Source organism: Burkholderia sp. Bp8991 (genome assembly GCF_003853795.1).
Taxonomy (GTDB): domain Bacteria; phylum Pseudomonadota; class Gammaproteobacteria; order Burkholderiales; family Burkholderiaceae; genus Burkholderia.
Window position 1 is genome coordinate 1 of sequence record NZ_QTQJ01000038.1, and the last position, 56,351, is coordinate 56,351.

General features: G+C 66.9%; 54 protein-coding genes. 17 read left to right on the top strand and 37 right to left on the bottom strand.

Annotation, left to right across the window (positions count from 1 at the left end):
* Positions 1-779: 779 nt before the first annotated feature.
* Together DIE02_RS30295 and DIE02_RS30300 are read left to right on the top strand one after the other, a co-directional pair.
* Positions 780-1,616 (top strand): bifunctional allantoicase/(S)-ureidoglycine aminohydrolase, encoded by an 837-nt coding sequence (locus DIE02_RS30295; protein ID WP_124486110.1) that lies wholly within the window; start codon positions 780-782, stop codon positions 1,614-1,616.
* Positions 1,617-1,705: 89 nt separating this feature from the next.
* Positions 1,706-2,203, top strand: coding sequence for a hypothetical protein (locus DIE02_RS30300; RefSeq protein ID WP_124486111.1), 498 nt, complete (start codon positions 1,706-1,708; stop codon positions 2,201-2,203).
* A gap of 107 nt (positions 2,204-2,310) precedes the next feature.
* Here DIE02_RS30300 and DIE02_RS30305 read toward each other — a convergent pair whose 3' ends face one another.
* Positions 2,311-3,246 carry a LysR family transcriptional regulator gene (locus DIE02_RS30305; RefSeq protein ID WP_124530105.1) on the bottom strand — a complete coding sequence of 312 codons (936 nt, stop codon included), beginning with the start codon at positions 3,244-3,246 and terminating at the stop codon, positions 2,311-2,313.
* Positions 3,247-3,625: 379 nt separating this feature from the next.
* Here DIE02_RS30305 and DIE02_RS30310 point away from each other — a divergent pair, with 379 nt between their 5' ends.
* From DIE02_RS30310 to DIE02_RS30320, 3 genes are read left to right on the top strand one after another with little or no spacing between them, the layout of a single operon-like run.
* Entirely contained in the window at positions 3,626-5,062 is a 1,437-nt protein-coding gene (locus DIE02_RS30310; RefSeq protein WP_124530106.1) for an NAD-dependent succinate-semialdehyde dehydrogenase, read from the top strand.
* 12 nt (positions 5,063-5,074) lie between these two features.
* A complete protein-coding gene (locus DIE02_RS30315) occupies positions 5,075-5,452 on the top strand; it encodes a carboxymuconolactone decarboxylase family protein (RefSeq protein WP_124530107.1) in 378 nt (125 codons plus the stop codon).
* Positions 5,449-6,444, top strand: a complete 996-nt coding sequence (locus DIE02_RS30320) for an NAD(P)H-quinone oxidoreductase (protein WP_124486115.1) — start codon at positions 5,449-5,451, stop codon at positions 6,442-6,444. The genes DIE02_RS30315 and DIE02_RS30320 overlap by 4 nt, the downstream gene beginning before the upstream one ends.
* 174 nt (positions 6,445-6,618) lie before the next feature.
* On the opposite strand, the gene DIE02_RS30325 is transcribed toward DIE02_RS30320, so the two are convergent.
* Entirely contained in the window at positions 6,619-7,413 is a 795-nt protein-coding gene (locus tag DIE02_RS30325) for an aminoglycoside phosphotransferase family protein (RefSeq protein WP_124530108.1), read from the bottom strand.
* Between the two features lie 241 nt (positions 7,414-7,654).
* Between DIE02_RS30325 and DIE02_RS30330 the strand changes: the two genes are divergently transcribed.
* Positions 7,655-9,781: a penicillin-binding protein 1A gene (locus DIE02_RS30330; protein WP_124530109.1), complete on the top strand. Its 2,127-nt coding sequence runs from the start codon at positions 7,655-7,657 to the stop codon at positions 9,779-9,781.
* A gap of 8 nt (positions 9,782-9,789) precedes the next feature.
* Entirely contained in the window at positions 9,790-10,401 is a 612-nt protein-coding gene (locus DIE02_RS30335) for a trimeric intracellular cation channel family protein (RefSeq protein WP_124486118.1), read from the top strand.
* 43 nt (positions 10,402-10,444) lie between these two features.
* Here the strand turns inward: DIE02_RS30335 and DIE02_RS30340 are convergent, their stop codons facing one another.
* The 9 genes from DIE02_RS30340 to DIE02_RS30380 all read right to left on the bottom strand — a co-directional run bounded on the left by DIE02_RS30340 (position 10,445) and on the right by DIE02_RS30380 (position 19,443).
* A complete protein-coding gene (locus tag DIE02_RS30340) occupies positions 10,445-11,320 on the bottom strand; it encodes a heme ABC transporter ATP-binding protein (RefSeq protein ID WP_409364375.1) in 876 nt (291 codons plus the stop codon).
* Positions 11,290-12,378: an iron ABC transporter permease gene (locus DIE02_RS30345; RefSeq protein WP_124530111.1), complete on the bottom strand. Its 1,089-nt coding sequence runs from the start codon at positions 12,376-12,378 to the stop codon at positions 11,290-11,292. Before DIE02_RS30345 ends, DIE02_RS30340 begins: the two co-directional genes overlap by 31 nt.
* Before the next feature lie 15 nt (positions 12,379-12,393).
* Complete coding sequence (locus DIE02_RS30350; protein WP_124530112.1) at positions 12,394-13,302, bottom strand: hemin ABC transporter substrate-binding protein; 909 nt, start codon at positions 13,300-13,302, stop codon at positions 12,394-12,396.
* On the bottom strand, positions 13,299-14,390 hold the full coding sequence (locus tag DIE02_RS30355) for a hemin-degrading factor (protein WP_124530113.1): 1,092 nt from the start codon (positions 14,388-14,390) through the stop codon (positions 13,299-13,301). Before DIE02_RS30355 ends, DIE02_RS30350 begins: the two co-directional genes overlap by 4 nt.
* Before the next feature lie 49 nt (positions 14,391-14,439).
* Complete coding sequence (locus tag DIE02_RS30360; RefSeq protein ID WP_124530114.1) at positions 14,440-16,713, bottom strand: TonB-dependent hemoglobin/transferrin/lactoferrin family receptor; 2,274 nt, start codon at positions 16,711-16,713, stop codon at positions 14,440-14,442.
* A gap of 267 nt (positions 16,714-16,980) precedes the next feature.
* Entirely contained in the window at positions 16,981-17,208 is a 228-nt protein-coding gene (locus DIE02_RS30365; protein ID WP_124486124.1) for a hypothetical protein, read from the bottom strand.
* A gap of 71 nt (positions 17,209-17,279) precedes the next feature.
* Entirely contained in the window at positions 17,280-17,663 is a 384-nt protein-coding gene (locus DIE02_RS30370; protein WP_124486125.1) for a DUF6232 family protein, read from the bottom strand.
* Between the two features lie 135 nt (positions 17,664-17,798).
* The gene (locus DIE02_RS30375; protein ID WP_044849042.1) at positions 17,799-18,059 is read right to left on the bottom strand and encodes a DUF2866 domain-containing protein; all 261 of its coding nucleotides are present in this window, start codon (positions 18,057-18,059) and stop codon (positions 17,799-17,801) included.
* A gap of 223 nt (positions 18,060-18,282) precedes the next feature.
* Positions 18,283-19,443 carry a porin gene (locus DIE02_RS30380; protein WP_124486126.1) on the bottom strand — a complete coding sequence of 387 codons (1,161 nt, stop codon included), beginning with the start codon at positions 19,441-19,443 and terminating at the stop codon, positions 18,283-18,285.
* Positions 19,444-19,749: 306 nt separating this feature from the next.
* Between DIE02_RS30380 and DIE02_RS30385 the strand changes: the two genes are divergently transcribed.
* On the top strand, positions 19,750-20,556 hold the full coding sequence (locus DIE02_RS30385) for a MetQ/NlpA family ABC transporter substrate-binding protein (protein WP_124530115.1): 807 nt from the start codon (positions 19,750-19,752) through the stop codon (positions 20,554-20,556).
* 149 nt (positions 20,557-20,705) lie between these two features.
* Here DIE02_RS30385 and DIE02_RS30390 read toward each other — a convergent pair whose 3' ends face one another.
* The 7 genes from DIE02_RS30390 to DIE02_RS30420 all read right to left on the bottom strand — a co-directional run bounded on the left by DIE02_RS30390 (position 20,706) and on the right by DIE02_RS30420 (position 27,684).
* On the bottom strand, positions 20,706-21,821 hold the full coding sequence (locus tag DIE02_RS30390; RefSeq protein WP_124530116.1) for a succinylglutamate desuccinylase/aspartoacylase family protein: 1,116 nt from the start codon (positions 21,819-21,821) through the stop codon (positions 20,706-20,708).
* A 258-nt stretch (positions 21,822-22,079) separates the two neighbouring features.
* Complete coding sequence (locus DIE02_RS30395) at positions 22,080-22,862, bottom strand: ABC transporter substrate-binding protein (protein ID WP_044845853.1); 783 nt, start codon at positions 22,860-22,862, stop codon at positions 22,080-22,082.
* Between the two features lie 225 nt (positions 22,863-23,087).
* The gene (locus DIE02_RS30400; RefSeq protein ID WP_185702668.1) at positions 23,088-24,008 is read right to left on the bottom strand and encodes a LysR substrate-binding domain-containing protein; all 921 of its coding nucleotides are present in this window, start codon (positions 24,006-24,008) and stop codon (positions 23,088-23,090) included.
* Positions 24,005-24,217, bottom strand: coding sequence for a hypothetical protein (locus tag DIE02_RS30405; protein WP_124530117.1), 213 nt, complete (start codon positions 24,215-24,217; stop codon positions 24,005-24,007). The genes DIE02_RS30400 and DIE02_RS30405 overlap by 4 nt, the downstream gene beginning before the upstream one ends.
* Positions 24,218-24,247: 30 nt before the next feature.
* Positions 24,248-24,841 carry a hypothetical protein gene (locus DIE02_RS30410; protein WP_124486129.1) on the bottom strand — a complete coding sequence of 198 codons (594 nt, stop codon included), beginning with the start codon at positions 24,839-24,841 and terminating at the stop codon, positions 24,248-24,250.
* A 239-nt stretch (positions 24,842-25,080) separates the two neighbouring features.
* On the bottom strand, positions 25,081-26,469 hold the full coding sequence (locus DIE02_RS30415; RefSeq protein ID WP_124486130.1) for an NCS2 family permease: 1,389 nt from the start codon (positions 26,467-26,469) through the stop codon (positions 25,081-25,083).
* A 537-nt stretch (positions 26,470-27,006) separates the two neighbouring features.
* Positions 27,007-27,684: a TetR family transcriptional regulator gene (locus DIE02_RS30420; protein ID WP_124530118.1), complete on the bottom strand. Its 678-nt coding sequence runs from the start codon at positions 27,682-27,684 to the stop codon at positions 27,007-27,009.
* A 48-nt stretch (positions 27,685-27,732) separates the two neighbouring features.
* On the opposite strand from DIE02_RS30420, the gene DIE02_RS30425 reads away from it, so the two are divergent.
* Entirely contained in the window at positions 27,733-28,398 is a 666-nt protein-coding gene (locus tag DIE02_RS30425) for an O-methyltransferase (RefSeq protein WP_124486132.1), read from the top strand.
* A 124-nt stretch (positions 28,399-28,522) separates the two neighbouring features.
* On the opposite strand, the gene DIE02_RS30430 is transcribed toward DIE02_RS30425, so the two are convergent.
* From DIE02_RS30430 to DIE02_RS30450, 5 genes are all read right to left on the bottom strand, one after another.
* Entirely contained in the window at positions 28,523-29,638 is a 1,116-nt protein-coding gene (locus DIE02_RS30430) for an alkene reductase (protein ID WP_124530119.1), read from the bottom strand.
* A gap of 64 nt (positions 29,639-29,702) precedes the next feature.
* A complete protein-coding gene (dkgB, locus tag DIE02_RS30435; RefSeq protein ID WP_044845844.1) occupies positions 29,703-30,509 on the bottom strand; it encodes a 2,5-didehydrogluconate reductase DkgB in 807 nt (268 codons plus the stop codon).
* A gap of 149 nt (positions 30,510-30,658) precedes the next feature.
* Entirely contained in the window at positions 30,659-31,627 is a 969-nt protein-coding gene (locus tag DIE02_RS30440) for an LLM class oxidoreductase (RefSeq protein ID WP_124530120.1), read from the bottom strand.
* A gap of 16 nt (positions 31,628-31,643) precedes the next feature.
* Positions 31,644-31,967, bottom strand: coding sequence for a MoaF-related domain-containing protein (locus DIE02_RS30445; RefSeq protein WP_124486136.1), 324 nt, complete (start codon positions 31,965-31,967; stop codon positions 31,644-31,646).
* A gap of 29 nt (positions 31,968-31,996) precedes the next feature.
* Positions 31,997-33,133, bottom strand: a complete 1,137-nt coding sequence (locus tag DIE02_RS30450; protein ID WP_124530121.1) for an MFS transporter — start codon at positions 33,131-33,133, stop codon at positions 31,997-31,999.
* Between the two features lie 101 nt (positions 33,134-33,234).
* Here DIE02_RS30450 and DIE02_RS30455 point away from each other — a divergent pair, with 101 nt between their 5' ends.
* Positions 33,235-34,179: a LysR family transcriptional regulator gene (locus DIE02_RS30455; RefSeq protein WP_124530122.1), complete on the top strand. Its 945-nt coding sequence runs from the start codon at positions 33,235-33,237 to the stop codon at positions 34,177-34,179.
* A 175-nt stretch (positions 34,180-34,354) separates the two neighbouring features.
* On the opposite strand, the gene zwf is transcribed toward DIE02_RS30455, so the two are convergent.
* Positions 34,355-35,830, bottom strand: a complete 1,476-nt coding sequence (zwf, locus tag DIE02_RS30460; RefSeq protein ID WP_124530123.1) for a glucose-6-phosphate dehydrogenase — start codon at positions 35,828-35,830, stop codon at positions 34,355-34,357.
* Positions 35,831-36,033: 203 nt separating this feature from the next.
* Here zwf and DIE02_RS30465 point away from each other — a divergent pair, with 203 nt between their 5' ends.
* Positions 36,034-36,612, top strand: a complete 579-nt coding sequence (locus DIE02_RS30465) for a TetR/AcrR family transcriptional regulator (RefSeq protein ID WP_124486140.1) — start codon at positions 36,034-36,036, stop codon at positions 36,610-36,612.
* Positions 36,613-36,798: 186 nt separating this feature from the next.
* Complete coding sequence (locus DIE02_RS30470) at positions 36,799-37,674, top strand: SDR family NAD(P)-dependent oxidoreductase (protein ID WP_124486141.1); 876 nt, start codon at positions 36,799-36,801, stop codon at positions 37,672-37,674.
* A 53-nt stretch (positions 37,675-37,727) separates the two neighbouring features.
* On the opposite strand, the gene DIE02_RS35695 is transcribed toward DIE02_RS30470, so the two are convergent.
* From DIE02_RS35695 to DIE02_RS30490, 4 genes are all read right to left on the bottom strand, one after another.
* Positions 37,728-37,910 carry a hypothetical protein gene (locus tag DIE02_RS35695; RefSeq protein ID WP_185702669.1) on the bottom strand — a complete coding sequence of 61 codons (183 nt, stop codon included), beginning with the start codon at positions 37,908-37,910 and terminating at the stop codon, positions 37,728-37,730.
* A 43-nt stretch (positions 37,911-37,953) separates the two neighbouring features.
* Positions 37,954-38,532 (bottom strand): peroxidase-related enzyme, encoded by a 579-nt coding sequence (locus DIE02_RS30480; RefSeq protein ID WP_044845836.1) that lies wholly within the window; start codon positions 38,530-38,532, stop codon positions 37,954-37,956.
* Positions 38,533-38,617: 85 nt separating this feature from the next.
* The gene (locus DIE02_RS30485) at positions 38,618-39,601 is read right to left on the bottom strand and encodes an MDR family oxidoreductase (RefSeq protein WP_124486143.1); all 984 of its coding nucleotides are present in this window, start codon (positions 39,599-39,601) and stop codon (positions 38,618-38,620) included.
* Between the two features lie 45 nt (positions 39,602-39,646).
* Positions 39,647-40,285, bottom strand: coding sequence for a TetR/AcrR family transcriptional regulator (locus DIE02_RS30490; protein WP_124530125.1), 639 nt, complete (start codon positions 40,283-40,285; stop codon positions 39,647-39,649).
* A gap of 228 nt (positions 40,286-40,513) precedes the next feature.
* On the opposite strand from DIE02_RS30490, the gene DIE02_RS30495 reads away from it, so the two are divergent.
* Together DIE02_RS30495 and DIE02_RS30500 are read left to right on the top strand one after the other, a co-directional pair.
* Positions 40,514-41,704, top strand: coding sequence for a M20 aminoacylase family protein (locus tag DIE02_RS30495; RefSeq protein WP_044845779.1), 1,191 nt, complete (start codon positions 40,514-40,516; stop codon positions 41,702-41,704).
* Between the two features lie 63 nt (positions 41,705-41,767).
* Positions 41,768-43,099 (top strand): MFS transporter, encoded by a 1,332-nt coding sequence (locus DIE02_RS30500; RefSeq protein ID WP_124530126.1) that lies wholly within the window; start codon positions 41,768-41,770, stop codon positions 43,097-43,099.
* 238 nt (positions 43,100-43,337) lie between these two features.
* Here the strand turns inward: DIE02_RS30500 and DIE02_RS30505 are convergent, their stop codons facing one another.
* Positions 43,338-44,126 (bottom strand): IclR family transcriptional regulator, encoded by a 789-nt coding sequence (locus DIE02_RS30505; protein WP_185702670.1) that lies wholly within the window; start codon positions 44,124-44,126, stop codon positions 43,338-43,340.
* A 226-nt stretch (positions 44,127-44,352) separates the two neighbouring features.
* Between DIE02_RS30505 and pcaF the strand changes: the two genes are divergently transcribed.
* On the top strand, positions 44,353-45,555 hold the full coding sequence (gene pcaF, locus DIE02_RS30510; RefSeq protein WP_124530128.1) for a 3-oxoadipyl-CoA thiolase: 1,203 nt from the start codon (positions 44,353-44,355) through the stop codon (positions 45,553-45,555).
* A 102-nt stretch (positions 45,556-45,657) separates the two neighbouring features.
* Here pcaF and DIE02_RS30515 read toward each other — a convergent pair whose 3' ends face one another.
* From DIE02_RS30515 to DIE02_RS30525, 3 genes are all read right to left on the bottom strand, one after another.
* Complete coding sequence (locus DIE02_RS30515; RefSeq protein WP_409364376.1) at positions 45,658-46,134, bottom strand: DUF523 domain-containing protein; 477 nt, start codon at positions 46,132-46,134, stop codon at positions 45,658-45,660.
* 114 nt (positions 46,135-46,248) lie between these two features.
* Entirely contained in the window at positions 46,249-46,809 is a 561-nt protein-coding gene (locus DIE02_RS30520; RefSeq protein WP_124530130.1) for a GNAT family N-acetyltransferase, read from the bottom strand.
* Complete coding sequence (locus DIE02_RS30525; protein ID WP_124530131.1) at positions 46,806-47,663, bottom strand: bifunctional 2-polyprenyl-6-hydroxyphenol methylase/3-demethylubiquinol 3-O-methyltransferase UbiG; 858 nt, start codon at positions 47,661-47,663, stop codon at positions 46,806-46,808. The genes DIE02_RS30520 and DIE02_RS30525 overlap by 4 nt, the downstream gene beginning before the upstream one ends.
* 311 nt (positions 47,664-47,974) lie before the next feature.
* Here DIE02_RS30525 and DIE02_RS30530 point away from each other — a divergent pair, with 311 nt between their 5' ends.
* Together DIE02_RS30530 and DIE02_RS30540 are read left to right on the top strand one after the other, a co-directional pair.
* Positions 47,975-49,519 (top strand): PAS domain-containing methyl-accepting chemotaxis protein, encoded by a 1,545-nt coding sequence (locus DIE02_RS30530; protein WP_124530132.1) that lies wholly within the window; start codon positions 47,975-47,977, stop codon positions 49,517-49,519.
* 409 nt (positions 49,520-49,928) lie between these two features.
* A complete protein-coding gene (locus DIE02_RS30540; protein ID WP_124530134.1) occupies positions 49,929-51,473 on the top strand; it encodes a PAS domain-containing methyl-accepting chemotaxis protein in 1,545 nt (514 codons plus the stop codon).
* Positions 51,474-51,541: 68 nt separating this feature from the next.
* On the opposite strand, the gene DIE02_RS30545 is transcribed toward DIE02_RS30540, so the two are convergent.
* From DIE02_RS30545 to gabD, 5 genes are all read right to left on the bottom strand, one after another.
* Positions 51,542-51,991 (bottom strand): hypothetical protein, encoded by a 450-nt coding sequence (locus tag DIE02_RS30545; RefSeq protein WP_124530135.1) that lies wholly within the window; start codon positions 51,989-51,991, stop codon positions 51,542-51,544.
* Positions 51,992-52,406: 415 nt separating this feature from the next.
* A complete protein-coding gene (locus DIE02_RS30550; protein WP_260441536.1) occupies positions 52,407-52,865 on the bottom strand; it encodes a hypothetical protein in 459 nt (152 codons plus the stop codon).
* Positions 52,858-53,505 (bottom strand): M35 family metallo-endopeptidase, encoded by a 648-nt coding sequence (locus DIE02_RS30555; protein WP_124530136.1) that lies wholly within the window; start codon positions 53,503-53,505, stop codon positions 52,858-52,860. The genes DIE02_RS30550 and DIE02_RS30555 overlap by 8 nt, the downstream gene beginning before the upstream one ends.
* Positions 53,506-53,509: 4 nt before the next feature.
* Positions 53,510-54,046 (bottom strand): PAAR domain-containing protein, encoded by a 537-nt coding sequence (locus DIE02_RS30560; protein WP_124530137.1) that lies wholly within the window; start codon positions 54,044-54,046, stop codon positions 53,510-53,512.
* A 764-nt stretch (positions 54,047-54,810) separates the two neighbouring features.
* Complete coding sequence (gene gabD / locus DIE02_RS30565; protein WP_124530138.1) at positions 54,811-56,280, bottom strand: NADP-dependent succinate-semialdehyde dehydrogenase; 1,470 nt, start codon at positions 56,278-56,280, stop codon at positions 54,811-54,813.
* Positions 56,281-56,351 lie beyond the last annotated feature (71 nt).

Here is a 56,351-nt window from a genome sequence, read left to right on the forward strand (position 1 = left end):
TTTCTTTGGCGTGGCGGTGTTTGTTGTGGGGGGGGTGTCAACACCCCACCATCCCTACCCCTATTGTTGTTGTGTGCGGGGGGGGGGGGGGGGGGGGGGGGGGGGGGGGGCCCCCCCCCCCCCCCCCCGACGCGGCGGCACCCTCCGACAGCCGGCCCGGCAGCTTCAGCCGGGCGGCCGTCGCCGGCAAGACCGGCACCTTCTCCCCTTCGGCAGTTCATGCCCAGCCTCGTTCGACGGCTTGGCGCCTTCTCTCCCGCCTGACTTTTCCCGCTTGTAGACGGCATCTCCCGTTGCATCGACATGCAGCCGGGCAGGTTCGGCCGACCCCGTTTCGATATTGCTGATCGACGCGTTGGCGTCCGGTCATCAGGATTTCCCTCATGCGCCGACGCATCCGCGGCACGCGTTCGCCGACTGTCGCGCACCGCGGCGGGTAGTGGGAAATCGAATGGATGGCATCGCAACATTTAATTGGTCGATCAGGATCGACTTCGCTATCGTCAACGCTGCCCGCGTACGGACTCGAACCGTGCCGTCCCCCGTGCCCCGCCGCATCACCCCGAGTGTCCGCGGCCCGGCCGCCGGACCCGCAAGCATGGGGCGCCCCGCCCGCTGAACCGGGCGGACCCGTCGCGAAGCCTGGCCGACCGAACGAAGGCGCCCGCGCTTTCAAGCCACCCCGGCAACGATGTCCCGCCGCCGCATGCGTGCCCCACGCGCGTGCCGCGCCTGCCGTTGCGACCCGGGGCCGGACCAACCCATTGCCTGGATGCTTTATGTCTAAGACAACGTATTACGCGCCGCATGGCGGCCACCCGCCGCAGACCGATCTGCTGACCGATCGCGCGATGTTCACCGAGGCGTACGCGGTCATTCCGAAGGGAGTGATGCGCGACATCGTCACGAGCTGGCTGCCGTTCTGGACCAGCACGCGCCTGTGGGTGATCGCGCGTCCGCTGTCGGGTTTCGCCGAAACCTTCTCGCAGTACATCGTCGAAGTGAACCCGGGCGGCGGCAGCGACAAGCCCGAGCAGGACAAGAACGCCGAAGCCGTGCTGTTCGTCGTCGAGGGCGAGGCCGAGCTGACGCTGCAAGGCAAGCAGCACACGCTGAAGCCGGGCGGCTACGCGTTCATTCCGCCGGGCGCCGACTGGACGCTGCACAACGTCAGCGATGCCGCCGTGCGTTTCCACTGGATCCGCAAGCACTACCAGGTCGTCGACGGCATTCCGCTGCCGGAAGCGTTCGTGACCAACGAGCAGGACGTCGAGCCGATCCCGATGCCGGGCACCAACGGCGCGTGGGTGACGACGCGCTTCGTCGACATGAGCGACATGCGTCACGACATGCACGTGAACATCGTGACCTTCGAGCCGGGCGGCGTGATTCCGTTCGCCGAGACGCACGTGATGGAGCACGGCCTGTACGTGCTCGAAGGCAAGGCCGTCTATCGCCTGAACCAGGACTGGGTCGAGGTGGAAGCGGGCGACTTCATGTGGCTGCGCGCGTTCTGTCCGCAGGCTTGCTATTCGGGTGGCCCCGGCCGCTTCCGTTACCTGCTGTATAAAGACGTGAACCGTCACATGAACCTGACGCTGAATCCGGCGCGTTAACGCGCCACCGCGCAAGTCGGATACGAAAGCCCGCCGGTGCAAGCCGGCGGGCTTTTTTCATTGTGACCTGTGACCCGTCCGGAAACAGATTGACACGTTTTGCGGGCGCGAAGAAGCGCCGGATAGAACAAGGAATCGAGCGGAAGCAGAACCGGTCGCTAAACCGAAATCAGGCCCGCTACCGCGTGGCCTCTATTACATTGTCGACACACAGACTGGCGGGCGCTTGGGACGGCTCCATGATTTTGCGCGCACGGCGCAACGGTTCCGATTCCGGGCACCGCCATCAAGGCATATGGAATCGTCGAGGTCAGGTAATGAAAGCGGTCCGCTACAGCATCAATGTTCTTGCAACGGGCGCTCTCGGCGTGCTGCTCGCGCGCTGGTTCGTCCGACTTCCAATCGAGACGTCGATTCCGTCAACCATCGAATCGGTGATGGCGCTTTTCGGCGTCGACACGATCGCACATGCCGATGATGTTGAAGGAGTCGGGCTCCTTCTCGTTCTCGGTGTTTGCCTTGGTATCGCGGGTCTGATCGTATGGGGCGTGAATCGGTTGATTCAGCGGTCGACGCTCCACGGTTGACCGACCACCTTCGCACGAAGCACCCCGCATGCGATCCGGATCGCGGATACGACTCTCGGCGCCGGGAAATCGGACACCTTCCCCGACGATGCCGACTGTAAAGTCGGTCATACGACCGTGACGGCGAGTTCCTCCGCATACGCATTCAACCGGTCACCTACCCGCACCTTCAGCGTATCGATGAACCGTTTGATCTTCGCGTCGACGAACTGGCGGGACGAATACACCGCGTACACGTTGCGCTGAGCGGTGTGGAATTCAGGCAGGACGCGAACGAGCGACCCTTTACGCAAATCGTCGATTGCCGAGAAAGCGGCGATCAGCCCGATTCCCGCGCCCTCCTGCAGCACCGTGGACATCGCGTCCATGTCGTTGACACTGAAGTGCGATCCCGTTGGACGATACACCGCCTCGCCGGCCCTGCCTTGCAGATGCCACTCGTCCGGTGCGTAATCGACCGTGCTCAGGAGCACACATGTGTGATCGACAAGATCTTCCACACACTCGGGAGCCGGATGCCGTGCCAGATAATCGGGCGACGCCGCCAGAATGCAATGGCTGGCGCCGATCTTCTGGCTCACATACGCCGAGTCCGGCAGTGTGCGCGCAATCACGATCGCAACGTCGAGCTGCTCTTCGAGCAGATTCGGCATCCGCTGCGACAGCATAAGATCGACCGATACTTCCGGGTATGCGCTTCGATAGGCAAGCACGGCTTGCGAAACAAGCTGACGGCCTAATCCCGGAACCGTGTGCACGCGTAATACACCACGCGGCTCCAGCAGCGCATCGCGGGCTTCTGCTTCTGCCCGCTCGATGTCCGACAGGATCGCAACGCTGCGCTCGTAGAAACGTCGCCCCGCATCGGTGACTACGAGCCGTCGCGTCGAGCGCTGCAGCAACCGCGTGTTGAGATTGTCCTCAAGTACCGAGACCGCTCGGGAAATGTTGCCGACAGTCGTATCGAGGTGGTTTGCAACAGCCGTGAAACTGCCCATCTCGACCACTTTCGCAAACACCGACATGGTGTGAACCTTGTCCATTACGCATCCCTGGCTTTGAATTTTTCGTCGAATCGCTGCGTTTCGGCCCGCGCGAGCCTGTGATCATAGGGCCCGCGCCTGTTTCGTGCAGTCAGCGTGCGACCGCGTGTCGTTTTTGCGCATCCTTTCAATATGCCTTCATGTTGATCGGGGATTTTCTCTCCGGAGACAAGATTCATTCTTTCCGGCCCCCCTAAGTTGCCGTCCGCTTCACGTCTAGACTTGGTCCCGAAGTCAGGCAGTCGGAACACGGACGTTTCATACCCGAGCCCAGCCCGACACGGCGAATCATCCCGGCACGGCGTGGCGGCACGGTCCCCCAATCCGGCTCGCGGCGAACACATATTGAATCGCAATCCTAACCATAAAGGTTAATACCATGGACATCACTTACGACGCACTTCATCTTTTCATCAACGGCGAATGGATCGGCGCGAGCGAACGCGAAACGGCGCCGGTGATCAACCCCGCCACGCAAATCGAGATCGGCCGCGTCCCGCTGGCGACGGCAGCCGACCTGGATCGCGCCCTGCAGGTCACTGCACAGGCGTTCGACGTCTGGCGCAACACCGTGCCAGCCGAACGCGCGCGCATTCTGAAGCGCGGGGCGGAACTGATGCGCGAGCGCGCCGAGCACATCGCCACCGTCATGACGCTCGAGGAAGGCAAACCGCTGGCGGAAAGCCGTGACGAAGTCCTGCGTGCCGCGGACTACTTCGAATGGTTCGCCGAAGAGGCGCGCCGCATCGACGGCCGTGTGGTGCCGTCCAATCGCCCGGGTGTGCAACAGCTCGTGAAGAAACAGGCGATCGGGCCCGTCGCCGCATTCACGCCGTGGAATTTTCCCGCGATCACCCCGGCGCGCAAGCTCTCCGCCGCACTCGCCGCCGGATGCAGCGTCATCATCAAACCCGGCGAGGAAAGCCCCGCAACGGCGCTCGCGCTGGCACGCGCACTGGACGACGCCGGTTTGCCGAAGGGCGTGCTTCAGGTCGTATTCGGCGTGCCCGACCAGGTGTCGAAGCAGCTGATCGCTTCCCCGGTCATCCGGAAGGTGACGTTCACGGGCTCGGTGCCGATCGGCCGTCTGCTGTCGGCGCGCGCAGCCGAAGGCGTCAAACCCATCACGCTGGAGCTGGGCGGCCACGGGCCCGTCCTCGTATTCAACGATGCGGATGTCGAAAAGGCCGCGGTCGAAGGCGCGGCGAATCGCTTTCGCGGTACGGGCCAGATCTGCATCTCATCGACGCGCTTCCTGATCCAACGCGACGTCTACGACGAGTTTGTCGGGCACTTCGTGCGCGCAGCCAACGCGCTCAAGGTCGGCAACGGCATGGATGCGGGCACGCAGGTCGGGCCGCTGGCAAATCCGCGCCAGCTTGCCAAGATGGAGGAACTCATCGCCGATGCGGTGGAGCGTGGCGCAAGGGTCCTCGCCGGCGGAAAGCGCATCGCGGGAGAAGGGTATTTCTTCGAGCCCACGGTCCTCGCCGACGTACCGAACGACGCGCGTGTGATGCACGAAGAACCGTTCGGCCCGATCGCGGTGCTGATGCGCTTCGATGCCCTTGCCGACGGGCTCGCCGAAGCGAACCGGTTGCCATACGGGCTCTCCGCCTACGCATTCACGCGCAGTGCGCGCACGGCCATTGATGTAGCAGACGGTCTCGAAGCCGGCATGATCGGCATCAACCAGTACCGCATCGTTTCGACCGAACTGCCGTTTGGCGGCATGAAGGAAAGCGGCCACGGCTCGGAAGGCGGCGCCGAGGGCATCGAGTACTACCTCACGCGCAAGTTCATCAGCCAGGCTTGAAGGGGGATCGCCATGTCTCATACGCATTTCGACAGTCCGCGCGAGGCCGCGCGTGCCTTCACGCCGAAGCTCTCGGCATTCGTCGACGACACGCTCTATCCGCGGATCTGGAGCGATCCGGCGCTCTCGTCGCGGGACCGCAGCCTCGTGACCGTCGCCGCGCTGATCGCGGGGGGCCATCTCGACGAGTTGCCGGCGCACCTGCGCCGCGCGTTGGCAAACGGCGTAACCCGCGAAGAACTCGCCGCGACGATCACTCACCTCGCGTTCTATGCGGGGTTTCCTGCGGCAATCTCGGCATCGGCCGCGGCGCAGGCAACGCTCGGCGCGCAACCCCGGTCCGACGATTTCGCCGGCCATTCATCCACGACGCAGGACGGTTTGAAATGAAAGCCATCACATTCAACGAATTCGGCGAGGCCGAGGTTCTCCAGCTCGCCGACGTTCAGGCTCCCGAGGTTCGCCCCGACGATCTGCTGGTACGCGTCCATGCCGCAGGCGTGAATCGCGCGGATCTTACGCATCGGCGAGGAGGATACGGCCGTCCGAACTTCGGCGACTCGACGATCATGGGGCTCGAAATCGCCGGCGAGGTGATCGAGACTGGACCTTCCGTGCAGGGTTACAAGGTCGGTGATCGTGTAATGGGCGTCGTGGGCGGCGGGGCCTATGCAGAACTGGCGCGCATTGACTGGAGAATGGCGATGCCCATTCCGGCAACGATCGACTACGTGCACGCGGCTGCGATACCGGAAGTCTTCGTCACGGCGCACGAAGCGTTGTTGCATCTTGGCCGCTTGCAGCGTGGCGAATCGGTGCTTATTCACGCAGCGGCGGGCGGGGTGGGTTCCGCGGCGGTCCAACTGGCCTACGCAACCGGCGCGACGATATTCGCGACCGCCGAAGCCTCGAAGCTGGAACGGATCGTTCAACTGGGTGTGGACCATGCGATCGACTACAAGACGCAGGACTTTTCGGAAGTCGTCGCAAGCAGGACAGACAAACGCGGCGTCGACGTGGTTATCGACTTCGTGGGCGCGCCGTATTTTTCCCGGAATGTCGCGTCATTGGCAAACGGCGGCCGGCTGGTGCAGGTCGGCATACTCGGCGGCGGCGGTGACGTGAGCGTGAGTCTCGAACAGATCCTGTACCGTCATCTGCAAATCATCGGCACGGTGATGAAGTCGCGCGACCAGCGCGAGAAGCACGCGATGGTTCGGCGGTTTCGCGAACATTGGCTGGACCGCTTTGCGGGAGGAGCGGGCCTGGAGCCGGTCGTCGACAGCGTGTTTCCTCTCGCCAATGCCGCGGCTGCCCATCGACGGATGGAGTCGGCCCTGAACGTGGGAAAGATCATTCTGACGATGACCGAAAACATCTGAAGTGACGCTTGTTCACGTCGCATGCCTGTGCACGAAGCGGTTTGGCGGTTAAGCGGAGCGAAGCGGTCACTCGGCCAACTTGCGTGAGCAACCGCTTCTGGCCGGATACGGTGGTCTTCGCCGCTTTCCCTCGGAAATCCGCTATGGACCATATTTTCATGGTCGTGCACATTGCTACGGACCGAGCGCTATTGCCGCGAGTTGCGCAACCTGCAGCCGCGTATCGGGCGGCAGGCCGTCTTCCATCAACCACAGGGCCGACAGCCCCGACCACGCGAGAATCCATTGCAGCAACCGCCGCCGGTCGAGCTGTGCGGCATCCGCAACGAGCACGACGCGACGCTCGAAGCGCGCGGGATCCACAGCGATGTCGTGCGCGGGATTGCAGAACAGGTTCGCGTAGTCGAACGTGCGGTCGCCACGCAGCCCCTTCGGGTCGATCGCCAGCCAGCCGCGATCGCCGAAATACAGCAGGTTGCCGTGATGGATGTCGCCGTGCAGCACGACGTCATCGACGGGCGGCACGGCCAGCAGCCGGTGCGCCGTCTCGGCAGAACGCCGCAGCACGTCGTCGTCCGTGTCGTGCGACAGCAGCGCGTGGAACCAGTCGGGCAGCGGCACGGCCGCGGGCGGTGCCGGTGCGTGATGCGCATGCAGCCGCGCGACCACGCGACATGCGATCCGGATCGCGTCGTCATCGTGTCCCGCGGCGGACAAGCCGGCGAGCGTCGGCGCCGGCTGCGCGCGTTCGAGCAGTACCGCGTCGCTGTCGTGCAACCACACGCGCGCGGCGCCATCCCCGTTCCACCAGGTCATCAGCGCATTGCCGCGACGCTCTTCGTCGCAGGTCGCGACTTTCAGCATTGCCGGCCGTGTGCGCCAGACGACCGGCAACAGGCCGCCGCTCGCGGTCAGGATCGGGCCGCCGTCGGGAACGAGGCCCCACAGGTCGAGGTATCGATCGAACATCCGACGATGGTACAAGCGAACCGGCTCGCGCGCCCGGTGCGCTCGGCCGTGACGACATGCCATAGGCCTGCGTGCACCGCGCGAGCGGCCCCCGCCGCGCTTTCCTAAATAAAATTCAGCCAGCCAAACTTTGGCTGAAGAATGTTCCGGTTTCGCGCCATCCCTTCGACAATGCGCGCCTTTCGCGACGATCGGCGCCGCTCGCGCGCCGGCCGTCGCGGCACTGAAGAAGGAGCCCGACATGACCGACCCCACCGCCAACCCATCGCCGCCCCCCGCGCCACCGTCCGCACCGCCGTCCGCACCGCCACGCCGCCGCGCATGGCGCATGCTCGCGGGCGCGCTGCTCGGCCTGACGCTCGCGTGCGCGGGCATCGGTGCATGGACGATTCACCGCATCTGGACGCAACTGCCATCCGTCGAACATCTGGCCGCCTACCGTCCCGCGCTGCCGCTGCGGATTTTTTCGCGCGACGGCGACCTGTTGGCCGAGTACGGCGTCGAGCGCCGCGAGTTCGTGCCGCTCGAACGCATTCCGCCGCTGATGCGCCACGCGCTGCTCGCGGCCGAGGACGCGAAGTTCTACCAGCACGGCGCGATCGACGTCGGCGGCCTCGCGCGCGCGACCTTCGCGAACGTCGTGACCGGGCAGCCGGGGCAGGGCGGCAGCACGATCACGATGCAGGTCGCGCGCAATTTCTACCTGACACGCGACAAGGTGCTGAGCCGCAAGCTCGCCGAGATCCTGATGGCCATCAAGCTGGAGCGCGAATACGGCAAGGACAAGCTGCTCGAGCTGTACATGAACCAGATCTATCTCGGCGAGCGCGCGTACGGTTTCGCGGCGGCCGCGAACGTGTATTTCGGCAAGCCGCTCGACGCGCTGAGCGCGGGCGAGGCGGCCGTGCTCGCCGGATTGCCGAAGGCGCCGTCCACGTTCAACCCGGTCGTCAATCCGGCGCGCGCGACCGCGCGGCGCAACTACGTGCTCGGCCGCATGCACGCGCTCGGCGAACTCGACGAGGCGACCTATCGCGCGGCGGTCGACCTGCCGATCGTGCTGGCGACCACGCCGCCGCCCGGCATCGTCGCGGCGCCGTACGTCGCGGAGCGCGCGCGCCGGATGATGGTCGAGCGCTTTCACGACGACGCCTATACGCTCGGCCTCGACGTGACGACGACGATCTCGATGCGCGACCAGCGCGCGGCCGAGGCCGCACTCGGGCGCACGCTGCGCCGCCAGCCCGGCAAGCGCGATGTGCGCAACGGGCTCGAAGGCGCGCTCGTGTCGCTGGATGCGGCGACGGGCGACACGCTCGCGCTCGTCGGCGGCGCGGATTTCGGCCGCAACGTGTTCGACCATGCATTGCAGGCGTATCGCCAGCCGGGGTCGAGCTTCAAGCCGTTCGTCTATTCGGCGGCGCTGGAGAAGGGCTACTTCCCGGGCGTGCTGGTCGACGATACGCAGCGCACGCTCACGCATGCGGAAACCGGCGCGCGGCCGTGGCGCCCGCGCAATTTCGGCAACCGCTACGAGGGCTTCATCCCGGTGCGGCGCGGGCTCGCGCGCTCGAAGAACCTCGTCGCGGTCAACCTGATGCAGGCGGCTGATGCGCGCTACGTGCAGCAGCACGCGGTGGGCTTCGGTTTCGACGCGCGGCGCAATCCGGCGTCGCTGCCGCTCGCGCTCGGCGCGGGCGCCGTGACGCCGCTCGAACTCGCGAGCGCATACGGCGTGTTCGCGAACGGCGGGATGCGGATGGTGCCGCGGCTGATCCTGTCGGTGAAGCAGCGTCATGGCGGTGCGATGTACGAGGCGACGACGCCTGAAGGCACGCGCGTCGTGTCGGCGCGCAATGCGTTCGTGATGGACAGCATGCTGCGCGACGTCGTGCGGGCCGGCACCGCGCGCGGCGCGCTCGCGCTGCGCCGCGACGACACGGCCGGCAAGACGGGCACGTCGAACGGCTCGAAGGACGCGTGGTTCGCCGGCTATTCGTCGGGCATCGTCGCGGTCGCGTGGCTCGGCTACGACACGCCGCGCCCGATGGGGCGCGCGACCGGCGCGACGCTCGCGCTGCCGGTCTGGCTCGACTACATGAAGACGGCCGTCGACGGACGTACGCCGGTCGATGCGACGCCGCCGCAGGACGTCGCGCTCGTCGACGGCGATTTCGTGTACGCCGAATACATGCGCGGCACTTGCACCGCCGACATGCCGCCGTTCATCCGCAGCCGTTTTGCCTGTGGCGGTGCGCCGGCGTCCGATGCGCCGGACGGGCGCGGCATGTCCGGCGAGCCGATGCCGGCCGCCGTCGACGCGGCCGAACGCGAACGCGTGCTCGACCTGTTCCGTACCGAAGACTGAGGCGCGCGATGCATACGCTTTATCTGATCGCGATCGTCGCGGAGGCGATGTCGGGCGCGCTGATGGGCATGCGGCGCGGGATGGACCGCTTCGGGCTCGCGCTCGTCGGCGCGGTCACGGCGCTTGGCGGCGGCACCGTGCGCGACGTGCTGCTCGGCCACTATCCGCTCGGCTGGATCGCGCATCCCGAGTACCTCGTGATCACGCTCGCCGCGGCGACCGTCGCGTCGTGGGCCGCGCGGCACGTCGCGCGCATGAAGACGCTGTTCGTCACCGTCGACGCGATCGGCCTCGCGGCGTTCACGATCATCGGCTGCGACATCGGCGCGTCGACGGGCACCGCGCCGATCATCGTCGTGCTGGCCGGTGCGATCACCGGCGTGTGCGGCGGGATGCTGCGCGATCTGCTGTGCAACGAGATGCCGCTGATCCTGCGCGACGAACTGTATGCGAGCGTCGCGTTCTTCACGGGCACGCTGTATGTCGGGATCCAGCATCTCGGCGTCGATGCCGGGTTCGCGACGGCGGTTGCGCTGGCGGCCGGCTTCACGATGCGGATGCTGGCCGTACGGCTCGGGTGGAAGATGCGCACGTTCGGTGTCGCGGACGTCGAGCGTTGAGCGTTGAGCGAGGGTGCCGCACGGACGCGACGATACGCGTGTTCTACGCCGGCACCATGAGCGGCGGCGCCCCGTCGCCCGTTTCCACCATCCTCACGGCGAACCCGTAGCACTGCGCGATATGGCCGGGCGTCATCACGTCGCGCGGCGCACCCTGCGCGACGATCGTACCGTCCGCGAGCATCGCGATCGTATCCGCGTGCCGCGCGGCGAGGTTCGGATCGTGGACGATCGCGAGCACGCCGAGCCGCCACTCGCGCGCGACCGTGCGCACGGTATCGAGCAGCCGGTGCTGGTGCGCGAGATCGAGCGCTGCGGTCGGCTCGTCGAGCAGCAGGTAGCGCGGGTCCGGCTGCGCGTCGTCGTCCGGCCACAACTGCGCGAGCACACGCGCGAACTGCACGCGTGCGAGCTCGCCGCCCGACAGCGTCGTCACGTCGCGGCCGACGAGCGCGTCGGCGCCCGCGCGTTCGAGCGCCTGCCACGCGATGTCGCGATCGCGATGCGCGATCACGTGCCGCGCGCCGCCGCGCCGCGCATGCGGATAGCGGCCGAGCAGCACGATTTCGTCGACGCTGAACGGAAACGCCGGTTGCGCGGCCTGCGGCAGCACGGCGCGCAGGCACGCGAGCCGCGCCGCGTCGATGTGCGCGAGCGGTTCGCCGTTCAGCGTGATGTCGCCGGTCACGCGCACGCCGTTCGGCGCGACGCTGCCGGTCAGTTCACCCGCCAGGGTCTTCAGCAGCGTGCTCTTGCCCGCGCCGTTGCGACCGAGCAGCGCGGTCACGCGGCCGGGTTCGATCGACAGCGACAGGTCGTGCAGAACGGTGCGGTGCCGGCGGGCGACGCCGAGATGATGGGCAGTCAGCATGATGGGTGCATGAAGGATCAGCCGCCGAGCGCGCCGCGGCTTTTCCACAGCAGCGCGAGAAAGAACGGTGCGCCGAGCAATGCGGTGAGCACGCCGAGCGGAATCTCGGCGGGCGCGGCGACGGTGCGCGCGGCGAGATCGGCGGCGAGCGTCAGCAGCGCGCCGAGCAATGCTGCGCCGGGCAGCACGACGCGCTGGTCGGGGCCGCACGCGAGGCGCACGCAGTGCGGCGCGACGAGGCCGATGAAACCGATGATGCCCGCGCACGACACGAGCGCGCCGACCGCGAGCGCGACCGCGACGAGCACGCGCCGCTTGAGCCGCTGCACGGGCACGCCGAGGTGCAGCGCCTCGGTTTCGCCGAGCTGCAATGCGTTGAGCGCGTCACGGTCGCGCGCGAGCAGCACGCAGCCGATCGCGACGCACGGCGCGACGGCCGCCAGCGCGGACCATTGCGCGCCGCCGAGGCTGCCGAGGCTCCAGAACGTCAGCGAACGCAACTGCGCGTCGTCGGCGACGAACGTGAGCAGGCCGATCGCCGCGCCGACCAGCGCGTTGATCGCGATGCCGGCGAGCAGCAGCAGCGGCAGCGCGAGCCGGCCGCGCGACGCGGCGAGCCGGTAGGCGAGCGCCGCGACCGCGAGCGCGCCGGCGAACGCGGCGACGGACAGCACAGCCGCGCTCGCGTGCGCGGCGAACAGCGCGGGGCCGAGCACGATCGTCGTCGTTGCGCCGAGCGCCGCGCCGCTCGATACGCCGACGAGCCCCGGGTCGGCGAGCGGATTGCGGAACAGTGCCTGCATCGCGGCGCCGGCCGCGCCGAAGCCGCCGCCGACCAGCAGCGCGAGCACGACGCGCGGCGCGCGGATGTCGAACAGCACCGCGCCTGCCTGCCGGGCGGCCGGGTCGCCGCTCAGCGCGGCCCAGGCCTCCGCCAACGGAATGCGGTACGCGCCCACGCACAGCGCGATGACGGACATGACACACACGAGCGCGGCCAGCGCGGCCAGCGCGAACGGTACGAGGCGGCGCGACGCGCCGACGCGCGCGGCACCGGCATGCGATACGTGCGACCGCGCGGGGAAAGGCGAAGCATGAACAGGCATCGGGACGCTCCGGAATCAGGCGAGCGCATCCGACAGGCGCCGGTGCAGGGTCGTGACGGCGAGCGGCAGGCGCGGACCGAAGCCGAGCAGGAACAGCGCATCGAGCGACACGACGCGCCGTGCGCGGCCGGCCGGCGTCGCGCCGAAGCCGGGCGCGGCGAGCAGCGCGGCGCGGCCGCCGACCGCCGCGAGCCCTTCGTCGGAGATCAGCACGATGTCAGGGGCGGCGGCGGCCAGCGCCTCGGTCGTCAGCGGCTTGTAGTGATCGAAACCCTGCATCGCGTTGCGCGCGCCCGCGTAGCGGAGCATCGCGTCGGCGGCCGTGCGCTGGCCGCCGACGAGCGCCTGGTTGCCGGTATGGTTCAGCACGAACAGCACGCGCGGCGGCTGCGCGCCGCCGGGCACGCGCACGGCGACCGCGTCGCGCGCGGCCTGCCAGTCGCGATCGAAGCGTTGCAGCAGCGCGGTGCCCGCGTCGCGCACGTCGAGCGCCTGCGCGACGCCGGTGATCTTCGCGCGCACCGAATCGACGTCGTGCCGCTCGTCGAACGTCGTGACCGCGACGCCCGCGCTTCTCACCTGCGCGATCGCGGCGGGCGGGCCGGCCTCCGCCGACGCGAGCACGAGATCGGGCCGTAGCGACAGCAGCCCCTCGGCCGACAGCGCGCGCTGGTAGCCGACCTTCGGCAGGCGCTTCGCGGCGTCCGGGTACGTGCAGGTCGTGTCGGTGCCGACGAGCCGGTAACCGCGCGCGTCGGCGCCGCCGAGCGCGAACGCGGTTTCCGCAAGCGCACCGCCGATCACGACCACGCGCTTCGGCGCGGCTTGCGCGAGCGCTCGGCCGGGCAGCGCGCCCGCGAGTGCGCTGGCGATCGCGCCCGCGAGCACGACGCGGCGTCGCGGCTGGAACGATCGCGCGCTCACCGCGCGTCTCCGCGCGCCGCCGACGGCAGCGTCGCGACGAGCGCGCGCCAGTCGTCGCGTTCGACGCGGCCGGGCTTGCGTTCGCCGAACAGCAGCGCGACATGGTCGCCCTGCCGGTCGAACAGCTCCAGCGACGTGACGATGCCGTCGCTCGTCGGCTTCTTCACAACCCACGCGGCGGCGATCAGGTCCTCGCGCACGTGCAGGTTGAAGCCCGGGTCGAGCACGTTGATCCATGTGCCGACCTCGCGCACGTTCGCGACGGGGCCCGTGTGGATCTGGATCATCCCTGCATTGCCGACGAACACCATGATCGGCTGGCCGCTGCCCGCTGCCCGTTCGAGCACGTGACGCAGCGCGCGCGTCGCCTCGACCGGATACGCGTACCGCGGCTCGGCGAGGCGCAGCGCCTGCATGCGGCTCACGCCGAAGCGCTGCGTGATGCCGAAGAACTGATGCGTGTCGGTCATCGCGTCCCATGCGACGCGAAAGCCTGCGACGTCGATCCCGGTATCGGCCCGCTCGGGCGTTTTCGGTGCGGCGGGCACGACGTCGAGCCCCGGCTCCTGCGACGCCGCGCGCCAGCGTTCGACGAACGCGTCGTACGCCGCGTGATCGCTGTGCGCGCGCAGGTAGACCTTGTGGATCGCATGACCCTGCGCGTCGAAGAACTGCAAACTCTTCAGCGGACCGTGCGCGGTTTCGTCGCGCACCGCGAACGCGGACGCCCAGTGACGGTAGAAGATGCGCAGGTCGATGTCGCCGAGCGCGAGGCCGACCTGGCCGTCGTGGCTCATCTGCGCATATTCGCCGTCCTTCTCGTGGACGGCCGTGTCGTTGCGCGTGAGCGCCATCACGCGGCCGAGGCGCGGCATTTCCTCGAACATCGCCGGAAAGCGCGCGTCGAGCCGCACCACGTGCTCGCCGACGAACGCGGCGAGCGCCTCGCCTTCGCTGACGCCGAGCGCCTGCGCGACGTCGCGGTTGCGCAGCTGGCGCTCGGCCTTGAGCTTGACGAATGCGTCGCGCAACGCGGCGGGCGCGCGGGCCGGCGTGGCCGGCTGGCCGGGAAGGGCGGAATGCATCATGTCGGACTCCTTCAAGTAACGGTTGGGCAGGAACGCGCGATCGCGCGCATCAGAAATCCACTTTCATGCTGACGGCGACGGTGCGTCCGGACGACGTATACGCGTCGAGCACCTGCGAATCGGCGGCGATGCCGCGCACGTCCGACCAGTTCCAGTATTTGCGGTCGAACAGGTTGCGGATGCCGATCGTCGCGCTCACATGCTTGTTGAAGCGGTAGCCGCCGCGCAGGTCGACGACGAACGACGACGGCGGCGCGAAGCACGCCTTGTTCGAGCAGTCGGACTTGTCGATGTCCTTGTCGCGTTTCGCGGCCTGGAACAGCAGGTCGGTCTGCACGAACCAGCGTTCGCCGGGTTCGTAGCGCACGCCGAACACCGCCGAGAACGGATTGACCGTGTTCAGCGGCTGGCTCGCCGCGCCGTCGTTCCGCGTCGAGCCCCTGGTGAACGCCATCGCGGTCTTCAGCGTGACGCCGTTCGGCATGATCCATTCGGCGCGGCCTTCGAGGCCGTGGATGCGCGCGTCGGCGAAGTTCACGTACTGGAACACGAACGGGTCGGTTGGCCGGCCGCCGCCCGCGATCGTCGTGCGCGCGATGAAGTTGCGGTAGCGGCCCGTGAACGCGGCCGCGCTGTAGCGCAGGACGCCGTAGCCGGTGCCGGCCTTGCCGCGCAGGCCGGCTTCGAACGTGTCGCTGGTTTCGGGCTTCAGGTTCGGATTGCCGATCGACGTGTAGCCGTACACCGGGTTCGAGAAGCTGCTGTTCACCTGGTCGGGCGTCGGCGCGCGGAAGCCGTGCGCGTACTGTGCATACGGAATCAGCGCGGGCGTGATCTCGTAGAGCACCGCGACGCGCGGCGACACTTCGTTCGCGCTCGTCGACACCGCGGTGCCGGTGAACAGCGGATCGTTGCGCGTCGGGCTCAACCGGTACGTGTCGAAGCGCAGCCCCGGCGTGACGAGCAGGCGGCCATAGCCGACCTGGTCCTGCACGAACGCGCCGAACAGCGTGTAGTCGGTATCGGGAAACGCCTTGTTCGGGAACGCCTCGCCGACGCCCGGCACCGTGCCGTCGCGCAGGTTCGTCACGCGCGACACGCTGCCGTCGACGCCATACAGCAGCTTGTGCGCGAGCGGGCCCGTCGAGAAGCCGCTTTCGGCGAATGCGGCGCCGCCGAACGTGCGCTCCTTGTACTGGTTGTCGCGCGAGCGCGATTTCAGCGGCGCGCCGCGCGTCTCGAACGCGTATTGATCCTGCTTCGCATCCTGGTAGTAGAACTGAACGTGTGCGTTCTGAAACCAGCGCAACGCATCGTCGCGGAAGTCGTAGTCGATGCTGAAGCGGTTGCGCTCGAGCCGGTCGTGCGTCGTGAGCCCGAGCGTGCCGGGCGGGTTGATCGCCGACAGCACGTCGGTGCTCACGCGGCGCTGCACGGTTTCCGCGGTAAATTTGATCGTGTCGCCCGCGGTGGGTGTCAGCACGAGCTTGCCGAGCAGCGATTCCGAATAGACGTCCTGCGGGTTCGACGTCGTGCGCAGCGTGCTCGCGGAATTGTCGCTGCCGCGCGTGTCGACCTCATGGCCGCGCCGGCCGTCGGCGATGATCATCCCCTGCACGCGATCGTTGCCGCCCGCGGCCGACACCGTCGCGCCGACGCTGCGGTCGGCCGAGTCGTAACCCGGCCGGAGCGAGAAGTAGGTGGGTTTGCCGTAGATCGACAGCAGGTCGCGCGGATCCTTCGTGATGAAGTTCACCGCGCCGGTCAGCCCGTCGCTGCCGTACAGCGCCGACGCCGGCCCGCGCAGGATCTCGATGCGCTTGAGCATGTCGAGATCCGCGTAGTCGCCGCGGCCGGCTTCGAGCGGCCCGAACGAGAACGCGTTCGGCAGGCGGATGCCGTCTTCCATCAGCAGCACGCGATTGCCTTCGAGGCCGCGGACGTTGATGCTCGAATCGCCGTCGCGGCCGCCGCCGAGCGCGGCGCTGCCGGGGCGGTACGCGGTGCGGCGCACCGTGACGCCCGGCTCGTAGCGCAGCGCGTCCTTGATGTTGGTCGCCTGCTGCTCGTCGAGATCGTCGTCGGTGATGACCGACACGGATGCAGCCGTGCGGCTCGCGGCGGTGGCGGTGCGGGTGGCCGTGACGGTGACGGGGTCGAGCAGCGCCGCATCGCCGCGCGCGGGTGCGGCGGCGGTCAGGACGGCAGGTGGCGGGTTGGCGCCTTGCGGCGACGAATCGGCGTAAGCCGGGGCGGCGGACAGGCCGAACGCGCCGAACAGCGCGGCACAGATCGGCCGCCGCGCCAGCGGATAGCAATGCACAGGTGGTCTCCCATTGACGATGACTAGCCCGAAGGCTGGCTGGGTGACGCGTTCACCTGGCTGGCCCGTTCGCGTGCGGCAGGCGGCGAACGGCGAATTGAAAGGGAATTGATGATTCGTTCAGTGTAAATGAGAACTATTATCAATACAAGAACGGAAAGCGGCGTCTGCGGACGTACGCCGCCGGCGCGGACCGGACGCACCGCGCAGGGGCAAATTCGGGAGAAGCGGGCCGGCGCGGGTCCGTTATCGGCGTGAGCAGAGGCCCTATGCGAGCGATTCGATGCGAATCAGCAGGTTGCGCGCATGCGCGATGAACGCGTCGTGTGTCGCGCGATCGCCGTGACCTTCGAAGCCGGCCTGTTCGGCGAACGCGAGCTGTTCGGCGTAGAGGTCGACGAGCGCGCTGCGTGCGTCGGGCGGAAGCGCGCGGATCATCGTGACGAGCAGCAGTTCCTGCGCGCGCAGCATGCCGGACAGCGATTGGGGGTTCATGCCGACCTCCTCGAACGACGCGGCGGCGTGCCGCTCATTTCATAGTAGGTGGTCGGCGCGCGCAGCGGAAATCAGCCGGCGGCCGTCGCCGTCCGTGCATCGCGCACGACCTGCGCGACGCGTTCGACGAATTCGGGGTCGACGCTCGACAGCGCTTCGCGCTTGCCGTCGGGCATCTCGACCATCAGCCGGTACGTGATGTCCTGCGTGGTCCAGGCGAGATAGCCGACGACGGCGAGCATCACGCCGACGACCAGCGCGGCGCTCGATCCGCCGATGCCGCCGGCAATGGCGGCGACCACGCCGATCAGCGAGATCAGCGACGGCACGAGGCGATTCTTCGGGATCTTGACGACGTCGACGTTGCGGATGTCACGCAGCGGGAAGACCTGCCCGGCGGCCGACAGGCCGTTGCGCGTGACCATCACGCCGCGTTCGTTGAATGCGTTTTCCATCGTATGGTGCGTGGACGAAAACGCGCAGCGTAGCAGACTTCGTTGCCGCGTCAAACGAGACCGAGTGCCGCACGATGCGTGCGGGCCGGCCGCGCTGCGGGCAGTGACGGGTAACGAGGCGTAACGAGGGGGAAGTCAGAACTGCAGCTGGCCGTCGCCGTACAGGCGGCCCGGCACGTGCGACGCGACGACCTCGGCGATCTCTTCGTCGGTCGATTCGGCCGGTACGATCTGGCGCCGCGCGGGCGCGTCGAGATGCATCGTCCATTCGACGAGCCGGTACGGGCGGCCCCATGGGCGCTGCATCGCCACCGACACGCGGCAGCTCTGGACCGGTAGCGAATGCTGACGCGTCAGAATCGCGTGCAGATGGCTGAAAACGGTATCTTCGATCATCTTGGCCTCCGATCCTGTCTTGCGGGCAGTTGATGGCGGTGCCGTAGTGGGTCTCAAAAAAAAGAAGCCGCCGATGCTCAGGCGGCCAACAGGGGGGGTGAGAGCATCCTCTCAGCCCAGAATTAAGCGAAACTTAAAAGCCCATAAAAAAGCGCCCCGCATGGAGCGGGGCGCTTCGTGCCGTCGTCATCCGCGCGATGAGCGGACGAGTTAAGCGGATGCTTTAGAACTTGTGGCGGATACCGACGCGCGCGGCGATCTGGTTCGTCGCACCGTTGCCCGACGTGCTGAAGTAGCTCGTGCTCGAGCCGATCTGCGCTTGCACGTTGTTGCCCGACGCCTTCTGGCCGATGACCAGCGCGTACACGTCCGTACGCTTGCTGAGTGCGTAGTCGAGGCCGATGTTGCCCTGGTTCCAGTGTGCCGAGTTGCCGCTTTGCGTGGCGTTCGTGTACGTGTAGCCGACGGCTGCCGACAGGGCCGGCGTGATCGCGTACTTCACGCCCGCTTCATACGCGTTGTAGAACGTGCCCGATGCGCCAGCCGCGATCGGGGTGAACTGCGTGCGCGTCCAGAGCAGCCATGCCGTTGCCGGCCCGAAGAGGTAGCGGCCACCGACGCCGTACGTGCGCAGGTCGCGGATGTTCGTCAGCGCGATGTTCGCGATCGACGTCGAGAATGCCGGCGTCGACTGGCTCGGGAAGCGGATGTCCGTGTAGGCGGCGCCGAGTGCGAACGGGCCGTTCGCGTAGTTCAGGCCGAAGCTGTATGCGCGCGACGAACCGGCCGTCGTCGTGGTGCCCGTCGTGGTCGACGGTGCGCCTGCGAAGTCGGTCGAGTTCGAGAAGCCGTACAACGCGCCGAACGTGAAGCCGGCGTAGTTCGCGCTCTGGAACTTCACCGAGTTGTTGATGCGGCTCGACGTGAGTTGGTCGACGTCGTTCACGTGGTACGCGTAGTTGCCCGCGACCGTGTTGCCGCCCGTCGAGTAGTTCGAGCCGAGGATGTCGGTCGAGAACGAGTACTGACGGCCGAACGTGACCGTGCCGTATTGCGCCTGGCTCAGGCCGACGTACGCTTGACGGCCGAAGATCGCGCCGCCCTGGCCGATCGTGCCGTTGCCGCTGTTGAAGCCGTTTTCGAGCACGAAGATCGCCTTCAGGCCGCCACCGAGGTCTTCGGTGCCGCGCAGGCCCCAACGGCTGCCCTGGGCCACGCCGTCGTCGTACTTGAACAGCTTGCCGCTGCCGCCGTTCGCGGTCTTGCTGTGGTTCACGTAGCTGATACCGGCATCGATGACACCGTACAGGGTCACGCTGCTTTGTGCGTGCGCCGTGCCAGCCGTTGCTGCGAGGATGGCGATGGTCAACAGTTTCTTGTTCAAAGGATTCTCCGAGCGAGTAAATGGCGTGTCCAGTTGCGGTTCCGGCGCTCTCTATGGGCGCTTTCACGGACCGGTCGCAACTTTATCGGCGGGCGACGTAATGAATGTGACAGCCTTGTCATATTACGAATCTGTGGTGCCGATGCGACATTGGATTCTGCCCGGTTGTACAGCAGGGAGTTATACCGATTCCGCCTGAGATTCGATCGGAGTGAGGAATATGCACATGAAATAAGCTTGGTTGGTGCCGGTCCGGCCCCGTGCCACGATGCGCGCTTCAACAACGACACGGGACAAGAGGACACCATGCGACGTTCGATCCTGACCGGCCTCGGCGCGCTTGCCGCGGTGCTGGCCTTTGCCGCGCCCGGCGCGCACGCCGATTCCCAGACGCTGAAGATCGGCACGATGAGCGGCCCCGACGCGCAGATCTGGACCGAGGTGACGAAAGTCGCCGCACGCGAAGGACTCGCGATCAAGGTCATCGAATTCAACGATTACGTGCAGCCAAACGCGGCGCTCGATGCGGGCGACCTCGATGCGAACGGCTTCCAGCACCAGCCGTTTCTCGACAGCCAGATCAAGCAGCGCGGCTACAAGATCGTCAACGTCGGGCTGACCTACACGGCGCCGATGGGCTTCTATTCGAAGAAGCTCAAGTCGCTGAAGGACTTGCCGGCCGGCGCGAAGGTCGGGATCCAGAACGATCCGTCCAACGGCAACCGCGCGCTGCTGCTGCTGCAGAAGTACGGCGTGATCAAGCTGAAGCCGGGCGTGGGCAGCAACGGCGTGAACGCGACGCCGCTCGACATCGCCGAGAACCCGAAGAAGATCAAGATCGTCGAACTCGACTCCGCGCAGTTGCCGCGCGCGCTGCCCGATGTCGACGCCGCATCGATCAACACCGACTACGCGGTGAAGGCCGGGCTCACGCCGGTGAAGGATGCGATCGCGATCGAGGACCTGCGCGGGCCGTACGCGAACCTGATCGCGGTGCGCGCGCAGGACAAGGACAAGCCGTGGGTGAAGAAGCTCGTCGCGGCCTATGAATCGGACGACGTGCGCAAGTTCATCGACCAGAAGTTTGGCGGCGCGATCGTGCCGGCGTTCTGAACGCTGCGCCCGGCTGCCCCCCCGGCCACGTCGCCGGGCATGCCGTCAGGCCAAAAAGCAAATCGCCCGCGCAAGCGGGCGATTTCGTTGGTGCGCGTCGCGATGCGGCGCGCGGGCCGGCCGTTCAGGCGGCCCGGACCGGAGGCGACTCAGGCCGACAGCAGCGACCCGGTGCGGATCGGATTCGCGCCGGCAATCCGCGCGACTTCCATCCCGGCGGTCGCGAAGCGCACGATCTGGCGCGCGTACAGCACGCCCGATACGCTGCTCTTCAGCGTGATCACGCGATCGGTCAGCGGATCGACGATGTCGGCCACATCCTGGCCGGCCTCGATCCATGCGCCGACCGGCGTGCGGAACACGATCACGCCGGACACCGGCGCGACGAGCGGATCGGTGCCCGCGAGCGGCGTGGCCGGATGCGCGAGCGGCGGCAGCGGCGCGGGCGTGCCGTCGATGACGCCGCGCTCGGTCAGGTATTCGACGATCGCTTGTGAGTCCTTCTCCGCGAATTCGTACGACACGTCGCGCTCGCTGCGCAGTTCGACCGTGACGGAAATCGCGCCGTTCGGGATCGGGAAGCGATCGCCGAACCGGTTGCGCAGATCCGACCAGCAGAAACTGTGGATCTCGTCGAACGGGTTGCCGACCGAATTCAGCGCGAGCAGCGACGCCTGCGCGTCCAGGTAGCGCGACAGCGGCTCGACGTCTTCCCACAGATCGGGGTTCGTATACAGGTGCATCACCGCGTCGCTGTCGCAATGCAGGTCGAGCACGATGTCGGCGTCGAACGACAGCTTCTGCAGCGCGAGGCGCTGCGATTCGAGCTCGGTGCGCGGCTTCTGTTCGTCGAGCGCCTCGCGCATCGCGGCGCGTACGGCGGCGAGGTTGCGCTGCGCGTCGTTCGTCAGGCGGCCTTCGATGCGCGGCAGCACGAGCGCCGCGAGATCGTAGAAATTGCGGTTGAAGTTCTGCATCGAGCCGAGCTCGAAGCGGCCGAGGTGATCGCCGAACACGTGCTGCGACAGGCCGATCGGGTTCGGCACGGGGACGATGACCACTTCGCCGCGCAGCTTGCCGGCCGTCTCGAGCGCGGCGATCTTGCGGCGCAGCAGCGTGGCGACCAGCATGCCGGGCAGTTCGTCCGCGTGCAGCGACGACTGGATGTAGACCTTCTTGCCGCCGCGCGGGCCGTAGTGGAAGCTCGTGATCTGGCGTTCGGTGCCGACGGCGGGGGAAATCAGCGGATGGGTCTGCGTTTGCATGATGAGGGGAGGGCGGCGCAGCCGCGAGTGATCCGGTATGCGTGGAAGATCGATTGTACGTTGCCTTCCGCGAACCTATCAAACCGCGCGCCGGCCATGTCGATTTCCTTTACGAATCATCGGGTTGGCGCGTAAAAAATAACGGCGCCGCAGCCCTTCGTCCACGCGTGTCGAGCGGCCTTTCGCCGCGCGCGAGCAAAAAAAACGGGCTCCTTGCGGAGCCCGTCTGCGCGGTCGCGAGGCGCGCGTTGCGCGGTGTTACTTGCCGTACACGTCGAAATCGAAGTACTTCTTCGCGATCTTGTCGTACGTGCCGTCCTTGCGCATGCCGGCGATCGCGCCGTCGATCTTCGCCTTCAGGTCGGTGTCTTCCTTGCGCAGGCCGATGCCGGCGCCGTTGCCGAGCGTCTTCGGATCGTCGATGTCCTTGCCGGCGAAATCGAAGTTCGCGCCGCGCGGCGTCTTCAGGAAGCCGATTTCAGCCTGCACCGCGTCCTGCAGCGCGCCGTCCAGACGGCCCGAGATCAGGTCGGCGTAGACCTGGTCCTGGTTCTGGTAAGGCACGACGTTCACGCCCTTCGAGGCCCAGTACGTCTTCGCGTAGGTTTCCTGGATCGTGCCCTGCTCGACGCCGACCGACTTGCCCTTCAGCGATTCGGCCGTCGGCATCAGGCCGGCGCCCTTCTTCGCGACGAGGCGCGTCGGCGTGTTGAACAGCTTCGACGAGAACGCGATCTGTTCCTCGCGTGCCGGCGTCATCGACATCGACGACAGGACGCCGTCGAACTTGCGAGCCTTCAGTGCGGGGATCATCCCGTCGAAGTCGTTCTCGATCCACACGCACTTCGCGTTGATGCGGCGGCAGATTTCGTTGCCGAGATCGACGTCGAAGCCGACCACCTTGCCGTCAGCCCCTTTCGATTCGAAAGGCGGGTAGCTTGCGTCGACGCCGAAGCGTACGGTCGTCCAGTCCTTCGCGTATGCAGTGCCGGCCGATACGGCGAGCAGGGCCACGGTCACAGCCGCAAGAATCTTTTTCACTCGGTGACTCCTCGTTTTGTTCGATGGGTGCGCGGTTGTGCCGCGCCGTAAGCCTTCGGCCCGGCGCGGCTTCGCGTCGGACTGTCCGTTTCGCTGCCCGATGCGGGCGCGCGACGTGCGCAAGATTATCAAGACAAAATACCGGCAGGGCGCCTAGGACAAGCCCCGATACCGGACCCGACGGCTGCGCATGCGGCGCGCGACCGTTTCAGAGGAAGGAACGATTCAACCTAGCGTTTCGTTGACCGCGCGCCGCAGGCAGGTGACGAATTGCGATACCGCCGGCGTCGGCAGCAGGTCGCGGCGCGCGATGATCGACAGGTCGAAGCGCGGCATGCTTTCGTCGAGATCGGCCGTGCGGATCCCGAGCGGCGCCACCATCGCGGCCAGCGGGCGCGTGAAGCAGCCGATCACGTCGGAGCGGGCGACGAGCCCGAGCGTCACCGCGAACGACATCGGCGAGCGCAGCAGGCGCTTCGGCAGCGGCAGCCCGCGCGCCTCGAACATCCCGACCATCACGCTGTGCGGAAACTGCTCGGCGCCGACCGTGACGATCCATTCCGCGTCGAGCAATTCCTCTAATCGGCGCGCGTGCGCGAGCGGGTGGCCTTCGCGCATCACGACGGTGAACTCGGTCGACAGCAGCGGGACCTGCGTGAAATCGCGGTCGAGCGCGGGCACATGGTGCATCGCAGCGATGTCGAGCGTGCCGTTGCGCAGCTGCGCGAGCGCGTCGGGCACCGTCACTTCCTCCAGATGCAGGTTCACGTTCGGCATCGACCGGCGGAAGGCGGTGACCGCGTGCGGCAGCGCGGTCAGCGCGATCGACGGCATCGTGCCGACCGCGACGCGCCCCGACATTTCCCCTTTCACCTGCTCGACGGCCTCGACGGTGCGGCGCATGTCGCCGAGCAGCTGCTCGGCGCGCGGCAGCAGCGCGTGGCCGCACGCGGTCAGCTCGACGCCGCGCACGCTGCGCACGAGCAGTTCCGCGTTCAGCGCCGTTTCGAGTTCGCGGATCGTGTGCGTGATCGCGGGCTGGGTGACGCCGAGCTCGCGCGCGGCGGCGCGCAGGCTCTTGTGATGCGCGGCGGAGACGAAGGCCTGGAGCTGCGCGATGTTCAGGTGGTTGCGGATGCGGGTCATCGATCGGTTCGGATCTGGCGGCGGGCCGGGGCGCCGGCGCGAAGATCGATAGGGTAGCGCGAGGTGACGGCGGCCGCGGGGCGGAACAAAAATCGCGCGGCGGTGCGCGGCGCCGTTTCGTTGTGTGCGGCGGTAAACCGATCAGGATTGCAGATGATGTTGCGTGCGTGTTCGAGATGCCGTCGATGTATGCCGCGATACGACATCATCGCGTTTCCGTTCGACGGCGTCCCGGCGTGTCAGGCGAGCGCCAGTTCGACGGCCGCGAGCGTGCGGCGGCGGATCCAGCCGCTCCCGAGCCGGATCGCGAGCCAGTACGGCAGGAACAGCAGGCGCGTGCGCGCGCTCGGACAGTGCACGAAGGTTTCGGTGCGCAGCAGCCGCGCGCCTGACGACAGCCCGACGACCTCGAAGCGCAACACCAGCTTCGCGTCATCCGGATCGTCGTGCCGCACGAACGCCGCGGCGTCATCGATCGTGCGCACGTCGGGCGTCGGACGCCAGAAGCGTCCGACGAGCCCGAGCGACAGCGACGTGTCGTCGCGATGCAGCAGCGTGAACGAATCGAAGCCGAAGCGCTCGCGGGCGGCGCCGGCCGGACGCTGGCCCAGCGCGCGGGCGATGGCCGCCGGCGCTTCGCGCACGGCAAGCAGCGCGTCGATGACGGGATCGGCGCGCATGTCGAGCGTGGCCACCGCATCGATGATGCGCGACGGCGGCGCGTCGATCGGCCGCGATTCATGAACTTCGACGAAACCGAACGACGGGATGAACGGTGGCTTGCGCGCCGCGGTCCGCGTGTCTGATTCGGAGACGATGCCGAACGGATTCATGAGCGTTCCGGAGGATAAAACGCGATCGTAGCACCGCGTGCGGATTCGAGATGCGCGGCACGCTGCCGCGGTTTCCCGTGTCGGTCGAACGGCCCGGTGGCACCCCCGCCGCACCGACGAAAAAAAGCCCGGAAACGTACGTTCCCGAGCCTGGAGACCATCAACGACGATGGTGGAGGAGACGATGCCGTCCCGATGCGCGCCGCCCTTCGGCAGGCGACGTCGCGCATGATCCGCGGTCAGATCGCCCAGCCACCGAGATAGAACGTGACGAGCACGGCCGCGATGAGCACGGTGCCGACGTTGAGCTTGCGGAATTCGCCGCTGGCGACGCGGCCGATCACGAGCGTCGAGAAGCCGAGCATGATGCCCGTCACGATGTTCGCGGTCAGCACGATGAACACCGCGCACACGAGGCCCGACATCGCGTCGACCATGTCGTCCATGTGCAGCTTGCTCACGCTGCCGAGCATCAGCAGGCCGACGTACATCAGCGCGGGGGCCGTGGCGTACGACGGCACGAGGCCCGCGAGCGGCGAGAAGAACATCACGACCAGGAACAGCACGCCGACCACCGCGGCCGCGAGGCCCGTCTTCGCACCGGCCGCCACGCCGACGCTCGACTCGATGTAGGCCGCCGCCGGCGCGCCGCCGAGGAAGCCGGAGAAGATCGAGCTGACCGAATCGGCGGTCAGCGCGCGGCCGCCGTTGATGATGCGGCCGTTCTCGTCGAGCTGGCCGGCCTGGCCCGCGACCGCGCGGATCGTGCCGGTCGCGTCGAACACGGCGGTCATCACGAGCGCCAGCACGCTCGGCAGCACGGCCATCGACAATGCGCCCTTGATGTCCATCGCGCCGATCAGCGACGCGTGGCCCGGTGCGCTCAGCGACGGCAGCGCGAAGATGCCGCGGTACTTCACGGCCGGATCGAACGCGAGGCCGATCAGCGAGATCGCGACCACGACGAGCAGGATGCCGCCCGGCACGCGACGCTTCTCGAGCCCGAAGATCGCGGCGAGGCCGACGACCGACATGATGACCGGGAACGCGGTGATCTGGCCGAGCGAGACCGGCAGGCCGGCGCCCGGATTCTTGATCACGAGGCCGACGTCGTTCGACGCGATCAGCAGCAGGAACAGGCCGATGCCGATCCCGGTGCCGTGCGCGACGCCCGCGGGCAGGTTGCGCAGGATCCACGAACGCACGCCGGTGACCGAGATGCCCGTGAACACGAGACCCATCAGGAACACGGCGCCGAGCGCGACGGCCGGCGGCAGGCCCTTGCCGAGCACGAGCCCGAACGCGGTGAACGCCGTCAGCGAAATCGCGCAGCCGATCGCGATCGGCAGCTTCGCCCACAGGCCCATCAGCAGCGAACCGAACGCGGTGGTGAGGCAGACCGCGACGAATACCGCGCTCGTGTCGAAGCCGGCCTTGCCGAACATGCCGGGCACGACGAACACGGAGTAGACCATCGCGAGGAAAGTGGTCACGCCCGCGACGATTTCGCGACGCTGCGTGCTGCCGCGCGACGAAATGCCGAAGTACCGGTCGATGACTCCCTTGGTGCCGAAGTCCGTTTCTTCCGCGCCGACGCCGACCGTCGGCTGCACCGGGGTATCACTCATGAGCTTGCTCCTTTATCAGCATGCTGAAACGGCCCGTGGCGGACCGTCGTCAGGGTGTCTCGAATCTGGTTGGAATGTTCGGCGGCGTCGTGGGGACGCATCACGCGTGAGTCGTGTCGTCGTACGCGCGTCGAAGGGGCGCGTGTGCCGCGTCGTGCGACGCGTGGTGCGGTCGACCCCGTCACGTGTGCTTTGCCGTAGCGAAGGTTAGGCGAACGGCCCATCACGTCCCATTGGGGGAAGAGCATGCAGCGCATGTCGCAGCGCTTATATCGGCGTGCAACGGGGCTTCGTCGTCGCGGAACGCGTGTATACGCCTAGTTCGAATCCGTTAAGGCGACTATTTGAATGCGGGGTCGGCGGGCAGGGCGGGAGCGGGTGATGCATCGAGTCTTACGAAGGACTTTCGGAGAGGCTGCGCGGGCGCGCGGAAACAGCCGCGCCGGATGTGAAAACGCGGCCGTGCGCAACCCGCATCCGGATGATGCCGGTGCCGCGCGCGGGCCGCGCCCGCGCTCGTCCTGGCCTGCCACTGCATCAGACACGCGCGAGATGCGCGAGGTACGTGCAGAACATGTCGGCCATCGCGGTCGCATATGCGTCGATTTCCGCAGGCGTGCGCGCGGTTTCGGAGAATGCCTTGCCGCCCGTCGTGAGCGTCGTCATGATCAATTCGCACGCGAGCGCATGCGTGGCGTCGGGCACGTCGGGCAGCGCTTCGCGCATGAACGCGCTGAAGATCCGGTTGCACGCGGCCTTCACTTCCTGCGCCTCGGGGGCGTCGCGATAGAGCGGCGCGGCATCGTCGAGTGCGATGCGCATGGGCGCTTCGTCGCATTCCGAACGGATGAACGCGTGGACGGCGGTGCGCAGGCGCTCGGGCGGCGTCTGCCGCGGGTCCTGCAGAATCGCGCAGAGCATCCCGGACGTCTGCCGCCACTCGTCGTGCTGGAGCTGGAACAGCACGGCCGCCTTGTTCGGGAAGTACTGGTACAGCGAGCCGACGCTCACGCCGGCGCGCTCGGCGACGCGCGCCATCGTGAAGCGCTGCGCGCCTTCGGTCGCCAGAACCTGAATAGCGGCCTGCAGCACGGCGTCGACGAGCTGGGTCGAGCGGGCCTGCCGAGGCAGTCTGCGCGAGGCGATCGGGGTGTTGCGGCGGTCGGTCATGACGGGTCTGCCAATGCGAATAGTAAAACCTGAATAGTTCGTCATATTCTAGTCGGGCGCCCTGACGCACTCAACCTGACACCGGAGATTCGCATGACCACCCTGATTCACGACCCGCTGGCGGCGCTGCTCGCGCGCCTGTTCGACGAAGCCGAGGCATCGTCGCCCGCGTCGAGCCCGGACTTCGCCGACCTGTCGCACGACGAGCACGCGCGGCTGATGCGCAGCAAGACCGGTTACGCCGATTTCTATGCACGCCTGAAGGACTATCCGCTCGCGGTGTCGCGCGAGACGGGCACGCTGCTGTACATGCTCGCGCGCGGCTGCGGTGCGCGCTCGATCGTCGAATTCGGCACGTCGTTCGGCATCTCGACGCTGCACCTCGCGGCCGCGCTGCGCGACAACGGCGGCGGCCGGGTGATCACGAGTGAGTTCGAAGCGTCGAAGGTCGAACGGGCGCGCGCGAATCTGACGGCGGCCGGGCTGGCCGATCTGGTGGAAATCCGCGTGGGCGATGCGCTGCGCACGCTGGCGGCCGATCTGCCGGAGACCGTCGATCTCGTGTTGCTCGACGGCGCGAAGGCGCTGTATCCGGAGATCCTCGCGCGAGTCGAGCCGCGGCTGCGGCCCGGCGCGTTCGTCGTCGCCGACAACGCGGAATACAGCCCCGACTACCTGGCCTACGTGCGTGCGCCGGAGAACGGCTACCTGTCGGTGCCGTTCGGCGGCGATGTCGAGCTGTCGATGCGGATCGGCTGAGCGGCGAGACGTTGCAAGCATGCTGGCCGCGCGGCGCGCGCCGCCTGGGCCGCCGTGAACGGCAGGATCGCGGCGAGCGCGAGCCGGGCGAGCGTTGCTTTCATGCAGGATTCCTTCGGATCGTTTACGCCGCGGCTTGCGCGAGCGTCGGATAGTCGGTCAGGCCCTGTGCGCCGCCGCCGAACAGCGTATTGCGGTCGTGCGGCGTGAGCGCGGCGCCGGTGCGCAGGCGCTCGGGCAGGTCGGGGTTCGCGACGAACGGGCGGCCGAAGGCGACGAGGTCGGCCCAGCCGGCGGCGATCGCTTCGCGGGCGCGCTCTGCGGTATATGCGCCGGCGTAGATCAGCACGCCCGGGTACGCGGCACGCAGCTGCTGCTTGAATTCGACCGGCATCAGCGGCGCATCGTCCCAGTCGGCTTCCGCGATGTGCAGGTAGCCGACGCCGAGTTCGCCGAGCAGCTTCGCGGCGGCGAGGTAGGTCGTTTCCGGATCGTCGTCGACGCAGCCGTTCAGCGTGGTCAACGGCGCGAGGCGGATGCCGACGCGCGATGCGTCGCCGGTGCCTTCGATCAGCGCCTGCGTGACTTCGCGCAGGAAGCGCAGCCGGTTTTCGAGCGAGCCGCCGTACGCGTCGGTACGCGTGTTCGCGTTCGAGTCGATGAACTGGTTCACGAGATAGCCGTTCGCGCCATGCAGCTCGACGCCGTCGAAGCCTGCCTCGATCGCGTTGCGCGCGGCGGCGCGGTACTGATCGACGATCTCGCGGATTTCGTCGACGGACAGCGCGCGCGGCTCGGAGGCCTGCACGAAGCCCGGCGTGCTGCCGTCTTCACCGGCGATGAACACGTTCACGCCCTTCGCCTGGAGCGGCGACGACGACACGGGTTGCCGGCCGCCGAGCAGGCTCGTGTGGCTCAGCCGGCCGACGTGCCACAGCTGCGCGAAGATGCGACCGTGCGCGGCGTGGACGGCGTCCGTCACCTTGCGCCAGCCGGCGACCTGCGATGGCGTGTGGATGCCGGGCGTCCATGCGTAGCCCTTGCCGAGCGGCGCGATGTAGGTGCCTTCGCTGACGATCAGGCCCGCACTCGCGCGCTGCGCGTAATACGCGGCCATCAGTTCGTTGGCTTCGTCGCCGGGCTGGCTCGCGCGCGAGCGCGTCATCGGCGGCATCACGATGCGGTTCGGCAGCGTCAGCGCGCCGAATTGCAGCGGTTGGAACAGCGGGTCCTGGGTCATGATGGATTCCTGTCGGTGCCGCGGCCGGCTGGCCGCGGACGGGTCGATTGAGGGTGCGGCGCGCTTAGTCCCACGTCGGCGCGAGGCCGGCCGGATCGACTTCGCGGCCGTTGCGCTCGAGCGCGGCGATCTGCGCCATGTCTTCGTCGGTGAGGCGCAGCGTCTGCGCGAGCAGGTTGCTCGCGAGGTTCTCGCGCTTGGTCGACGACGGGATCACCGAGTAGCCGAGCTGCAGTGCCCAGGCCAGCGCGACTTGCGCCGGCGTCGCGTCGTGACGCTGCGCGATCGCGCCGATCACCGGGTCGCCGAGCACCTTGCCGTACGCGAGCGTCATGTACGACGTCACGTGGATGCCTTCGGCGTTCAGGAACTCGACCAGCTTGCGGTTCTGCAGGTACGGGCTCAGTTCGATCTGGTTCGTCGCGATCGCATCCTTGCCGACCACCGCGATCGCTTGCTTCGTCAGTTCGATGTTGAAGTTCGAGATGCCGATCTGGCGCGTGAGGCCCTTCGCCTTGGCTTCGGCGAGCGCAGTCATGAATGCCTCGAGCGACACGCCGTTGTCCGGGGCCGGCCAGTGGATCAGCGTCAGGTCGACATAGTCGGTGCGCAGCTTGCGCAGGCTTTCCTCGAGGCTCGCCACCAGCTTTTCCGGTGCATAGTTGTCGACCCAGATCTTCGTCGTGAGGAACAGGTCTTCGCGGCGCACGCCCGACGCGGCGATCGCTTCGCCGACTTCGGCTTCGTTGCCGTAGATCTGCGCGGTGTCGATCGCGCGATAGCCGACTTCGAGGCCGTTACGGACCGAGTCGATCACAACCTGGCCTTGCAGGCGGAACGTACCGAGGCCGAATGCGGGAATGTTGCTCATCTTGTGCTCCTGGGATAGGTGGACCGATTGCGGTATGGAAGTCATTCTGGCGCTTGATACTGATGAGATAAACGCCTTTAGAGGTCAAAAATATTTGATTTAAAGTCAAATATCGGTCGTGGGTCGAGCCGGCTGCCGGCGTGCCTTCGTCAGGCCGTGGCCGTGTGCGCGCTCGTGTCGGCAGCGTCGTTCGCATTCGCATGGAATGCCGGCAGCACGTCCGACGCGATCTCGGCCATCGTCTCGTCGAGCGGACGGCGGTTGCGGCGGAAATGCAGGCCGATGTGCTGCACGCCCGCGTCGCGCATCGCCGCGAGTTCCTCCGTCAGCGCGATGCGCCCGGCGCGCGCGCCGAAGCGGTGCCGCTGCAGCGGCTCGTGCGGATCGTCCGCGAGGTCGAGGTGGATGAAGCTCACGTACGGCTTGTTGCCGGCCACCGCGCGCCAGTTCGCGACCCGTTTCAGGTGATCGTCCGGCGTGCCCGGATACGCGAGGCAGCCGTCCATGTGTTCGCCGATCCAGGCGGGCGTCTGCTGCGCGAGACCCGCGACGAGCAGCGGCACCGGCGAGCGCGCGGCCGGCAGCACGTCGAGGCCCGGCGGCAGGTGAGCGCGCGCGCCGTCGCGCAGCAGCGCGATCTGGTCGCGGAAATTCGCGCCGCGCGATGCGAAGTCGCGGCCGAACAGCGGATATTCGACCGGCCGGTCGCCGCTCGCGACGCCGAGCAGCAGGCGTGAGCGGCTCAGTTCCTGGATCGTCGCGGCCGATTTCAGCGTCAGCAGCGGTTCGCGCAGCGGCAGCACGACGGCCGCCGTGCCGAGCAGGATGTCGCGCGTGATGCCGGCGAGGTAGCCGAGATACGAGAAGGTCTCGAACACCTGCGCGGCGTCGCCGAACGACGGGTCGTACACCGGCACGTCGCGCACCCAGAGCGCGCGGAAGCCGAGCGTGTCGGCCAGTTGCGCGAGTTCCGCGTGAATTTCCAGGTCGGGCACGCCGGGGCGGCGGCCGTCGTGCTGGCGCTTCGCGTCGCCGGCCGGCGACCAGTCGTTGTCGAGCGGCAGTTCGATGCCGATGCTGAAGCCGCCGGCGGTGAGCTTGTCGAGTGAGGTGGACATGATCGGGCGTCTCCGTTCAGATCGCGCGCAGGCTGCCTTCGAGCCGGTAGAAATCGAGCGACGCCGCGGTGAAGAACGAGCGCGACGTGCCGGCCGCGAAGTCGTCGATGTGCACCACGGTGGCGCGGTCGGCTTCCTGCCACGAGATCGCATAGGTCTCGCCGGCGACGTGCTGCCACGTGCAGGCGACTTCGCCCTTCGCGCCGGCGTATGCGCCTTCGGTGATTTCGTAGCGCATGCGGAGGCCGTCTTCGTCATAGGCGTTGAGCGCGGTGAGGCCCTCGTAACGGACTTCGAACGTCTTGCCGGCGAACGGCGGGCGTTGGGTCGATGCGTTCATGCTGAATAGCTCCTGCAAAAGGTTGACGTTCAATGGGCGAGTTCGACGGGTTCGGCCGTGCGTTCGGGCAGGCCCTGGCCGCGGTCGAGACGGCCGCTCAGCGCGGTCAGCGCGAATGCGCCGAGCGACGAGCCGCCCGCGACGCCGAGGTTGAACGCGGCGATGTTGAAGCCCGATGCGACGTCGGTGGCGTCCGGCGCGAAGTGGCGCGCCTGCTTGACGACGTACACCTGCAGGCCCGGCACGTTGCCGAACGCGACCGCGCCCCACGCGAGCATCGTCAGCACCGCGAGCCACTTCACGTGCACCGTGAAGGTCAGCGCGAGCAGCACGATCGCGAGCAGCAGGAAGATCCGCTTGAGCGCCTTGACCGGGCCGACGCTGTCGGCGAGCTTGCCGCCCCACACGTTGCCGACCGCGACCGACACGCCGTAGCCGACGAGCACGAGGCTGACCTGCGACGGCGTGAAGCCGGCGATCTGTTCGAGCAGCGGTGCCATGTAGGTGAACGCGATCAGCGAGCCGCCGTAGCCGACCGCCGTCATCGCGTAGACGAGCAGCAGGCGCGGCTGGGCGAGCACGCGGAACTGGCGGGCGAGCGGCGCCGGCGGCGTTTGCGGAAGACCGCGCGGCACGAACGCCACCGCGCCGAGGAACGCGACGAGGCCGAACAGCGCGACGATCAGGAACGTCGCGCGCCAGCCGAAGTGCTGGCCGATGAAGGTGCCGAGCGGAATGCCGGCGACGAACGCGACGGTCATCCCGCTGAACATCGTCGCGATCGCGCTGGCTGCCTTGTCCTTCGGCACGAGCGTGGTCGCGATGATCGAGCCGACCGAGAAGAACACGCCGTGCGCGAGGCCGGTGAGCACGCGCGCGACGATCAGCGATTCGTAGCCCGGCGCCTGCCAGGCGACGAGGTTGCCGACGGTGAAGAGCGCCATCAGCGCGGCGAGCAGCATCTTGCGCGGCACGCGGCCGGTGAGCGCGGTGAGGAGCGGCGCGCCGATCGCGACGCTCAGCGCGTAGAGGCTGACGAGCAGGCCGGCCGACGGCAGGCTGACGCCGAGATCGGCGCCGATCGTCGGGATCAGCCCGACGATCACGAATTCGGTCGTGCCGATGGCAAAGGCGCTGATGGTCAGCGCAAGCAGGGCGAGTGGCATGGCGGGATCCTGGTTCCAGTGAGGATGGAGCGCAGTGTGCCGCCTTTACTTTTGCGGAAAAACTGGTCTATAAACCAAATTGTTTTGATTTCAGATCAACAATGAAGATCACCCTCGACGAACTCCAGGCCTTTGCCGCCGTGGTCGACACCGGTTCGATCACCGCCGCCGCCCAGCAGCTCGACCTCACCGTGTCGGCCACGAGCCGCACGCTCGCGCGGCTCGAGGAGAAGCTGAAGACCACGCTGCTGCGCCGGACCACGCGCCGGCTCGAACTGACCGAAGAGGGGCGCGCGTTCCTGCAGGACGCGCGCGCGATCATCGAATCGGTCGAGAACGCCGAGGAGCAGATGCTCGCGCGGCGCGAAATGCCGTCGGGGCGGCTGCGCGTCGATGCCGCGACGCCGTTCATGCTGCACGTGATCGTGCCGCTCGTGCGCGGCTACCGCGAACGCTTCCCGAAGGTCGACCTGGAGCTGAACAGCAACGAAGGGATCATCGACCTGCTCGAGCGGCGCACCGACGTCGCGATCCGGATCGGCCGGCTCAAGGATTCGACCCTGCACAGCCGGCGGATCGGCAACAGCCGGCTGCGCATCCTCGCGAGCCCAGCCTATATCGAAGCGCACGGCCAGCCGCGCAAGGTCGAGGATCTCGGCAAGCACACGCTGCTCGGCTTCACGCAGCCCGAATCGCTGAACGTGTGGCCGATCCTCGGCGCGGACGGCGAGCCGAGCCGCATCGAGCCCGGTATCTGGTCGTCGAGCGGCGAGACGCTGCGGCAGCTCGCGCTGGAGGGCGCGGGCGTCGTGTGCCTGTCGGATTTCATGACCGCGCAGGATCGCGAGGCCGGGCGGCTCGTGCAGGTGCTCGCGCGGCAGACGCTCGACGTCGAGCAGCCGATCAACGCGGTGTATTACCGGAATACCGCGATTTCGTCGCGGATCGCGTCGTTCGTCGATTACATGATCGAGGTGCTGGGCGGCGGGAGCGGCGGCAGCGATGCGCCGGCGCGGCGCAAGGCGGCGTGGATGGGGACGGTGTAGCCGGGGACGGCTGCGTCGTCGCCGCCGGGTGCCGTTCCCGCGCAGGACGGCTCGGCGGACTTCCTCCGGCCGAAGCGAACGGCGGGGCGGCGGACGGTGCGCGGCGGGCGCGCCGATATGATCCGGCACGCCGACGGCGCTCGCGCCGCCGACATGCCGTCCCGTGCGGCGCTTCTTACGCCTCTTCGGACCACGACATGTTGTCGCGCGCCAGCAGCGCCGACGATGCCGCCGGCCCGAACGTGCCTGCGGTGTACAGGCGCGGACGGTCGCCGAGCTGCTTCCAGCCGTTGAGGATCGGCTCGACCCACGACCAGGCGGCCTCGAGTTCGTCGCGGCGCATGAAGTGCGTGAGGCGCCCGCGGATCACGTCGATCAGCAGCCGTTCGTACGCTTCCGCGCGCCGTTCCGGAATCGCCTGCTGCAGGTCGAGGTTCAGGCTCACGGGCACCATCTTCATCCCGCTGCCCGGCTCCTTCGCGAGCATCTGCAGCTGGATCGACTCTTCCGGCTGCAGCTGGATCACGAGGCGGTTGCTGTAGTGACGTGGGCCGGTCGGGATGATCGAGAACGGCATGTCGGCGAACTCGATCACGATTTCCGACTGGCGGCGCTGCAGCCGCTTGCCGGTGCGCAGGAAGAACGGCACGTTCGCCCAGCGCCAGTTGTTGATGTGCGCACGCAGCGCGACGAAGGTTTCCGCGTGGCTGTCCGCCGGCACGTTCTCCTCGTCGAGATAGCCCTTGACCGGCTGGCCGTCGACCGCGCCGGCCGTGTACTGGCCGCGCACCGTGTCGCGTGCGACGTCCGACAGCGCCATCGGCCGCAGCGAGCGCAGCACCTTCAGCTTCTCGTCGCGCACCGCGTCCGGGTCGAGCGACACCGGCGGCTCCATCGCGACGATGCACAGCAGCTGCAGCAGGTGGTTCTGCACCATGTCGCGCAGCGCGCCAGTGTGATCGTAGAAGCCCGCGCGGCTGCCGACGCCGACCGTCTCCGCCACCGTGATCTGCACGCTGCGGATGCTCGGCGCCTGCCACAGCGGCCCGAAGATCGGGTTGCCGAAGCGCAGCACCATCAGGTTCTGCACGGTTTCCTTGCCGAGGTAATGGTCGATCCGGTAGATCTGCGATTCCGCGAAATGCTTGCCGACCGCATCGTTGATCGCCTTCGCCGACGCGAGATCGTGGCCGAGCGGCTTTTCGAGGACGACGCGCGAGCGCGCGTCGACGAGGTGCGCGGCCGACAGGTTGTCGCAGATCGTCGTGAACAGCTCGGGCGACGTCGACAGGTAGAACACGCGGATCGCGTCGCTGCGCGCCGCTTCGGCGAGGCGCGCGTAGTCTTCCGGCGCGCTCACGTCGATCAGCACGTACTGGAACAGGTCGAGGAAACGGCTCCACGCGTCGGCGTCGAAGGCCTTGTCGTCGATGAACGGGCGCGATTGCTCGTCCATGAACTTGCGGTAGCCGTCGATGCCCCAGTCGCGGCGGCCGACCGCGATGATGCGCGTCTCCGGCGGCAGGTTGCAGTGCAGGTGCGCCATGTACAGCGCGGGCAACAGCTTGCGGGCGGCCAGGTCGCCGCCGCCGCCGAAGATGATCATGTCGACGGGTTGGTCGGCTTCGGTCTGGTTGGGCTTATTCGTCATGAGTGGTTCGCGGTCTGAAGCGGTGTGAGCGTGGAACGAACGGCGAGCGCCGGGCGCCGGTGGGTTGGCGCGCCAGTACGTGAAAACACTAATAGTGCACGCTTTTGATCGATTGCGGATCGGTTCCCGCGTATGTAACAGGGCTTGCATGACCAGCGTTGGCGTGATTATGATTGAGTGCTCACTCATTAAAGGAATCGAACGTGGCCCGACCGCGCAGTCCCGACAAGCACGACGCCATCCTCGCCGCTGCCGCCCGCGCGCTCGCGGAGGACGGCGCGGGCGCGACCACCGCGCGCATCGCGCGGCTCGCCGGCGTGGCGGAAGGCACGGTGTTCACCTATTTCGAGACCAAGGATGCGCTGCTGAACGCGCTGTACCTGAGCCTGAAGGCCGGCCTGCGCGACGCGATGATGACCGGGTTTCCGGAGCACGCGCCGGCCGAACAGGCGATGCGGCATGCGTGGAACGGCTATGTGTCGTGGGGCGTCGCGAACCCGGACGGGCGGCGCGCGCTGCAGCAGCTCGGCGTGAGCGGCCGTATCGACGACACGCATCGCGCGGCCGGTACCGAAGGCTTCGGCGCGATCAGCGCGTTGCTGCGTGCGCAAGTCGCCGCGGCGGGCGGGCTGAAGACCGACGACGCGCACGCGTTCTGCGCGGCGCTGTTCACGTCGATCGCGGAAACGGCGATGGAGTCGATCGCGCGCGACCCGGCGTTGGCCGATGCGTACCGCGAGGCCGGGTTTCGCGCACTGTGGGCCGTGTTGCACGCGGTGTAAGCGGCGATCGGCGTGACGGAAAGCTGAAGACGGGTGATCGGCGGCGCCTTGGGTTCGGGCGTTGCCGCACCGACGGAAGGCGGTTTCAGGCAGGGCGAGGCGCGGCGAAAACAACCGTTTCATCGTCCATATTAATGAGTGAGTAATCATTCATTTTTTGATTTCAACTTTGTCGAGGAGTGGAAAATGTCGAAAGTCTGGCTGGTAACGGGGGCCGCACGCGGCCTGGGGCGCTCGATCGCGGAAGCGGTGCTGGCGGCGGGCGATCGTCTGGTGGCCGGCGCGCGCGATCCCGCGCGGCTCGCGGATCTGGAAGCACGGTACGGCGACCGGCTGCTGCCGATGGAACTCGACGTGACCGATGCGGCGGCGGCGGAGCATGCGGTGGCGGCGGCCCGCGACGCGTTCGGCCGCATCGACGTGCTGGTGAACAACGCGGGCTACGGTCATACGGCACCGTTCGAGCAGATGGGCGCCGACGACTTCCGCGACCAGATCGAAACGAACCTGTTCGGCGTGGTCAACCTGACGCGCGCGGTGCTGCCGACGATGCGCGCGCAGCGCGCGGGCCACATCTTCCAGGTTTCGTCGGTCGGCGGGCGCACGGCGACGGTTGGCCTGTCCGCGTATCAGGCCGCGAAGTGGGCGGTCGGCGGGTTCAGCGACGTGCTGTCGAAGGAAGTCGCGCCGTTCGGCGTGCGCGTCTGCACGCTGGAGCCGGGCGGGATGCGCACCGAATGGGCCTCGGAGGCGAAGCGTGCGGTCGACGGCCTGCTGCCCGACTATCAGCCGTCAGTCGGGAAAATGCTCGAATTGCTCGGCGCGTACGGCGGTCACGAGGTCGGCGATCCCGCGCGGATCGCGGCGCTGATCGTCGAGCTGTCGCGTCGCGACGACGTGCCGATGCGCTTGCTGCTCGGCGGCGATGCGCTGTTCGTGTGCGAGCAGGCGGAAGCGCAGCGCGCAGAGGAGGCGGCGCGGTGGCGCGATACGACGCTGTCGACGATGTTCCCGGACGCGAAGCTGCCCGATGGGCTGCAGGCGTTGAAGCAGGTCGGGTAAGCCCGGGAGCCGGGGCGGCGCGGGTTTGCGCGAGCGTCGCGCCGCGTCGCCGATCACCGATTGCCGATTGCCGATTGCCGATTGCAGATGCAGATGCAGATGCAGATGCAGATGCCGACGCCGACGCCGACGCCGACACCGACGCCGACGCCGACGCCGACGCCGACGCCGACGCCGACGCCGACGCCGACGCCGACGCCAATTGCGCGCGGCGACCCGAGGAAGACCGGGCGCATGCACGCCCCGGTCTTCGACGGCGATCGCCGTTGCCGGCGGTCCTCAGCGCCCCAGCGCGTAGAACTCCGCGTTCGGCCGCATGTTCGTCACGTTCGCGATGCGGTTCGACATCCCGAAGAACGCCGAAATCGCCGCGATGTCCCACGCGTCCTCTTCGGTGAAGCCATGCGACTTCAGCGTGTCGAAGTCCGCTTCGCCCACCTGGTGCGCGGTCTGCGAAACCTTCATCGCGAAGTCGAGCATCGCCTTCTGTCGAGCGGTGATGTCGGCCTTGCGGTAGTTGGTCGCGACCTGGTCGGCGATCAGCGGATCCTTCGCGCGGATGCGCAGGATCGCGCCGTGCGCGATCACGCAGTACTGGCACTGGTTCACGCTGCTGGTGGCCACGACGATCATTTCGCGTTCGGCCTTGGTGAGGTTGCCCGGCTTGTCCATCAGCGCGTCGTGATACGCGATGAACGCGCGAAACTCGTCCGGGCGATGCGCGAGCGTGAGGAACACGTTCGGGATGAAGCCCGACTTTTCCTGGACGGCCGCGATGCGTTCGCGAATGTCGTCGGGCAGGTCTTCGAGCGCGGGCACCGGAAAGCGGCTGACGGGCGCGTGGTCTGCAGCGGTCATGCGGTCTCCTGGATAAAGCGGCACGGGCGAACGCGATGCGCGCGCCGCCGGCCGGGTATGAAACGATGCGTCGCCGTCGCCGGCGTCATGCGTTGACGTCCACGACGATGCGGCCGCGCACCTTGCCGCCGATCAGGTCCTCGGCGAGCGGGATGACATTTGCGAGGCCGACCTGATGGCTGATGGTGCCCAGTTTCTCGACGTCGAGATCGGACGCGAGCCTGCGCCATGCCTCCAGACGCTCGGCGCGCGGGCACATCACGCTGTCGATGCCGACGAGCGTCACGCCGCGCAGGATGAACGGCGCGACGGTCGCGGGGAAGTCCATGCCGGCGGCCAGGCCGCAGGCCGTCACCACGCCACGGTAGCGCGTGGTCGCGCACACGTTGGCGAGCACATGGCTGCCGGCGACGTCGACCGCGCCGGCCCAGCGTTCCTTGCCGAGCGGCTTGCCGGGTGCGCCGAACTGCGAACGGTCGAGGATCTCAACCGCGCCGAGCTGGCGCAGATAGTCGGCATCGGCCGGGCGGCCGGTCACGGCGACGACGCGATACCCGAGCCGCGCGAGGAGGGCGGTGGCGACGCTGCCGACGCCGCCGGCCGCGCCGGTCACCACGATCTCGCCATCGTCCGGGCGCACGCCATGCCGTTCCAGCGCCATCACGCACAGCATCGCGGTGTAGCCGGCCGTGCCGATGGCCATCGCCTGTTGCGGCGAAAACGCGGACGGCAGCGGCACCAGCCAGTCGCCGTCGACGCGTGCCTTCTGCGCGAGGCCGCCCCAATGCGTTTCGCCGACGCCCCAGCCGTTCAGCACGACGCGGTCGCCTGCCCGGTAGTCCGGGTGCGTGCTGTGTTCGACCTCGCCGACGAGGTCGATGCCCGGCACCATCGGAAATTTGCGGACCACCGGGCTCTTGCCGGTGATCGCGAGCCCGTCCTTGTAGTTCAACGTCGAATAGCCGACCCGGATCGTCACGTTGCCCGCAGGCAGCTGCGCGTCGTCCAGCGTCTGCAGCCGCGCGTGCTGGCCGGTCTCGTCCTTGTCGATCACGATGCCCTGGAACATCCGTCCTCCTTTCTAGACCGATCGTCTAGTTAATGGCAAAAAAACTCAGCGGCGAGGCAATCCATCGAAGAAAAACTGTGCGAACAGTGCGAGCGGCACGTCGCTGCGTTCGAGTTTCGCGCGCAGCACGGCGCCTTCCCAGCCGATCCAGAAGAACGCGGCCAGCTCGGCGGGATCGGCCGAGGCCGCCAGTTCGCCGGCTTGCTGTGCCGCGACCAGGCAGTCGGCCAGACGGCGCTGCCAATCCTCGAACGTCTCACGCAGGCGCGCGCGGAAACGCTCGGGCAGCGCGCCCATTTCCTGGCCGAGGTTGCCGATCAGGCAGCCTCGGCTGTATTCGTAGCGGGCCATGCCGTCGCGCGCATCGTCGACGAACGCGCGCACGCGCGCCAGCGGCGTTGCTTCAGTCTCGCTGAAATGACGGTCCAGCTTGCGCGCGAAGAACTCGGCGTAGCGATCGATCAGCTCGAGGCCGAACGCCTCCTTGCTGTCGAAGTAGTGATAGAACGAGCCCTTCGGCACGCCGGCGCGCCCGAGGATCTCGTCGAGCCCGGTGGCGGAAAAGCCCTTTTCGGTGAGCACCTCCAGCCCGGTGCGCAACAGCATGTCACGTGTCGCGACGAGGTCTTCGTGCTGCTTCGGTGGCCTGCCGCGGCGGCGCGGCGGATCGGTTCGAACGTCCATGGGCGAATAATAGACCGTTCGTCTCAAAAATCAATAGCGGGCGTGTCGATCGCGCCGGGCGAACGCGTGCCGACGACCTTTGCCCGCGTTAACCCTGATTAATAAAGCTTATCGCGGTGAAAAATTCCGCATCTTATTGAACCGATATCGGCTCGCTATAGTGGCTCGCTTTCCCGCACGCACCGTTTGCGTGCGGCTGACACGCTGACGATCAGCAGGAGCCGCTTGATGACCACCGACGCCCGATTCACCGAAATCGAGGATCTGATGCCCGCCGCCGGCGGGTTGCGCGAGATCCGCCATCACATTCACCGCCACCCGGAACTCGCGTACGAGGAGCACGAAACGGCGGCGCTCGTCGCGGACAAGCTCGAGCAGTGGGGCTGGCAGGTGACGCGCGGGGTCGGCAAGACGGGCGTGGTCGGCACGCTGCGCGCGGGCGACGGCACGCGCAGCATCGGCATCCGCGCCGACATGGACGCGCTGCCGATCCTCGAGGCGACCGGCCTGCCTTATGCGAGCGGCACGCACGGCAAGATGCACGCGTGCGGCCACGACGGCCACACGACGATGCTGCTCGGTGCCGCGCAGCACCTCGCGAAGACGCGCAATTTCTCCGGCACCGTGCACCTGTATTTCCAGCCGGCGGAAGAGCACGGCGTCGACAGCGGTGCGAAGAAGATGATCGACGACGGCCTGTTCGAGCGCTTTCCGTGCGATGCGGTGTTCGGCATGCACAACCATCCGGGCGCGGCACCCGGCGTGTTCCTCACGCGGCGCGGCCCGTTCATGTCGGCCGGCGACAAGGCGATCATCTCGATCGAGGGCGTCGGCGGCCACGCGGCGCGGCCGCACCTGACGGTCGATCCGGTGGTCGTCGCGGCCAGCATCGTGATGGCGCTGCAGACGATCGTCGCGCGCAACGTCGACCCGTCGCAGCCGGCGGTCGTCACGGTCGGCTCGATGCACGCGGGCACCGCGAACAACGTGATCCCGAACGGCGCGCGTCTCGAACTCAGCGTGCGTTCGTTCAGCCCCGACGTGCGCGCGCTGCTCAAGCGCCGCATCGTCGAGCTCGCCGAGTCGCAGGCCGCGAGCTATGGCGCGACCGCGCACGTCGAGTACATCGAAGGCTATCCGGTCGTCGTCAATACGGATGCCGAAACGGATTTCGCCGCGCAGGTCGCGCGCGAACTGGTCGGCGACGCGCATGTGGTCGAGCAGGCCGACCTGCTGATGGGCAGCGAGGATTTCGCGTTCATGCTGCAGCAGCGGCCCGGCTCGTTCGTGCGGCTCGGCAACGGCGAAGGCGAGGACGGCTGCATGGTGCACAACCCGAAGTACGACTTCAACGATCGCAACCTGCCGATCGGCGCGGCGTTCTGGACGCGCCTCGTGGAGCGTTACCTCGGGCAGTAACCCCGGCGGCGGCACGCGACGAGCGGCCGGCGCTTCCGGCCGCATTGAGAGGAGAGACGAACGATGCAGAAAGACCATCTCGCGCTGCACCCCGCTTCGACGGGCGCCGCCGCAACCGATGCGCATGGCGCGCCGGCCGTCACGAAGCGCGGCGCGATCGCGGCGGCCGTGATCGGCAACTGGCTGGAGTTCTTCGATTTCACCGTGTACGGCTTTTTCGCGGTGCTGATCGGCAAGCTGTTCTTCCCGTCGAGCGATCCGACCACGTCGCTCTTGCTGTCGGTCGCGACGTTCGCCGCCGGTTTCTTCACGCGGCCGCTCGGCAGCGTCGTGCTCGGCGTCTATGCGGACCGCAAGGGCCGCAAGGCCGCGCTGAACCTGACCATCATGCTGATGGCGCTCGGCACCGGCCTGATCGCGATCGCGCCGACCTACGCGCAGGTCGGCGTGGCCGCGCCGCTGCTGGTGGTCTTCGCGCGGCTGATGCAGGGCTTCTCGCAGGGCGGCGAGTTCGGCGCGGCGACGTCCACGCTGATCGAGCAGGGCGGCACGTCGCATCGCGCGTTCCGCGCGAGCTGGCAGCTCGCGACGCAGGGCGGTGCGGCGCTGATGGGTTCGGGCTTCGCGGCGCTGCTGTCGAACACGCTGACGAAGGACGCGCTCGAGGGCTGGGGCTGGCGCCTGCCGTTCCTCGTGGGCGTGCTGATCGCGCCGGTGGGCATGTACTTGCGGCGCCGGCTCGCGGACGATGCGCCCGGCGACAACCACCACGGAATCGAACGCGGCGTGCTGCGCGAGCTGTTCTCTCAGCACACGCGCACGGTGCTGCTGCTGATGCTGACGGTGATGGGCGGCACGGTGTCGACCTACATCCTGACCTTCTACATGCCGACCTATGCGATCCACACGCTCGGGCTGCCGATGAAGCTGTCGATGTTCGTCGGCGTCGCGTCGGGCTGCGTGATGCTGGTGACGTGTCCGCTGTTCGGCTGGCTGTCGGACCGCCTCGGCAGCCGGCGCCTGCCGATCTTCGTCGGGCGCGGCGTGCTGGTGCTGCTGCTGTTCCCGGCGTTCTGGCTGATGAACCATCATCCGACGCTGTCGGTGATCCTGCCGCTGACCGCGCTGATGCTGCTGTTCTATTCGCTCGGGTCGGCTTCCGAAATGGCGCTGATGTGCGAATCGCTGCCGCGCCACGTACGCGCGACGGGCATTTCGATCGCATATGCGCTCGCGGTGACGATCTTCGGCGGCACCGCGCAGCTGATCGCGACCTGGCTGGTGAAGACGACGGGCAGCAAGCTCGCGCCGGCCGGCTATGTGGCCGCGTGCGTGGTGCTGTCGCTGGTCGCGGTCGCGATGCTGCGCGAGACGGCGCGCGAGTCGATGGACTGATGCGGGATGCCGCTGTCCGAAGCGACGCGGTGCAATTTCGTTCTCGTCAAATTGACGGGGCTGTGCCGCATCCTTAAATTGGGCGATGCGGAGGGAGCTCCGCGTTCCGAGAGAAGGACGTTGCAAGCAGAGTCTGAGGGTTGAGCGGGCGGCTTATGCCGCCCGTCTTTATATCCGCGCTATCCGCGTTTATATGCGCGAATGACCGTGTTGCCGATCCGGCGGGCGAAGTCACCGCTCACCCGCGCCGCGCGACCAGTTCCGACACCGTCTGCGCGGCCTGCTGCAGCGGCCCGAGAAACTCCCTCACCATCTGCTTCGCGGTGTGCCGCTGCGCGTTGCCGCTGATGTTCATCGCGGCGATCACCTGTCCGCGCCGGTTGCGGATCGGCGCGGAGATCGACATCAAGCCCACTTCGAGTTCCTGGTCGACCACGGCCCAGCCTTGCTGGCGCACCTGTGCGATCGTCGCCTTCAGTTCGGCGATGTCGGTGATCGTGCGCGGGGTATGCGCGCGGATGCCGCTCTGCGCGAGCGTTTCGTCGAGCGCCGCGTCGTCCAGCGCGGACAGCAGCACGCGGCCCATCGACGTGCAGTACGCGGGCAGGCGGCTGCCGATCGACAGGTTGATCGTCATGATCTTGCGGGTCGGCACGCGCAGCACGTAGACGATCTCGGTGCGGTCGAGCACGGCGGCCGAGCAGCTTTCGTGGATCTGCGCGGACAACTGCTCCATCACCGGATCGGCGAGATTCCAGAACGGCATCGACGTGAGATACGCGAAGCCGAGCTCGAGGATCTTCGGCGTGAGCCGGAACAGCCGGCCGTCCGCCTCGACGTAGCCGAGCGTCTGCAGCGTCAGCAGGATCCGGCGTGCGCCGGCGCGCGTGAGCCCGGTGGCCGAGGCGACCTCGGTGAGCGTCTGCTCCGGGCGCTGGGCGTCGAATGCGCGGATCACCGCGAGGCCGCGCGCGAACGACTGCACATAAGAGTCGCCCGGTTTCGTCTGGATGTCTTCGGTTGTCATGAACGGTCGGATTGTCGTGCAGCCGAGAAGATAGCGCATGGGGCCTGACACGCCAACCGCACGGCGGACCGGGCGCTTGACAGGTCGTCCCCGCACTCCCTATGATGCGTTGAACGTTCGATACACGATCGTATGTTCGTATATAGAACATTTAAGCGCATCCCGGCGGGCAAAGCAAGGGGCGCGTTTCACTCACTTCCCAGCTTGCATGAGACCGGAGACACTGATGACCGAAGCTTTTCTGTGTGATGCGATTCGTACCCCGATCGGCCGCTACGGCGGCGCGCTCTCCGGCGTGCGCGCCGACGACCTCGGCGCGGTGCCGCTCAAGGCGCTCGTCGAGCGCAACCGCAACGTCGACTGGGCGGCCATCGACGACGTGATCTACGGCTGTGCGAACCAGGCCGGTGAGGACAACCGCAACGTCGCGCGCATGTCTGCGCTGCTCGCGGGTTTGCCGGAGGGCGTGCCGGGTTCGACGATCAACCGCCTGTGCGGTTCCGGGATGGACGCGGTCGGCGTGGCCGCGCGCGCGATCAAGTCGGGCGAGGCCGCGCTGATGGTGGCCGGCGGCGTCGAAAGCATGACGCGCGCGCCGTTCGTGATGGGCAAGGCCGCCAGCGCGTTCGCGCGCCAGGCCGACATCTACGACACGACGATCGGCTGGCGCTTCGTCAATCCGCTGATGAAACAGTTGCATGGCGTCGATTCGATGCCGGAGACGGCCGAAAACGTCGCTGTCGACTACAACGTCAGCCGCGCCGATCAGGACCTGTTCGCGTTGCGCAGCCAGCAGAAGGCCGCGCGTGCGCAGCAGGACGGCACGCTCGCCGAGGAAATCGTACCGGTCACGATTCCGCAGAAGAAGGGCGACCCGGTCGTCTTTGCGCGTGACGAGCATCCGCGCGAAACGTCGCTCGAGACACTCGCGAAGCTGAAGGGCGTCGTGCGCCCGGACGGCTCGGTGACGGCCGGCAACGCGTCGGGCGTCAATGACGGCGCCGCCGCGCTGCTGCTCGCGAACGCGGAAGCCGCGAAGCGCTTCGGCCTGACGCCGCGTGCGCGCGTGCTCGGTATCGCGACGGCTGGCGTCGCGCCGCGCGTGATGGGCATCGGCCCGGCGCCGGCCACGCAGAAGCTGCTCGCGCGGCTCGGGATGACGATCGACCAGTTCGACGTGATCGAGCTGAACGAGGCGTTCGCGTCGCAGGGTCTCGCGGTGCTGCGCATGCTCGGCGTCGCCGACGACGATCCGCGCGTGAACCCGAACGGGGGCGCGATCGCGCTCGGCCATCCGCTCGGCGCGTCGGGCGCGCGTCTCGTGACGACCGCGATGTACCAGCTGCATCGCACCAACGGCCGCTTCGCACTGTGCACGATGTGCATCGGCGTCGGCCAGGGTATCGCGATCGCGATCGAGCGCGTCTGATCGCGCGATGCGGCGAAGCGCGCGGAATGCGCGCCGCTTAGCCCTGCCTTTCCGGACGATGTGGCCGGCACGAGAAGATCGTCGTGTCGGCCACATCGTCATTCAGCCTCGTGATAGCCGCGCGATGTGCGCCGCGAGCGCGTCGATCTCGGTATCCGCGAACACCTCGATGCCATGCTGGCGCAGCAACGCCGCCGTCACGCCGGCACCGGCATGCCGCCGGCCCGCAAAACTCCCGTCGTAAATGAAGCTGCTTCCGCACGACGGACTTCCGTCCGCCAGGATCGCGAAGCGGCAGTCGTGCGCGCGTGCCAGCGCGAGCGCGGTGTGCGCGCCGTCGACGAACGGGGCCGTCACGTCGGTGCCGTGCACGTCGACGATGCGCGCGGCACCCGACAGCACGTGTTGCCCCGATTCACCTGCCGCGATCTCGGCGGGCGGACGCGGCACGCTCAATCCCCCTGCCAGTTCCGGACACACGGGCACCAGACGCCCTTCACGCCGCCATCGTGCGAGCGTTTCATGCGCGGCGGTCCTCGCCGAGCCGTTGTAGCGGACGGGGTGGCCGAGCACGCACATGCTGACGAGGATCTTCGGCGTGACCGGCGGCTGCGGCGGGTTCTGCAATGTCGTTCTCCGTGCGGGTGTTGTCGGGCGAGCGGAAATGCTGCGCGCAGGTGGCGTACGCGCGCGTCAGGCCGTCGGCGCTTCCAGGTGGATGTCCTCCGGCTCGAGCGCGTACAACGCCGGGTCGGGCGATGCGCTGACGGTGAAACCGAGGCGCAGGTAGAAGTCGATCGTGCGCTGCGACGGCGTCGCGGACACGTAGAGCCGTGCGGCGCCCATCGTCCGTGCCTGCGCGCGGGCCGCGCGATAGAGATGCTCGCCGAGCCCGCAACCGCGCCAGTCCCGGCTCACGTGCAGGAACTTCAGCTGCAGCATGTCGCGTCGTGGGCCGAGCGGATCGGCGTCCACGATGACCGCCGCGACCAGCCGCGCGCCGTCGAACATGCCGAGACACCAGCCGCCGCGATCGTGGCAGTCGAGCAGGATCGGCGTGTAGTGCTCGGCTTCGCCGTCGGGCCAGCCGGCAACGTCGTAGAACTCGGGCACGAGGCGCAGCGTACCGTCGCGCAGCACGTACAGGTGCTCGATGATCTCGCGCCGGTCGATGGTCCACACGAGCGGCACGTCGTCGCGCGCAAGGAGGCGGATGGACAGCGCGTCGCGCTCGGCGGCGGTGCGGCGCATCATGCGGCCACCCGGTGCGCGGCGATCCCGTACATCAGCGGCAGGCGCGGCATTCCGTCGGGCGGCACCATCCGGCGGCCTTCCAGCTCGCGCATGCCGTCGAAGCCCTTCCAGCCGTTCGAGTACGGATATTCGGTCAGGCGGTCGATCGCGAGCCCGGCCGACACGAGCGCATTCACCACGTCGCCGATGCCCCACATGAACTCGTAGCTCGGATGCGGGTTCGCGAAATCGACGACACCCGGGTGGTCGTGCTGCGCGCCGAGCCCCGTGCCGGACGCCGCGACGTAATCGCCGACGCCTGCGGGCTCCTCGGTCGCGTCGACCTTGAAGTAGTCGTAGCGCGGCTGCCAGTGTTCGTCGAAATACAGCGCGAACGGATGGAACTCGACCATCGCAAAGCGGCCGCCCGGCGCGAGCAGCGCGGCGATCCCCCGCGCCCATGCGCCCAGGTCCGACAGCCAGCAGATCGCGCCGTACGACGTGAACACGCGATCGAAGCGCTCGCCGCGAGCGGCGGCCTCGGGCATCCAGTCGAGCACGTCGGCGCGCTCGAAGCGCGCGGGCAGGCCCGCGTCGGCCGACAGTTGCCGAGCGAAGCCGATCGCTTCGTCCGAGATGTCGACGCCGGTTGCGTCCGCGCCGTCGCGCACGAGGCTCAGCGTGTCCTGTCCCGCGTTGCATTGCAGATGCAGGAGCCGCAGGCCCGCGAGATCGCCGAGCAACTCGCGTTCTTCCGGAAACAGCGTCGAGCCGCCATTGCGGAAAAACGCCGCCTGATCGCCTTTATGGCTGTTGTGCGCGACCGTCGCCGTATTCCAGGACAGCCGATTCAGTTCGTGCAATTCCTTTTTCATCGAATTCGAATTCCGGTTGAATGGAGCAGGATAAGTCAAATCGTTTCGCCGTATGCAACGGGTGCCGGAATTGGCATGCCGGGCGGCGCGTCGTGACAGTCGGATAAACGCGCCTGGCGATTATCGCCGGAATATTTGATCGAAATCATGGTAATGGCCGGATTGCATATTTTTTGCGCGACAGGATTAAGGTTTTTCGATGAATTGCCGACAGTAAGGACGAGAGTGTCGTAAAGCGATCAACCGTTTTTCGGCTACTGAGCGTGATTTCAGCGCGGCGCGGACAACAGATCCGCCTTTCGGAGCCTTGCATGCGCAATAACCAGCCTGTTACCCAACAGGAATTCGATTTTCCCGACGACGTCACGCTGATGTCGACGACCGATGCCGACAGCTATATCACCTACGCGAACACGACGTTCTCGCAGGTGAGCGGCTTCTCGAACGAGGAGCTCGTCGGCCAGCCGCACAATGCCGTGCGCCACCCGGACATGCCGAAGGAGGCCTTCGCCGACATGTGGGCGACGCTCAAGGGCGGCGAGCCGTGGACCGCGCTCGTGAAGAACCGCCGCAAGAACGGCGACCACTACTGGGTGCGTGCGAACGCGATTCCGGTGATGCGCAACGGCGCGCCGCAGGGCTACATGTCGGTGCGCACGAAGGCGCCGAGCGATGAAACCAAGGCCGCCGATGCGCTGTATCGCGCGTTTCGCGAAGGCAAGGCCGGCCGGCGCCGGTTCCACAAGGGGCTCGTGATCCGTACCGGGCTGCTGCGCATCGCGTCGCTGCCGCAGACGATGTCGGTGCGCGCACGCGTGCATTCGGCGCTGTGCGTGCTGGCGCCGGTGGTCGCCGGCGCCGGCTGGGCATGCGGGCTGACCGGCGGCGGGCTCGCGGTGTTTGCCGGCGTGACGGTCGGCGTGGCGGCCGCGGCCGGCTGGTGGCTCGACGCGCAGATCGTGCAACCGTTGAAGCGGCTGCACGAGCAGGCGCTGAACGTCGCGACCGGTGAAAGCCGGCGCGGCGCGCGGATGAACCGCGTCGACGAGATCGGCATGACGCTGCGCACGATCAACCAGCTCGGGCTGATGTTCCGCTGGCTCGTCGACGACGTCAGCGAACAGGTGCTGAACGTGCAGCGCGCGAGCAACGAGATCGCGCAGGGCAACAACGACCTGAGCGCGCGCACCGAGCAGGCCGCGTCGAGCGTGCAGGAAACGGCCGCATCGATGGCCGAGATGACGGCGACGGTGTCGAGCAACGCGGAGACGGCACTGCAGGCGAACCAGCTGTCGGTGTCGGCGAGCGACGCGGCCGAGCGCGGCGGGCAGGCGGTGAGCGAGATCGTCACGACGATGAGCGACATCACCGACAGCTCGCGCAGGATTGCGGACATCATCGGCGTGATCGACGGTATTGCATTCCAGACCAACATCCTCGCGCTGAACGCGGCGGTCGAGGCCGCGCGTGCAGGCGAGCAGGGGCGCGGTTTCGCGGTGGTCGCCGGCGAAGTGCGCGCGCTCGCGCAGCGCAGCGCGAACGCGGCAAAGGAGATCAAGACGCTGATCGGCGCGAGCGTCGAACGCGTGGAGTCGGGCGCACGACGCGTGGATGAGGCCGGCAGGACGATGGAGGACATCGTCACGCAGGTGAAGCGCGTGTCGGATCTCATTGCGGAGATCAGTTCGTCGACGGCCGAGCAGAGCACGGGTGTCGCGCAGGTCGACCAGGCGGTGGTGCATCTGGACAACATCACGCAGCAGAACGCGGCGCTCGTCGAGCAGAGCACGGCGGCGTCGGAGAGCCTGAAGCAGCAGGCGACGCGGCTCGTGGATGCGGTGAACGTGTTCAGGTGATGGCCGCAAGCGCGCGCGACGCGCGGACTCGATCGATGCGTCCCGAGCGTCGCGCGTCACGCACATTCATTTTTTTGATTCGAACAAGTCGACTCAAACGAGAAATATTCGTATTCCGGATATGTGGTCTTGCATTAAATCGAACCGGACGAATGGCGATCAATAATCAGATGAATGTCCGTGAAACCGTTTCCCAGCATGGTGTTTAGTTTCATCCATAAACAAATAATTCGGTAAAAACAAGATGATGCATAAGTAATGCATATTTACCCCAATACACCATAATGTTTTCGTGAAATTTGCCGAAAGCGCAGGAGCCAGGCCAGCGCGCATGCGGATCGACCGCGGTGCGCGGGTCTCGAATCCATCGACAAGCGGACGCAAGATCCGTTACCCGGAGATCCTCACCATGCGCAATAACCAACCCGTCACGCAACGCGAATTCGACTTTCCCGATGACGCGACGCTGATGTCGACGACCGATGCCGACAGCTACATCACGTATGCAAACGCGGCATTCATCCAGGTCAGTGGATTTTCTCCCGACGAGATCGAACGTCAGCCGCACAACGTCGTGCGTCACCCGGACATGCCGAAGGAGGCCTTCGCCGACATGTGGGCGACGCTCAAGGGCGGCGAGCCGTGGACCGCGCTCGTGAAGAACCGCCGCAAGAACGGCGACCACTACTGGGTGCGCGCGAACGCGATCCCGGTGATGCGCAACGGGCAGCCGAAGGGTTACATGTCGGTGCGCACGAAGGCGACGCGCGACGAGATCGCGGCCGCCGAAGCGCTGTATCGCGATTTCCGCGAAGGCAAGGCTGGCAATCGCCGTTTCCACAAGGGGTTGATCGTCCGCACGGGCGCGATGCGTGTCGCGTCGCTGTTCCAGACGATGTCGGTGCGCGCGCGCGTGCATTCGACGCTGTGCGTGCTGGCGCCGGCCGTCGTCGGTGCGGGCTGGGCATGCGGGCTGCCCGGCGGCACGCTCGCGGCATTTGCCGGCGCGGCGGTCGGCGTGACGGCGGCAGCCGGCCTGTGGCTCGATGTGCAGATCGTGCGGCCGCTTCGACAGTTGCGCGACGAGGCGTTGCGCGTGGCGACCGGCGAGAGCCGCAGCGGCGTGCGGATGAACCGCGTCGACGAGATCGGCATGACGCTGCGCACGATCAACCAGCTCGGGCTGATGTTCCGCTGGCTCGTCGACGATGTCAGCGAACAGGTGCTGAACGTGCAGCGCGCGAGCAATGAGATCGCGCAGGGCAACAACGACCTGAGCGCGCGCACCGAGCAGGCATCGACGAGCGTGCAGCAGACGGCCGCATCGATGGCCGAGATGACGGCGACCGTGTCGAGCAATGCGGAGACGGCGCTGCAGGCGAACCAGCTGTCGGTGTCGGCGAGCGAAGCCGCCGGGCGCGGCGGGCAGGCGGTGAGCGAGGTCGTCGCGACGATGAACGACATCACGGCCAGCTCGCGAAAGATCTCGGACATCATCGGCGTGATCGACGGCATCGCGTTCCAGACCAACATCCTTGCGCTGAACGCGGCGGTGGAGGCGGCACGGGCCGGCGATCAGGGGCGCGGCTTCGCGGTGGTCGCCGGCGAGGTGCGTGCGCTCGCGCAGCGCAGCGCGAATGCGGCGAAGGAGATCAAGACGTTGATCGGCGCGAGCGTCGAGCGGGTCGAATCGGGCGCGCGGATCGTCGATGGCGCGGGCAAGACGATGGAGGACATCGTCACGCAGGTGAAGCGCGTGTCGGATCTCATTGCGGAGATCAGCTCGTCGACGGCCGAGCAGAGCACGGGTGTCGCGCAGGTCGACCAGGCGGTGGTGCATCTGGACAACATCACGCAGCAGAACGCGGCGCTCGTCGAACAGAGCACGGCGGCGTCGGAAAGCCTGAAGCAGCAGGCGACGCGGCTGGTGGAGGCGGTGAACGTGTTTCGTTGATGGCGGGAGCGAGGCAGGAGGATGGCGGCCCGCGTTGTGCGGGCAGGTGCGGTGAGTGTCCTGCTACGTCATTGCGCCCTGGGTATGGGATTCGGGTTCGGGCAACAGTGGTTGGGGCACCCCGGACTGACGTTCACTTCGACGCGTCGCCCGGATTGACCGAACTCGTCCGGCTTGAAAATTTTCCCCGCCAAGGCGCTTTTCTCGCCGCGGATCGAATGCTGATCCAGAACAGCCATCACGTTTTCCGCTCTTTGCGTTGCGAGCTGTTGTGCGTTGTTCTCGGTTCGTTCGGCCAGTCCGATAAGCCAAACCGTATCAATGATCGGAAAGCGCTTGTGCATGTCGGTCGACCATGCCGACAACCTCGAGAGTTCGGTCGGAGAAACCGCACTCGAATCCGCATCGAAAACAATATCGATGTAATGGGCGGGCATGTTCGACGCGCCGTCACAGGCGAACGCTGCCTGTGCGCAGCTCAACGCGAGCGCGGCGGTGGTCAGGAATTTAGTCGCCATCGATATCGTACCCGCGGCGCTGTTGGCATTATTGAATGAGGAGACCCGCATCCGGGATGCGTTCCATGGTCAGCGATTGATGAGTTTGCTGTGTGGCGCTACTCGTGGGTCGTCGCACATCCATGCACAGCTACCTTTATCTTTGATTCGTGATACTGCTAGCCGAACGAGTCACTGCAGAATTTCGAATAGCCGGCAATGCCTCGCTTGTGCGGGCTTGGTTCGCATACGACGGCGTGATTTTGGCCGCTGTCCGGCAGGCTTGCACAATTGGATTCCTGTTGTCGGAGAGTCTGAAGCAGCGGGCGACGCGGCCGGTGGAGGCGCTCAACCTGTTCCGCTAATCACGGGAACCTGCGAGGCAGGAGGAAGACGGCCCGCATCGCGCGGGCCGGCGTGGGTGCGTCGTGCTACCTCATTGCGCTCTGGGTATGGGATTCAGGTTCGGGCAACAGTGGTGAGGGCATCCCGGACCGAATGTGATCTCGACGCGCCGCCCGTTGTCGTCGAACTCGCTCGCGGGAAATGGCAGTTTGTAGATTCGCGCGATCATCGAATTTCGTTCGCCTCGAATCAAGAATTGATCTAACGCGCCTTTGACGTTCGCTGCACGTCGGCGCGCAAGCGCTTGCGCGCTTCGTTCCGTCGGCTCGGCTAATCCGACAACCGACACCACATCGACAATGGGGAAGCGATTGCGCATGTCGTTCGACCATACGGAAAGCTTCGTCAGTTCGGAGGTAGATAGGTCGCTTGAATTGTTGTCGAATCGAACATCAAAATCCCAACCGGGCATGTTCGACGGACCATCGCATGCGAGCGCCGTATGTGCGCAGATCAACACGAGCGTGACGGCAGTGACGACCTTATTCAATGTCAACAACGTACCCCGCGATGCTGTCGGCATTGTTGATTGCCAAGTCCGGGTTTGACCGTCCCCAACCGGGGAGCAAGGGCGTAATCGTGTATTGGTCATCGGTCGACGACATGGTGTCGTGAAAATGGGTGGCTTCGTGAATGATAGTCGACACGTGCGAATCAGCGTTCGCTGTCCACGGGCGCATCGTGCAGAATCGCCCACTGATGGCGATCGTGTGTGTTGCCGTGTCCGGCGCGCATACGTGGGCGGCCTCGTTTGTCGTTCCTCGTGGGTGAGGCGTGCAACCCGTCGCAAGATCGCCAGCGCTGCCGCTTCGAACCACATTGTTCTCGTTGAATGCTCGAACCACGGCAAGCACTTTCGTCAGGCCGGTGAGTAGGTGCATACGCGTGCGCTCGTCGTTCCGACCGAACCATTTGAATACCCGGCCCTTATCGACCTTCGACCACTTTTGTAAATCAGCAATGCGGATCGTCAACCGGTCAATCGCTCGTCCTTGCGCTACGGAAAAAACCTTGCGGAATTCCGAATTGGTCATGTTTTCGCAGATCGGTCGCAAGTCAACATCAGCAAATGTCTGCGATCCCGCGATGGTGTTTGTTGTCGTCTCAGCGACGGTAGTTTGATTTCCCATCGTTTCAATCCTCGATGACCAGCTTCAATGTTTCCGCATGTTCGGTTCGTACGCGCACGGTACAGCCGTGCTGATCGCTCACGCCGGATGCATGCACGTTTCCGGATCGATCCTTGATCCAGTAGCGCACGTTGCTTAGCGGTTGCTTCGTCCTCACGTCGCGGATCACAAATTGATCGCTGTAAATGTCTGATGCCGACGCGTACCGCGTGGGTGGGAATGCCGAATATCCGATGAAGGGAGTAGCCGAGCCATGGCCGCCGCTGTCTTCAATGAAAAACATGCAGTCGTTGCTCGCGACTAAAAAGTTTTGACCGCATGGACAAAGTACCGCGTCGCCCTCGACGGCTACGGCGCGTCCGTCACCGACGACGGATACCGCGCTTCCCGCTATCGGAAACCTTCCCTCGCAATTTCCACACGTCGCTTTGTCGCCATCCAAGGCAATGTGCTTGTCGTCCACGAATATGCTTGCAGTGCTTGCGATAACGATTCCACCTGTCGTCGTTGCGTCGCCGTTCCTGATCGCTCGTCGGCTCATGGCTATGTCCTCAATCGAAGTTGGTAAAGACCCAATCGGCTGACTCCAGGTCATAAATCGCGTATTGGTCGACCGTGAAATTTTGCGAAGGCAATGGACGTAGGCGTGCGCGCGAGTGCTTCTGTTTCCGCATCGGCCTGTGGCGTGTGTCGCTGCTGCACCATCGCGTAAAGCCGGATCGATGAGTGAAGAAAGTACGGGCATGCGGCATGTTGTTCTTCCATGGACTCGGATACCTTGTGTATGGACGAGCCATAGACAGTGGGCGGTAAGACTTTCTCTGTCTATAGAACGTGTACGATTATTATTTTGGAGTCCGACGGAGATTGATGATCCAAAACGATCATCGAGGCCGACGCGAAGGGGTATCGAGCAGAACGCGGCCGAGCGTTATAACCGCCCGTCCGGCATGTCGGAGACTGTTAACGTATGTCACGGCACCACCCGCCGCCGCGGTTCCTGCGTGCGCTGACTCTGCACACCGGGGGCCGTAGGATGACGTGTTCGTGCGCGTGCAAACCGTATCGAGGCGGAGCGCCCAATCTTGCGGTGTGCAGCGAAGTGAGAAATGAGACTGAAACGAAATTCGCGCGATATGACGTATCGGCGGATACGGCGATCGAAATCGGGTGCGCAGAGCGGGGGCGATCTCGTGCGTATCGAGGTGACGCGGGCACGGCGGAGAGGGATACCGGCCCGCGTCGGACCGCCCGGTTCCGGCCGGGCGGTCAGGGCCTGTCGCCGAAGCGCCAGGCCCCGAACCGTCAGACGGCCAGGCAGAGATACTTGATCACGACGTAGTCGTCGATGCCGTAGTGCGAGCCTTCACGGCCGAGGCCCGACTGCTTGACGCCGCCGAACGGCGCGACTTCGTTCGAGATCAGGCCCGTGTTCACGCCGACCATCCCGTACTCGAGCGCTTCGGCGACTTTCCACACGCGGCCGATGTCGCGGCTGTAGAAGTACGCGGCGAGACCGAACTCGGTGTCGTTCGCGAGGCGGATCACCTCGTCGTCGCTGCCGAACTTGAACAGCGGCGCGAGCGGCCCGAACGTCTCTTCCTTCGCGACCTTCATCGCCGGCGTGACGCCCGTCAGCACGGTCGGCTCGAAGAAGCCGTGGCCGAGCGCGTGGCGCTTGCCGCCCGTCACGACGGTCGCGCCCTTCGCGAGCGCGTCCTCGATGTGCGCCTCGACCTTCAGCACGGCCGCTTCGTTGATCAGCGGACCCTGCGTGACGCCCGGCTCCGTGCCGCGGCCGACCTTCAGCTGGCCGACCGCTGCCGCGAGCTTCTGCGCGAACTGCTCGTACACGGCTTCGTGCACGTAGAAGCGGTTCGTGCACACGCACGTCTGGCCGCTGTTGCGGTACTTCGATGCGATCGCGCCCTGCACGGCGGCATCGAGATCGGCGTCGTCGAACACGATGAACGGTGCGTTGCCGCCGAGTTCCAGCGACACCTTCTTGACCGTCGCCGCGCATTGCGACATCAGCAGGCGGCCGACCGGCGTCGAGCCGGTGAACGACAGCTTGCGCACGATCGGGTTCGACGTCAGCTCGCCGCCGATCGCCTTCGGGTCGCCGGTGACGACGCTGAACACGCCGGCCGGCACGCCCGCGCGTTCGGCCAGCACGGCCATCGCGAGGGCCGAGAACGGCGTCGCCTCGGCCGGCTTCACGACGATCGGGCAGCCTGCCGCGAGCGCCGGACCGACCTTGCGGGTGATCATCGCCGCCGGGAAGTTCCACGGCGTGATCGCCGCGCACACGCCGATCGCTTCCTTCGTCACGACGATGCGCTTGTCGCTCGCCGGCGTCGGGATCGTGTCGCCGTACACGCGCTTGCCTTCCTCCGCGAACCACTCGAGGAACGATGCGGCATAGCCGATCTCGCCCTTCGCCTCGGCGAGCGACTTGCCCTGCTCGGTGGTCAGGATCAGCGCGAGGTCGTCGGCGTTTTCCATCATCAGGTCGTGCCACTTGCGCAGGATCGCCGCGCGCTCCTTCGCGGTCTTCTTGCGCCATGCCGGCCATGCGGCGTTCGCGGCCTCGATTGCGTGGCGCGTCTCGGCCGTGCCCATCGCCGGCACGGTGCCGAGCAGGCCGCCGGTTGCCGGATTGCGGACCTCGAACGACTCGCCGTTCGCCGCGCCTTGCCATTCGCCGTTGACATACGCCTGCTGGCGGAACAGCGACAGATCTTTCAGTGCCAGGGTTTCCTGAACGGTGCTCATATGAATCGCCTGCCTTGAAAATGACGGATAAAAAGGCCGCCGCCGTCCTGACGACGGCGGCGGCGCATTCG

Bases quoted from the DNA above. Each gene is read 5' to 3' on its own strand.
- DIE02_RS30295 (WP_124486110.1), top strand. From the start codon at position 780: ATGTCTAAGACAACGTATTACGCGCCGCATGGCGGCCACCCGCCGCAG.
- DIE02_RS30305 (WP_124530105.1), bottom strand. From the start codon at position 3,246: ATGGACAAGGTTCACACCATGTCGGTGTTTGCGAAAGTGGTCGAGATG.
- DIE02_RS30310 (WP_124530106.1), top strand. From the start codon at position 3,626: ATGGACATCACTTACGACGCACTTCATCTTTTCATCAACGGCGAATGG.
- DIE02_RS30315 (WP_124530107.1), top strand. From the start codon at position 5,075: ATGTCTCATACGCATTTCGACAGTCCGCGCGAGGCCGCGCGTGCCTTC.
- DIE02_RS30320 (WP_124486115.1), top strand. From the start codon at position 5,449: ATGAAAGCCATCACATTCAACGAATTCGGCGAGGCCGAGGTTCTCCAG.
- DIE02_RS30325 (WP_124530108.1), bottom strand. From the start codon at position 7,413: ATGTTCGATCGATACCTCGACCTGTGGGGCCTCGTTCCCGACGGCGGC.
- DIE02_RS30330 (WP_124530109.1), top strand. From the start codon at position 7,655: ATGACCGACCCCACCGCCAACCCATCGCCGCCCCCCGCGCCACCGTCC.
- DIE02_RS30335 (WP_124486118.1), top strand. From the start codon at position 9,790: ATGCATACGCTTTATCTGATCGCGATCGTCGCGGAGGCGATGTCGGGC.
- DIE02_RS30345 (WP_124530111.1), bottom strand. From the start codon at position 12,378: ATGCCTGTTCATGCTTCGCCTTTCCCCGCGCGGTCGCACGTATCGCAT.
- DIE02_RS30355 (WP_124530113.1), bottom strand. From the start codon at position 14,390: ATGATGCATTCCGCCCTTCCCGGCCAGCCGGCCACGCCGGCCCGCGCG.
- DIE02_RS30365 (WP_124486124.1), bottom strand. From the start codon at position 17,208: ATGAACCCCCAATCGCTGTCCGGCATGCTGCGCGCGCAGGAACTGCTG.
- DIE02_RS30370 (WP_124486125.1), bottom strand. From the start codon at position 17,663: ATGGAAAACGCATTCAACGAACGCGGCGTGATGGTCACGCGCAACGGC.
- DIE02_RS30375 (WP_044849042.1), bottom strand. From the start codon at position 18,059: ATGATCGAAGATACCGTTTTCAGCCATCTGCACGCGATTCTGACGCGT.
- DIE02_RS30385 (WP_124530115.1), top strand. From the start codon at position 19,750: ATGCGACGTTCGATCCTGACCGGCCTCGGCGCGCTTGCCGCGGTGCTG.
- DIE02_RS30390 (WP_124530116.1), bottom strand. From the start codon at position 21,821: ATGCAAACGCAGACCCATCCGCTGATTTCCCCCGCCGTCGGCACCGAA.
- DIE02_RS30400 (WP_185702668.1), bottom strand. From the start codon at position 24,008: ATGACCCGCATCCGCAACCACCTGAACATCGCGCAGCTCCAGGCCTTC.
- DIE02_RS30405 (WP_124530117.1), bottom strand. From the start codon at position 24,217: ATGATGTCGTATCGCGGCATACATCGACGGCATCTCGAACACGCACGC.
- DIE02_RS30410 (WP_124486129.1), bottom strand. From the start codon at position 24,841: ATGAATCCGTTCGGCATCGTCTCCGAATCAGACACGCGGACCGCGGCG.
- DIE02_RS30415 (WP_124486130.1), bottom strand. From the start codon at position 26,469: ATGAGTGATACCCCGGTGCAGCCGACGGTCGGCGTCGGCGCGGAAGAA.
- DIE02_RS30420 (WP_124530118.1), bottom strand. From the start codon at position 27,684: ATGACGAACTATTCAGGTTTTACTATTCGCATTGGCAGACCCGTCATG.
- DIE02_RS30425 (WP_124486132.1), top strand. From the start codon at position 27,733: ATGACCACCCTGATTCACGACCCGCTGGCGGCGCTGCTCGCGCGCCTG.
- DIE02_RS30430 (WP_124530119.1), bottom strand. From the start codon at position 29,638: ATGACCCAGGACCCGCTGTTCCAACCGCTGCAATTCGGCGCGCTGACG.
- dkgB (WP_044845844.1), bottom strand. From the start codon at position 30,509: ATGAGCAACATTCCCGCATTCGGCCTCGGTACGTTCCGCCTGCAAGGC.
- DIE02_RS30440 (WP_124530120.1), bottom strand. From the start codon at position 31,627: ATGTCCACCTCACTCGACAAGCTCACCGCCGGCGGCTTCAGCATCGGC.
- DIE02_RS30445 (WP_124486136.1), bottom strand. From the start codon at position 31,967: ATGAACGCATCGACCCAACGCCCGCCGTTCGCCGGCAAGACGTTCGAA.
- DIE02_RS30450 (WP_124530121.1), bottom strand. From the start codon at position 33,133: ATGCCACTCGCCCTGCTTGCGCTGACCATCAGCGCCTTTGCCATCGGC.
- DIE02_RS30455 (WP_124530122.1), top strand. From the start codon at position 33,235: ATGAAGATCACCCTCGACGAACTCCAGGCCTTTGCCGCCGTGGTCGAC.
- zwf (WP_124530123.1), bottom strand. From the start codon at position 35,830: ATGACGAATAAGCCCAACCAGACCGAAGCCGACCAACCCGTCGACATG.
- DIE02_RS30470 (WP_124486141.1), top strand. From the start codon at position 36,799: ATGTCGAAAGTCTGGCTGGTAACGGGGGCCGCACGCGGCCTGGGGCGC.
- DIE02_RS35695 (WP_185702669.1), bottom strand. From the start codon at position 37,910: ATGCGCCCGGTCTTCCTCGGGTCGCCGCGCGCAATTGGCGTCGGCGTC.
- DIE02_RS30480 (WP_044845836.1), bottom strand. From the start codon at position 38,532: ATGACCGCTGCAGACCACGCGCCCGTCAGCCGCTTTCCGGTGCCCGCG.
- DIE02_RS30485 (WP_124486143.1), bottom strand. From the start codon at position 39,601: ATGTTCCAGGGCATCGTGATCGACAAGGACGAGACCGGCCAGCACGCG.
- DIE02_RS30490 (WP_124530125.1), bottom strand. From the start codon at position 40,285: ATGGACGTTCGAACCGATCCGCCGCGCCGCCGCGGCAGGCCACCGAAG.
- DIE02_RS30495 (WP_044845779.1), top strand. From the start codon at position 40,514: ATGACCACCGACGCCCGATTCACCGAAATCGAGGATCTGATGCCCGCC.
- DIE02_RS30500 (WP_124530126.1), top strand. From the start codon at position 41,768: ATGCAGAAAGACCATCTCGCGCTGCACCCCGCTTCGACGGGCGCCGCC.
- DIE02_RS30505 (WP_185702670.1), bottom strand. From the start codon at position 44,126: ATGACAACCGAAGACATCCAGACGAAACCGGGCGACTCTTATGTGCAG.
- pcaF (WP_124530128.1), top strand. From the start codon at position 44,353: ATGACCGAAGCTTTTCTGTGTGATGCGATTCGTACCCCGATCGGCCGC.
- DIE02_RS30515 (WP_409364376.1), bottom strand. From the start codon at position 46,134: ATGTGCGTGCTCGGCCACCCCGTCCGCTACAACGGCTCGGCGAGGACC.
- DIE02_RS30520 (WP_124530130.1), bottom strand. From the start codon at position 46,809: ATGATGCGCCGCACCGCCGCCGAGCGCGACGCGCTGTCCATCCGCCTC.
- DIE02_RS30525 (WP_124530131.1), bottom strand. From the start codon at position 47,663: ATGAAAAAGGAATTGCACGAACTGAATCGGCTGTCCTGGAATACGGCG.
- DIE02_RS30530 (WP_124530132.1), top strand. From the start codon at position 47,975: ATGCGCAATAACCAGCCTGTTACCCAACAGGAATTCGATTTTCCCGAC.
- DIE02_RS30540 (WP_124530134.1), top strand. From the start codon at position 49,929: ATGCGCAATAACCAACCCGTCACGCAACGCGAATTCGACTTTCCCGAT.
- DIE02_RS30545 (WP_124530135.1), bottom strand. From the start codon at position 51,991: ATGGCGACTAAATTCCTGACCACCGCCGCGCTCGCGTTGAGCTGCGCA.
- DIE02_RS30555 (WP_124530136.1), bottom strand. From the start codon at position 53,505: ATGGGAAATCAAACTACCGTCGCTGAGACGACAACAAACACCATCGCG.
- DIE02_RS30560 (WP_124530137.1), bottom strand. From the start codon at position 54,046: ATGAGCCGACGAGCGATCAGGAACGGCGACGCAACGACGACAGGTGGA.
- gabD (WP_124530138.1), bottom strand. From the start codon at position 56,280: ATGAGCACCGTTCAGGAAACCCTGGCACTGAAAGATCTGTCGCTGTTC.